Source organism: Phenylobacterium sp. T106 (genome assembly GCF_057219735.1).
Window position 1 is genome coordinate 1 of record NZ_JBXVWA010000011.1, and the last position, 57,671, is coordinate 57,671.

The following is a 57,671-nucleotide window of genomic DNA, read 5'->3' on the forward strand; positions in this document are numbered from 1 at the left end:
AAAGGTAGAACATCTATCCACCAAAGTCAAGCTTGGCGGCGGCGCTGTGCGGGGTTTGCTTGAGGCGCGGAGTCTATGGGTCCCGGCTCTCCGCTTCGCTTCGGCCGGGATGACAGGTCGGGATGACAGGGGGGAGGGGGCCTGGGCGTGTGCCGAGGCCCCCAGCCTCTTGGTCCGGGCGTCAGCCCGTGATGCGGTAGCGGCCTTCGGCGTCGGGGCAGACGCGGACGTAGCGGAGGTCGCGGCCGTAGGCGTCCACCGGCGCGGCGGCGAGGCGGCAGCGCTGGCGGCTGTAGTAGTTGGAATCGTAGCTGCTCGAGTATCGGTTGCGGCCCTCGCGGTAGGGCATGGTCTCGTCGTAGGTGAAGTATGGGCCGCGAGCGTCGCACTTGTAGTCGCGGTCGCGCGAGTTGCCGATCGCGCCGCCGACGACGGCTCCGGCGACGCCACCGAGCACCGCACCTTCGGTCCGTGCGCCGCGCGAAGCCACCTGGCTGCCCAGAACCGCGCCCGCGAGCGCGCCGATCAGGCCGCCCGCGACCGTGTTGTTGTTCGAGCCGGACGACGAACAGGGCACGGCCGAGCTCGAGGCGGGACGGCCGTAGTAGCCGGCGTAGGGCGGCGGCTCGTTGCGGGTCCAGTAGGTCTGATCCCAGACCGGGCGCGCATAGAGCCGGGCGTAGGCGCCCGCGCCGTAGCGGCGGTCGTAGATGGCCCGGGCGCGCTCCCACTCGGCGAGGCGGCGGTCATAGTCGCGACGGGCCGCGCGGTAGTCGCGGCGGGCCTCGCGGTAGTCCTGGCGGCGGGCCTCGTACCCGTCGCGCTGCGCCTCGTACTGGCCGCGCTGGGCTTCGTACTCGCGCTGCTGGCGCTGATACTCGTCCGTCGGCCGGTACTGCTGGGCCAGGACGGGGGTGGCGGCGGTGGACAGCGCAAGCGCCGACGCCATCGCGATGTTCAGGGGCTTCAACATTTTCTCGCTCCGGTCTCCCTCGACCGGCCCAAACGGTCGACAGGCTTGAGCGTTCCGGAGGACACGCGAGCGTGGTCGCGCTCGCGGCTTGTGAGCGCGGCCGTTCAGCCTTAGTTTCCGCCGCCTCGCGTCCGCCCGATCCGGGCGTCCACCCCCCTTCAGGACCGACCGCCAGATGGCCGCGCACTACCTCGAGTTCGAGCGCCCGATCGCCGACCTCGAAGCCAAGATCGAAGAGCTTTCCAAGTTGTCCGCGACCGCCGGCGGCGGCGTGGACGAGGAGATCGAGGCCCTGCGCGCCCGCGCCCAGGCCCTGCGCGTGGAGGCCTACTCGAACCTGGACGCGTGGCAGAAGACGCAGGTGGCGCGCCATCCCGACCGGCCGCACTTCGTGGACTATGTGGCCGCGCTGATCGACGAGTTCCAGGAACTGCGGGGCGACCGCAAGTACGCCGACGACCAGGCGATCATGGGCGGCATCGGCCGGTTCCGGGGCCGCCCCGTGGTGGTCATGGGTCACGAGAAGGGCCGCGACACGGTCACCCGCGTGAAGCACAACTTCGGCTACGCCCGGCCCGAAGGCTACCGCAAGGCCGTGCGCCTGTTCGAGCTGGCCGAGCGCTTCCAGCTGCCGGTGATCAGCTTCGTCGACACGCCGGCCGCCTATCCCGGCATGGCCTCGGAGGAGCGCGGCGTGGCCGAGGCCATCGCGCGGTCCACCGAGAAGGCGCTGATGCTGGAGGTGCCGATGGTGGCGGTGGTCACCGGCGAGGGCGGCTCGGGCGGCGCGCTGGGCATCGCCTGCGGTTCGCGCGTGCTGATCCTGGAGCACGCCATCTATTCCGTGATCCCGCCCGAGGGCGCGAACTCGATCCTGTGGCGCGGCGCGCGGACTCCGGCGGAGGCCGCCAAGGCGATGAAGATCACCGCGCAGGACCTGCTGGGCATGAAGATCGTCGACCGGATCGTCCCCGAGCCGGCCGGCGGCGCCCACGCCGACCCCGACGTGGCCATGGTGCTGGTCGGCGACGCGGTCGAGGAGGAGCTGAAGGCCCTGGAGGGCCTGTCGGCCGAGGAGCTGAAGGCCCGGCGCGCCGAGCGCTTCTACGCCATCGGCCGCAGCGGCCTGCAGTAGGCCCGGACGCCGGCCTTCGACGCCGGCGCGGCCTGGATTCATCGGGACAAACGAAAAGAGCCGCCGGGTCGCCCCGGCGGCTCTCGTCGTTCGTGGGTCTTCGTCGGCTTAGAAGGTCAGGTTCGCACCGACGAAGAAGTAGCGGCCGCGGTTGTCGTACTGCGACGAGCCGGTGCCCGTGCCGGTGAAGGTCTCGGGCAGGGCCGGCGGGTAGCGGTCGAACACGTTGACGACGCCCGCGCGGAAGATGATGTCATCCGTGTACTTGTAGGTCGCGCGGATGTCGTGGCGGAAGTAGTCGCCCGTCTTGAAGGGCGTCAGCACGCCGCGCTGCTGCACCTGGCTGGCGATCATCGAGCCGAAGTAGATCGTGTTCCAGGTGAAGGAGTACTTGTCGTAGCTCCAGCGGGCGGACGCGTTGCCCTTCCACTCCGGGGTCGCGTTCGTGATGGTGTTCGCGAACTGCACGAACGCTTGGCCGGGCAGGCCCTGCTGCACGAACTTGTACATCCAGGTGGCGTCCACACGGAGCGCGATGCTGCCGTAGTCGCGCCCGAACACGTCCTCGGTCTGGAAGCCGTAGGCGATGGAGTAGTCGTAGCCTTCGACCTTCACGCTGGCCACGTTCTGGTTGACCAGCACGACCTCGGTGACGCCGCCCGGGACGGCGCCGCCGTTGGTCCCGGTCGGATCGCGACGGATCTGCGTGCAGAACTCGTTGGACGCGACCGGGCGCGAGGCGTCGTCATAGCAGAGCGCGCCGAGCAGGGTGTTGATCGGAACGGTGCCGACGGAGTCGGTGATGTTGTACTTGAAGAAGTCCACCGACACCGAGAGACCCGGCACCCAGCGGGGCTGGATGACCACGCCGTACTGATAGGTGTGCGCCTTCTCCGGGCCAAGGTCCGGGTTGCCGCCCTGCAGCAGCGCGAGCGACGAGCGCCCGGTGCCGAAGTTCGACACGAAGGTCAGCGGATTGTAGTTCGGGATCGCGGCCGCGCAGGTCACCCGGCGCGCGGCCTGCTGCGCCGCCGTGGCGGTGCGGAAGACGTCCCGGTCGCAGGGGTCGATCGCCGTGTTGGTGAAGTTGCGGCTCTGCGGCGCGAACAGTTCGACGATGTTCGGCGCGCGGACGGCGGTCGCCTCGGTCGCGCGGAAGCGCACGTCGCGGATCGGAGACCAGCTGACGTTGATCCGGTACTGGTCGGTCTCGCCGATCGTCGAGTAGTCCGACAAACGGCCGGCGACTTCGATGGTCAGCTCCTCGGCGAACGGCAGGTCCTTCAGGACCGGGATCCGCACCTCGCCGTAGGCTTCCTTGACGTTGTAGTCGCCGCCGCGGGTGCCGATGGCGTTGAAGAACAGCGCGCCGGAGGCGCCGAGCGCGTCCTGAACGAACAGGCTCTCTTCCTTGCGGTATTCCGCGCCGAAGGCGATGCCCAGCGGGCCGGCCGGCAGCTCGAACAGCTCGGTCGCGAAGTTCAGGCCCGCGACGGTCTGCTTGACCTCCTGGTCCGTCACCGACGTTGCGTTGGTGAAGAGGATGGCCTCACGGCTGGCGCCGTTGATCAGGTCCCACGGCGCGCAACCGGCTGCGCGGGCCGCCGCGTCGCGGCAGACCACCTGGCCGTTCAGCAGCACCGCGTCGGTCGCCTGCTGCACTCGGGCGACGTTGGGCACATTGTACGAGGTCGTGGTGCCGTCGAGTTCGGCGTACTGGACGTAACCGTCGACGTTCACGTCGCGCGAGAAGGTCTGGAACTTGCCCGCGAAGCCGGCCGCGAGGCGGATCTGCTCACGCGCGGTCTTCACGTCGCGGCCGCCGAACTCCTGCCAGAACTTCCCGACCTGAGCGGTGGACCCTTGCGTGAAGGTCTTGCCGGCGGCGAGCCATTCGGCCCGCAGGGCCGCAGCGGTGGCGCCAGGACCGTTCAGGTAGGCGTTGTCGCCGCGCAGGACCACGGGCATCGTGCCGCCGCCGGCCGCGCTCGAGAACGCCGGCTGGAAGATGCCGTAGCCATTGGCCTTCACGTAGCTGCCTTCGAGGAAGACGCTCCAGTCGTCGGCGAGTTTGTAGTCGATGTAGGTGCGCAGGACGGCGCGGTCGCTCTTACCCTGCAGGGCGTTGTAGGCGATCCCCGAATAGAAGAGCGCGTCGTCCTGGCAGGTCGGCTGCACGGTGGCCGTCGAGCAGGCAGCCGACAGGCGCACCACGTTCGTCGGGTTCCGCACATCGAGCGTGACCGCCCGGGCCGTGCCCAGTGCGCCGCCGATCAGCTGGAACGTCGCGAACGGCGAGGTGTTGGCGCGGCTCTGCAGGATGATGGACTGCGGCGTGGCCAGGGTGTCGCGGCGGATGCCCGGGCTCAGCTCCGGGCGGTCACGCTGCATGATCTTGTCTTCGTTGGCGTATTCGCCGCCGATCAGGACCGACAGCCGGTCGTCCATGAACTTGCGGCCCCAGTTGAAGCCGAAGCGGCTGGTCTCGCCGTCGCCGTCCTCCGAAATGCCGCCCTGCAGGTCGACCTCGAGGCCGTCCTGCTCCTTCTTCATGATGAAGTTGACGACGCCGGCGATGGCTTCCGAGCCGTAGACCGCCGAGACGCCGCCGGCGATCGTGTCGATACGCTCGATCATCAACGAGGGAATGGTGTTCAGATCGACGGCCGGCGACGAGGCGTCCGAGAACGGCAGGCGGCGGCCGTCCATCAGCACCAGGGTGCGCGTGGGGCCGAGGCCGCGGATGTCGGCGCGGACCTGGCCCGCGAGGAACAGGGTGCCGGAGGAGTTCTGCGCGTTGGTCGCGGGGTTGATCACCGGCTGCTCGAGCAGCAGGTCGCCGACGGACACCTGGCCCGACTCGCGGATCGACTCGGCGCTGACCACCGAGAGAGGCTGAGGCGTTGAGAAGGTGTCGCGGCGGATACGGGAGCCGGTGACGACGATCTCGCCCACATCGACGCCCTCGTCGGCGGCCTGGGCCTGGGCGTAGGTCGGCCCGGCGAGCAGGCCGGCGGAGGCGGCTGACACGAGCAGCGCGCTTCGAAGCATGGTGTTCATCTGGACTTTCATTCTGCGGCCCCCGGCCTGGCAAAAGTAATGTCGGGTCTGCCGGTCACGCCGGCGGTTGGTCGCCTTCGAGCGCACGCCGCTCCGGCGCCCAAAGGAGGCGACGCGAAGAGGAGGCGTCCGAAAAGGTGAGGCCGGAAGCTGTCACGCAGCCGTTACGTGAGCAACGAAAAGCCGCCACAATGTCGACGAGCGGCCGGGGAACATTACGAATTTCTCATCATGTGCGCCATTGGCGCCACACATTTGGCGTGCTGGGGCAAAGCTGACCCTAAACCGCCGGTGGCAAACCGGTCACAAACCGTCACGCGAGCGTGCGGAGCGCCGCGGCGATCTCGTCGACGGATTCCGGCGTCGTGGCCCACGAGCACATGAAGCGGACCGAACCGTCGAGGAAGCGGTAGACGAACCACCCCTTGGCGTGCAGCGCCGCGAGCCGCGCCTCGTCCATCTCCACGAACACGCCGTTGGCTTCGACCGGATGGCGGACCGGGAAGGGCATGGCGGAGGCCAGGCGGCGCGCCATGGCGTTGGCGTGGGCGGCGTGGCGCAGGAGCGCGCCGTCCTCGAGCATGCCGATGAAGGGGGCGGCGTAGAAGCGGCCCTTGGACGGAAGCTGTCCCGCCTGTTTCAGGCGCGCGTCGAAGCGCCGGGCGAGGGTCCGGTCGAAGAGGACCACGGCCTCGGTGGGCGGCATGCCCGCCTTCGTCCCCCCGAACACCAGGAGGTCCACCCCGAGGGTGCGGATCGCCTTCAGGTCGAAGCCCGAGGCGGCGGCGTTGGCCAGGCGGGCCCCGTCCAGATGGACGCCGTAGCCTCTGGCTCTGACGGGTTCGACGAGCGCACGGACCTGCGCCGACGTGTAGACCGTGCCGTACTCGGTCGCGTTGGTGAGCGACAGGGCCGCCGCCGGCTGGCGGTGCGACACGTCCGGGGCGGCGAGGGGCGCCGCCAGCCCCGCGGGGTCGATCCTGCCCGACGCTCCGGCCAGGCGGATCAGGCCCAGGCCCTGTCCGAAGAACCCGGGCGCGCCGGTCTCATCGGTGCAGACGTGGGCGTGCTCGTGCGCGAGCACCGCTTCGAACGGGCGGCAGAGCGCCGCCAGGCAGACCGCGTTGGCCGCCGTCCCCGACGCCACGAAGCGGACCTCGGCGTCCGCGTCCAGCGCCTCGCGGATGAGGTCGGCGGCGCGCGCGCTCACCGTGTCGCCGCCGTAGCCGGAGGCGAAGCCGGCGTTGGCCTGCGCGAGCGCCTGCATGGCCTCGGGCGCGGCGGGCGCGGTGTTGTCGGAAGCGAAGTCGTAGCGGGCCATGCGGCCGAGCTTCTGCCGGGACCGGCGGCCGCGGGCAAGCGTCACCGCAGGCTTGATGGGCGCCGCGGCCGGGTGTTTGGTGGCCCCCGGAAGAGTGGCGTCGGGGCGTGGCGATGAGGATCTGGTTGCTGGCGGCGTGCGTCGCCTGGGCCTGCGGCGCGGCGGCGACCGCGACGGGTAAGCCGCTGCCGGAGGGCGGGCTGACCGCCGCGGAGTACGCCCGCTGGCTGGAGGACAACGGCTACAAGGCCGACATCCAGAAGGACAAGGACGGCGACGCGCACGTGGATTCGGGGGCCGACGGCCTGCGTTTCTCGGTCTACTTCTACGACTGCAGGAAGGACCGCTGCGCGGCGCTGCAGTACTATGTCGGCTTCGACAAGGGCCCGGACACGCCGAACCTCGAGAAGGTGAACGCCTTCAACCGCGAGAAGCGGTACATCAAGGCCTATCTCGACACCGACGGGGACGTCTCGTTCGAGTACGACGGCAACCTCGCCCCGGGCGGGACCTGGGAAGCCGTCGAGGACGACTTCAACACCTTCCTGGGCTACCTGCCCGAGCTGAAGAAGCTGGTGAACTGGTAGGCCGTCAGCCCGCCTCGCGGCCCCAGGCGCGGACCTCGTCCACGAAGAGGTCAGGCTCCTCCATCGCCGCGAAGTGCCCGCCGCGGCGCATGTCCGACCAGCGCGTCACGTTGTAGGCCCGCTCGGCGAACGAGCGCGGCGGCGCCGAATAGAGCGGCTCGCCGGGGAAGTTCGCGAAGGCGGTGGGCGTCTCGCAGCGCTCCCCGGCCTCGAAGGCCAGGCCGCCCTCCTCGATGAGCCCGCGGTAGTACCAGGCGCCGGTCGTGAAGCTGCCGGTCATCACATAGATCATCACGTTGGTGAGCAGGCGGTCCTTTCCGTAGACCTCGTCCAGCGACTTCCGGCTGAGGTCGGACCAGTCGTGGAAGCGCTCCACGATCCAGGCGGCCTGGCCGACCGGGTTGCCCGCGCCCATCCAGGCGATCGACTGGGGCTTGGAAACCTGCAGGCGCAGGTAGGCGCCCATCATGCCGGCGGCCGCCTCCTGCCGCGCCGCCCACGCCCGCTCCTCGTCCGTCTGGACGCCGTCGTGCGGGCGGAAGCCCAGCATGTTGAGGTGGATGGCGCGCGCCGAGCGGCCGTGGTCGCGGCCGAGCCAGGAGGTGACCATGGCGCCCCAGTCGCCGCCCTGGGCGAGGTAGGTCGTATAGCCCAGCACCTCGGTCATGAGCGTGTTGAAGAGCCGCGCCGTCGTGCGCTGGCCGATGGGCCGCCGGGGCTTGGACGAGAAGCCGAAGCCCGGCAGCGACGGGACCACCAGGTCGAAGGCGTCGGCGGGATCGCCGCCGAAGCGCGACGGGAACGCCAGCTTCTCGATCGCGCCCCAGAACTCGTAGTGCGAGCCCGGCCAGCCGTGGGTGACCAGGAGCGGCCGGCGGCCGCCGGCCTCGCCCACCACGTGCAGGAAGTGGATGTCGAAGTCCTCGACGCGCGCCGTGTGCTGCGGGAAGCGGTTGAGGTCGGCCACGGCGGCGCGCCAGTCGTAGGCCGAGGTCCAGTGGTCGCACAGGGCCCGCAGGTATGCGCCGTCGCAGCCGTAGTTCCAGCCGTCGGGCGCTTCGGGTTCGACCGGCCACGGGTAGGCCCGCACCTGGTCCAGCACCCGGCTCACGTCCTCGTCCGCCCAGCGGACTTCGAAGGGTTGGATGTCGGCCATGCGCGCCTCCCGATGATCCCGCCTACGTGCCCGCCTTCCCCCACGACTCGTCAAGCGCCGCCGCGGACCCCCTCTCGCTTCGCGAGCTCCCCCAGGAGGGGGAGCATCGACCGCCACGTTCCCACGGCTGTCATCCCGGTTTCGCCGCAGGCGAAGACCGGGACCCATACGCGCCTGGTGTGGGGACGGCCCGCGGCGGCGCGGCCGCGCTTCATCCTGAGAGACGGAGTCTATGGGTCCCGGTCTTCCGCTGCGCGGAAACCGGGATGACAGGAGGTTGGGGTACGGAGCAGGGTGGAGGGGTCGCTGGCACGGCGGCCAGACCCCCTCTCGCTTCGCGAGCTCCCCCAGGGGGGAGCATCGACTACCCCGTCCTCACGGTTGTCATCCCGGTTTCGCCGCAGGCGAAGACCGGGACCCATACGCGCCCGATGGCCGTGGGGGCGCGCGGCGGCGCCGCAGCGCTTCATCCGGAGAGACGAAGTCTATGGGTCCCGATCTTCCGCTGCGCGGAAACCGGGATGACAGGGTTGGGGTGCGGAGCAGGGTGGAGGGGTCGCTGGCGCCGCGGCCAGACCCCCTCTCGCTTCGCGAGCTCCCCCAAGGGGGGAGCATCGACCGCCCCCCGTCCCCACGGCTGTCATCCCGGTTTCGCCGCAGGCGAAGACCGGGACCCATACGCGCCCGAGGTGGGGTGTGGGCCGCGGGCGGCGCCGCTGCACCCTATCCGGAGAGGCGGAGTCTATGGGTCCCGGTCTTCCGCTGCGCGGAAACCGGGATGACGCTCAGCCGCCTGCGCGGAGGCCGCGGGCTAGGGTGGCGCCCAGGCGGTCGTGGAGGCGGCGGGAGGCGCCGGCCGGCAGCTTGCCCGCCATCTCCAGGACGATGACGCCGTGGGTGGCGGCCCAGAACATGGCGCCGATCTCCTCGGCGTCCCCCGCCATCTCGCCCGCGGCGATCAGGTCCTCGACCCAGGCGGTCATGTTGGCGTGCGCGCGGCGGCCGGCTTCGACCAGCTCGGGATAGTCGCCCTCGAGCGGCTGGTTGAGGTCGAACATCAGCTTGTAGGTGTGCGGGTTGGCGAAGGCGAAGTTCACGTACGCCTCGCCCACGGCCGCCCCCTTGGCCCGCGCCCCCTTCGCGCCATCCCGCGCGGTCTCCAGCGCCTCGGCGAAGCGGTTGAAGGCGTTGGTCCTGACCGCGGCCAGGATGTCGTCCTTGTCCTGGAAGTAGCGGTAGGGGGTCATCGGCGAGACGCCCAGCTCGGCGGCCAGCTGACGCATCGTGACCGCGTCGGGACCGCGCTCCGCGAAAAGCCGCTCGGCGACCCCGCACAGGCGGTCCCGGAAGTCGGCGACGTCGGATTCGGTCAAGACGCGAGGCATGCCGTGTGTGTGATCCGCAAAGAAAGCGCTTGCCAAGGGCTACCCGCTTCGACATCAATTTACAACGTAAGAAAGACAACCGGTCGAGGAGCTTGGCCATGGACGGGAACGCTCGGATCAATCCCTACCTCGCGGGCAACTTCGCCCCCATCCACACCGAGGACGACTTCGCGCTGACCGTGAAGGGCGAGATCCCCGCCGAGATGCGTGGCGCGCTATTCCGCACGGGCCCGAACCCGCAGTTCGAACCGCGCCAGCCCGAGAGCTACCACTGGTTCACGGGCGACGGGATGGTGCACGGCTTCTACGTCGAGGACGGCAAGGTGCGGTACCGCAACCGCTACGTCCGCACGCCGAAGTGGAAGCTGGAGAACGAGGCGGGCCGGGCGCTCTTCGGCGGCTTCAATCCGATGGCGGGCGACCCGTCCGTGTTCGGCAAGGACGGCGGCGTCGCCAACACCAACATCCTCTGGCACGCGGGCAAGCTGCTGGCGCTGGAGGAAGGCCACATGCCGACCGAGATGCGCGCCGACACGCTCGAGACGGTCGGCTACCGCGAGGACTACCGCGACCGGACGACGGCGCATCCGAAGCTGGATCCGAAGACCGGCGAGATGGTCTGGTTCGGCTACGGCGTGGGCGCCCCGCTCTCGGCGGGGATGAGCTATGGCGTCACCGACGCGGCCGGCAACGTCGTGCGCCGCGACGACTTCCAGGCGCCGTTCGCCGCCATGGTCCACGACTTCATGGTCACCGAGAACCACGTGCTGTTCCCGATCCTGCCCCTGACCGCGAGCCTGGAGCGGGCGATGAAGGGCCTGCCCGGCTTCGCCTGGGAGCCGGAGAAGGGCGCCTACGTGGGCGTGATGCGGCGCGACGGCGACGTCTCGTCGATCCGCTGGTTCAACACCGAGGCCTGCTACGTCTTCCACCCGCTGAACAGCTGGGAGGAGGGCGACAAGATCCACTGCGACGTCATGCGCTACAACGTGGCGCCGCTGTTCCCGAAGGCCGACGGCTCGCCCGGCGACAAGGCCGCGGCGCGGCTGGTGCGCTGGACCTTCGACCTGGCCGCGAACTCCGACGCCATCAAGGAGACCCCGCTCGACGACCTGGACGGCGAGTTCCCGCGCGTCGACCCGCGGGTGGAGACCCTGAAGCACCGCCACGGCTGGTACGCGGCGGACTCCACCAGCGCCTCGACGATCCGCATGAACGCCATCGCCCACATCGACCTGGCGACCGGCAAGCGGCAGGTCTGGGAATTCGAGGGCCGCGACATGCCGTCGGAGCCGGTGTTCGTGCCGCGCTCGGCCGACGCCGCCGAGGGCGACGGATGGGTCACCGCCGTGGTCTACCGCGCGGCCGAGGACCGCTCGGACATGCTGGTGTTCGAGGCGCAGGACATCGCCAAGGGCCCGATCGCCACCGCCGAGGTCCCGCGGCGCGTGCCGTTCGGCTTCCACGGCAACTGGGCGAGCTTCTAGGCGGCGGCCTTCGCGGTCGCTTTGCTGCAAGGGGAGGGGCCCGGCCCCCTCTCGCTTCGCGAGCTCCCCCAGGGGGGGAGCATCGATCGGACCGCCACTTTCCCACGGCTGTCATCCCGGTTTCGCCGCAGGCGAAGACCGGGACCCATACGCGCCCGATGTGGGGGTGGCCCGCGGGCGGCGCCGCTGCGCTTCATCCGGAAAGGCGGAGTCTATGGGTCCCGGTCTTCCGCTGCGCGGAAACCGGGATGACAGCGGTTGGGGTGGACCCCCTAGCGCTTCGCGAGCTCCCCCAGGGGGAGCATCGGTCGGACCGCCACTTTCCCACAGCTGTCATCCCGGTTTCGCCGCAGGCGAAGACCGGGACCCATACGCGCCCGCTGTGGGGGTGGCCCGCGGGCGGGGCAGCCGCGCTTAATCCGGAAACGCGGAGTCTATGGGTCCCGGTCTTCCGCTTGCGCGGAAACCGGGATGACAGAGGTTGGGGTGGACCCCCTCTCGCTTCGCGAGCTCCCCCAGGGGGGAGCATGGCCCGACTTAACCGCAGAGATCGCGGAGGGGGCGCGGAGGGCGCGGAGATCTCTGCGTTCTCTGCGTTCTTCTCCGCGTCCTCCGCGGTTCAATCGCGCGCCTGCGGCGGCAATCAGACTGCGCACCCCCACGGCTGTCATCCCGGTTTCGCCGCAGGCGAAGACCGGGACCCATACGCGCCCGATGGCCGTGGCGGCCCGCGGGCGGTGCCGCCGCGCTTCATCCGGACCCACGGAGTCTATGGGTCCCGGTCTTCCGCTGCGCGGAAACCGGGATGACAGGGGTTGGGTGCGGAGCAGGGTGGAGGGGTCCTAAGCGCCGGGGGCGGCCCCCCTCCACCGCCTTCGGCGGTTCCCCTCCCCCTGTGGGGGATGCCCCGGACGCTGCAGCTAGGCCGTGGGCGGGGTGAGGGAGGGGCGGGTGTTGAGGGTTTCGCGGTCGAAGCCGGCGACCTGCTTGTAGGACGCCGCCACGGCCTCGAGCTCGTCGCGCGGGATCACCTGGGCCACATCCGTGAAGCCGCCCGGGGCGCGGTCCTCGGCGAGCTGCATCACGCGTTCCGGGCCCTCGCCGCGATTGGCCAGCACGATCCGGCTGGTGGCCGGACGGCGGTCGGCCTCGTAGGCGGCCAGCGCCGCGTCGGCCGGCTTCGTCGCCAGGTGGAAGGCGAGGGTGCGCGCATCGAGGATGGCCTGCGACGCCCCGTTCGAGCCGATGGGGTACATCGGGTGCGCGGCGTCGCCCAGCAGCGTGATCCGTCCGTGCGTCCAGCGGTCCAGCGGGTCGCGGTCCACCATGGGGTACTCGAACACGTGCGAGGCGCCGGCGATCACCTCGGGCACGCGCAGCCAGCCGAAGTCCCAGCTCTCGAACCGGGGCGCGAAGTCCTCGAGCCGGCCCGGCCGGTTCCAGTCCTCGCGCCGCCAATCCGGGCCGTCCGGAAAGCGCAGCTCGGCGATCCAGTTGACGAGCGACCGGCCCCGCGCGGTGGCGGCCGGGTCGATCGGATAGCAGACGAACTTCTGCTCGGCGTGGCCGGCCATCACCATGGTGCGCCCGCCGAGGAAGGGCGCCGTGTCGGTCACGCCGCGCCAGAGCACGCGCCGGTTCCAGATCGGCGGACCCTCGGCGGGGTGGAACTGGCGGCGCACGGCCGAGTGCACGCCGTCGGCGGCGACGATCACCTCGGCCTCCACCCATTCGCCGTCGGACATGCGCAGGCGGCCCGCGGGATCGACCTCGGCCGCCGCCCGGCCGAGCCGCACGGCGCCGGCGCCCAGCCGCGCCCGGACGGCGGCCAGCAGCAGCATCTGCAGCGTCCCGCGGTGGATGGAGTACTGCGGCCATCGGTAGCCGGCGGCGAGACCCCGCGGCTCGCGCCAGATCTCCTGGCCGTGGCGATTGGCGTACACCAGGGCCTCGGTGGCCACGGCGTTGGCGGCCAGCGCCTCGGCCAGCCCCAGTTCGGTGAGCTCGCGCACCGCGTGCGGCAGCAGGTTGATCCCGACGCCCAGCGGCCGGATCTCGGCCACCGCCTCGTAGACCTGCACCGGCACGCCTGCGGCGTGGAGGCTGAGGGCCGCCGTGAGCCCGCCGATTCCCGCCCCGATGACGACCACGCCCATGAGCCGATTTGCGGGCGCAACGCCTGGGGAAGTCAAGTTGGCCCTGGTCGATTGCCAAGCTGGCGCATCAGCGCCATGGGTCGGGCATGAGGACTCTGATCATCGCCGCCGCGCTCGCCCTGGCCGGAGCCGCCCACGCGGCGCCGGACTTCAACGACCGCCGCGACTTCGACTTCGCCGAGCGGGGCTATCTGGGAACGCGCGCGGACCCGAGGATCCCGGCCGAGAACGGCCAGGTGGCCTGGGACCTCACGGCCTACGACTTCCTGAAGGGCCCGGCGCCGGCGAGCGTGAACCCGAGCCTCTGGCGCCAGTCGCAGCTTCTCGCCCGGCACGGCCTGTTCGAGGTGACCAAGGGCGTCTGGCAGGTCCGCGGCTTCGACATCGCCAACGTCACCTTCGTCGCGGGCAGGACGGGCTGGATCGTCATCGATCCCCTCACCGTCGTGGAGACCGCGCGCGCGGCGCTGGAGCTGGCCAACGCCCGGCTCGGCGCGCGTCCCGTGGTGGCGGTGATCTACACCCACAGCCACGGCGACCACTTCGGCGGGGCGCGCGGGGTCACGTCGCAGGCCGACGTCGACGCCGGGCGCGTCCAGGTGATCGCGCCGGACGGGTTCCTGGAGCACGCGGTCTCGGAGAACATCATCGCCGGGCCCGCGATGAGCCGCCGCGCCAACTACCAGTTCGGCGTCACCCTGCCGAAGGGGCCGCAGGGACAGGTCAGCGCCGGCATCGGCCCGGCCCTGGCGCGCGGGACGCAGAGCCTCATTCCGCCGACGCGGGTGATCACCCGGACCGGCGAGGAGCTGGTGGTCGACGGCGTGCGGATCCAATTCCAGGTCACGCCGGGGACCGAGGCGCCGGCCGAGATGAACCTCTACTTCCCGGACCTGAAGGTGCTGGACCTGGCCGAGAACGCCAACGCCACCCAGCACAACATCCTGACCCCGCGCGGCGCGCTGGTGCGCGACGCCAAGGCCTGGTCCGACTACCTGACCGAGTCCATCCGCCTGTACGGCGACCGGTCCGACATCCTGATCACCAGCCACGCCTGGCCACGGTTCGGGCGCGAGGTGATCGGCGACTACCTCGCCAAGCATCGCGACGCCTACAAGTTCCTGCACGACCAGTCGGTGCGGCTGATGAACGACGGCCTCCTGCCCGACGAGATCGCCAACCGCCTGAAGCTGCCCGAGGCGCTGGACCGCGAGTGGTACAACCGCGGCTACTACGGGACCGTCAGCTTCAATTCCCGCGCGGTCTACCAGCGCTACATGGGCTGGTACGACGCCAACCCGGTGAACCTGGCGCCGCTGGAGCCGGCCGACGAGTCGGCGCGCTACGTGGCGATCATGGGCGGGGCGGCGAAGGTCCTGGCGGCGGCGCAGGACGCCTACGCGAAGGGCGACGACCGCTGGGCCGCGGAGCTTCTGAACCGGCTGGTGATGGCCGACGCGAACGACCGGGCGGCCAGGGACCTGCTCGCCAGGGTCTACGACCGACAGGGCGCAGCGGCCGAGGCCTCGACCTGGCGCAACATGTACCTCACCGCCGCCCGCGAGCTGCGCGACGGGGTGCAGGCCGGCGCCGCCGCGCCGCAGGCGGTGGAGACCCTGCGCAACACGCCCACCCACATGCTGCTCGACCTCTTCGCCGTCCGGCTGGACCCGGGCAAGTCGAAGGGCCAGGCGCTGAGCGTCGACCTGGTCTTCCCGGACCGCAAGGAGCGCTGGCGGGTGGCGGTGCGCCACGACGTGCTCACCTACGAGGCCGATCCCAAGGGCGGCGCGGCGGACGCCGCCTACGCGCTGCCGCGCTCGCAGTTCCTGGCCGGCGCGCTGGCGGGCGCGGACCTTTCGTCGACGGCGACCGGCGGCGACAGGGCGGCGCTGGGCCGGCTGCTCGGCTGGCTGAGCGCCCCGCGGCCCGCGTTCCCGATCGTGACCCGCTGAGCGACGGCGCGCGGGCGGGCGGCATGACGGGGTGCGAGCTGGACGGCGAGTACGACTACATCGTGGTCGGCGCAGGTTCGGCCGGCTGCGTGGTGGCCAACCGCCTGTCGCAGGACCCCCGCAATCGCGTCCTGCTGCTCGAGGCGGGCGGCAAGGACGACTGGATCTGGTTCCACGTGCCGGTCGGCTACCTCTTCGCCATCGGCAACCCGCGCTCGGACTGGATGTTCGAGACCGAGCCCGAGCCGGGCCTGAACGGACGGGCGCTGAAGTACCCCCGCGGCAAGGTGGTCGGCGGCTCGTCGGCGATCAACGCCATGATCTCGATGCGCGGGCAGGCGGCCGACTACGACCACTGGCGCCAGCTGGGGCTGACCGGTTGGGGCTGGGACGACGTGCGCGCCGCCTTCCGCCGGCTGGACGACCACTTCCTGGGCGACAGCGAGCACCATGGCGTGGGCGGCGAGTGGCGCGTGGAGCCGCCGCGCGTCCGCTGGGCGGTGCTGGACGCCATCGCCCGCGCGGCCGTGGAGATGGGCGTCCCGGCGACCTCAGACTTCAACACCGGCGACAACGAGGGCGTGGGCCTGTTCCACGTGAACCAGCGGCGCGGCCTGCGCTGGTCGGCGGCGCGCGGCTTCCTGGCGCCGGCGCTGAAGCGGCCCAACCTGCGGCTGGAGACGGGCGTCGTCGTGGAGCGCGTGCTGTTCGACGGCCGGCGCGCGGCCGGGGTGGCCTTCCGGCGCGGCGGCGAGCGGTTCGAGGCGCGGGCGAGGGGCGAGGTCGTGGTGAGCGCGGGGTCGGTGGGATCCACCCAGATCCTGCAGCTCTCGGGCGTGGGCCCGGGCGAGTGGCTGGGCGAACTGGGCCTGCCGGTGACCGCCGACCGGCCGGGGGTCGGGCGCAACCTGCAGGACCACCTGCAGCAGCGGGCGATCTACCGGGTGAGCGGCGTGCCGACGCTGAACGCCCGCTACCACAACCTGGTCACCCGCGCGGTCATGGGCCTGGAGTACGCGCTGCTCCGGACCGGGCCGCTCACCATGGCGCCGTCGCAGCTGGGCATCTTCACGCGCTCGTCGCCCGAGCACGAGCGGGCCAACATCCAGTTCCACGTCCAGCCCCTGTCGCTGGACCGCTTCGGCGAGCCGCTGCACCGCTTCCCGGCGGTGACGGTGGCGGCCTGCAACCTGCGCCCCACGTCGCGGGGGACGATCCGGCTGCGCTCGCCCGACCCGGCGGACGCGCCGCGGATCGCGCCGAACTACCTGGCCACGCCCGAGGACCGCCAGGTCGCCGCCGACGCGATCCGCGTGACGCGGCGGCTGATGCGCCAGCCCGCACTGGCCGCGTACCGGCCCGCCGAGCACCTGCCGGGGCCGGCGGTGGGCGACGACGACGCCTCTCTGGCCAAGGCCGCGGGCGACATCGGCACCACCATCTTCCACCCGGTCGGGACGGCGAAGATGGGGCTGGCGAGCGACCCGATGGCGGTGGTCGACGCCCGGCTGAGGGTGTTCGGCGTGGAGGGCCTGCGGGTGATCGACGCCTCGGTGATGCCGACCATCACCTCGGGCAACACCAACACCCCCACGATCATGATCGCCGACCGCGGCGCCCGGTTCGTCCTGGAGGATGCGGGCGGCTGATCGCGCCTCTCCCCCCGCGAAGGGGCGGCGCGGGAGATCGGCGCCCCCGACGGCGCCTCAAACGCCCCGACCGCGGGACGCTGCTTCACCGCTGAAGTCGCCCAGCCGCCCTTCCCTACCCTCTCCCTCTCCGGTCGCTGCGCTCCCGGGGGGAGAGGAGGCGGTCCCTAGACCAGCGAGCCGTGGCAGTGCTTGAACTTCTTGCCCGAGCCGCAGGGGCAGGGCTGGTTGCGGCCGGTGTCCTCCCAGCCGTCGGGCAGGGCCGAGACGGGGAGGGCCTGGCGCTGCTCGGCCGAGATGCCGTCCGGCACGTAGCCGAGCTCGGCCTCGTTCTCGCCCGTCAGCGGGTCGAGGTGGACCTCGAATGTCCGCTGGCTCGGAGGGGGCGGCGGCGCCTCGAACTGGAACTCCACCGTCATCAGCCAGCGGGTCACGTTCTGGCGCAGGTCGACCAGGAGCTTCTCGAAGAGCGTGAAGGCCTCGGTCTTGAACTCGTTGAGCGGATCGCGCTGGCCGTAGCCGCGCAGGCCGATCACCGTGCGCAGGTGGTCCACGTGCATGAGGTGCTCGCGCCACTGCTGGTCGACGATCTGCAGCAGGAAGCTCTTCTCGACGTTGCGCATGTGGTCGCCCACCAGCGCGTTGCGCTCGGCCGCGCGCTCGTCGGCCGCCTTGCGGATGCGCTCCTCGATCTCCTCGTTGGCGATGCCTTCCTCGGCCGCCCAGTCGGCCACGGGCAGGGTCAGGCCCAGGTACTGCTGCAGGTGCGCGTCGAGGCCCGCGATGTCCCACTGCTCGGCGTAGGCCTTGGGCGGCAGGTGGCGGTTGACGAGGTCGGCGATCGTGTCGTTGCGGAACTCGGCGATGATCTCCTGGAGGTCTTCCGCCTCCATGAACTCCTGGCGCTGCTCGAAGACGGCCTTGCGCTGGTCGTTGATGACGTCGTCGTACTTCAGCAGGTTCTTGCGGATCTCGTAGTTGCGCTGCTCGACGCGCTTCTGCGCCGTGGCGATGGCGCTGTTCAGCCATTTGTGGGTGATCGCCTCGCCGTCCTGGACGCCGAAGGTCCGCATGATCGCGTCCAGCCGCTCGCCGGCGAAGATGCGCAGGAGGTCGTCCTCGCACGAGAGGAAGAACTTCGAGCGGCCCGGGTCGCCCTGGCGGCCCGTCCGGCCGCGGAGCTGGTTATCGATGCGCCGGCTCTCGTGGCGCTCGGTGCCCAGCACGTAGAGGCCGCCGGCGGCCAGCGCCTGCTGCTTCAGGTCGGCGATCTCGGCCTCGACCTTGGCCTTGTGGGCCAGCGCCATCTCGGGCGTGACCTCGACGCCGGCCGCGAGCTGGTCCTCGCGCCACTTCAGCACCTTCATGTCGACGTTGCCGCCGAGCTGGATGTCGGTGCCGCGGCCGGCCATGTTGGTGGCGATGGTGACGGCGCCCGGCACGCCGGCGTCGGCCACGATCATGGCCTCCTGCTCATGGTAGCGGGCGTTGAGGACGCTGTGCGGGATGCCGCGGATCGTCTTGCCGTTCAGCTCGAAGGTGTGCGCCTTCAGCAGCTCGCTGAGCTGCTCGGACTTCTCGATCGAGACCGTGCCCACCAGGATCGGCTGGCCGCGGCGATGGCATTCCTCGATCTGGGCGATGATCGCCTGGTTCTTCTCGCGCGACGTCCGGTAGACCTCGTCGTCCTCGTCGATCCGCGCCACGGGACGGTTCGTCGGGATCTCGGCCACGTCCATCTTGTAGATGTCGATGAACTCCTGCGCCTCGGTGGCGGCCGTGCCGGTCATGCCCGACAGCTTGGCGTAGAGGCGGAAATAGTTCTGGATGGTGACCGAGGCGAGCGTCTGGTTCTCGGGCTGGACGACGGCGCCTTCCTTGGCCTCGATGGCCTGGTGCAGGCCTTCCGACAGGCGGCGGCCCTGCATCATGCGGCCGGTGAACTCGTCGATCAGGATCACCTCGCCCGCGCGGACGATGTAGTCCTTGTCGCGCACGTAGATGACGTTGGCGCGCAGCGCCTGGTTCACGTGGTGGACGACCGAGACGTTGGCCGCGTCGTAGAGCCCGGCGGAATCCTCCTCCAGGTGCCCGGCGGCCTGCAGCATCTCCTCGATCTTCTCCGAGCCGTGCTCGGTCAGCATCACCTGGCGCTGCTTCTCGTCGTACTCGTAGGTCTCCTTGTCCTGGATCAGCTCCTTCACCAGGAGGTCGATGGTCCGGTAGAAGTCGGACTTGTCGTCGGTCGGCCCCGAGATGATGAGCGGCGTGCGGGCCTCGTCGATCAGGATCGAGTCCACCTCGTCGACGATCGCGAAGTTGTGGCCGCGCTGGACCATCTCGCGCGGGTCGTAGACCAGGTTGTCGCGCAGGTAGTCGAAGCCGAACTCGTTATTCGTCCCGTAGGTGATGTCGCTGGCGTAGGCTTCCTGGCGCTGGCCCTGGCTGAGGCCGTGGACGATGACCCCCACCGTCAGGCCGAGGAAGCGATAGACCTGGCCCATCCACTCGGAGTCGCGCTGGGCGAGGTAGTCGTTGACCGTGATGACGTGCACGCCCTTGCCCGCGAGGGCGTTGAGGTACACCGGCGCCGTGGCGACCAGCGTCTTGCCCTCGCCCGTCCGCATCTCGGCGATGCCGCCCTGGTGCAGGATCATGCCGCCGACGAGCTGGACGTCGTAGTGCCGCTGGCCCAGCACGCGCCAGGCGGCCTCGCGCACGACCGCGAAGGCCTCCTCGAGCAGCTGGTCCAGCGTCTCGCCCTTGGCGAGGCGTTCGCGGAACTCGGCGGTCTTGGCGCGGAGCTGCTCGTCCGACAGCGCCTTCATCTGCGGTTCCAGGGCGGTGACCTTCAGGGCGCGCGCGGAGAAGGCCTTGACCTTGCGGTCGTTGGAGGAGCCGAAGAACCGTTGGAAGATGCTCAAGGGAAGGTATCCGTGAGGCGGCGTTGGGCCCTTCGCCAGCCTGCAAAAAGGCGCTCTTTTGGGGCGTGGGTGACTTAAGGACTACCCCCGCGCAAGTCAACGTGAAGCCCCTGCGGCGGGAGCACCGCGGGCGCCTGGAATGGGCGGAGCGCGAGGCCGCCCGCGGCGGTCAGGCGCGGTTCGGACGCAGGAGGATCTTGCCGCCCGTCTGCTTGCGGCTGAAGGCGCGGATGACGTCCGGCTCGAGCGCCTCGCGCAGCGAGACCTCGGCCGCGTAGGCGCTCCGGAAGGTGGTGGCGAGCTCGGCGGCCACGCGATCGCGCAGCGCCTGGACGCGCGCCGGGCCGGCCTTGGCCAGGAAGCCTGTCAGGATGAAGCCGCCCACGCCCCAGGCCATGCCGTAGCTGCGGGCCAGGCCCGTCGGGCCGGGATCGAGGCCGCCGTAGATGTAGACCTGCTTGTGCCGGCTGGAGCCGTAGCGGCTGTAGGCGCCGCCCTTCGCGGCCTGGGCCTGTTCCATCGCGGACAGGATCTGGCTGGTCAGCGGGCCGCCGCCGACGGCGTCGAACCCCAGGGTGGCGTCGGTGGCGGCCACCGCCGCCGCGAGGTCGGCCTGGAAGGTCGGCGCGCTCGTGTCGACGACATGCCGCGCGCCCAGGGCCCGCAGCTCTTCGGCCTGCTGCGGGCTGCGCACGACGTTGACGAGCTCCACGCCGTCCGCGGCGCAGAGGCGGATCAGCATCCGGCCGAGGTTGGACGCCGCCGCGGTGTGGACGAGGGCGGCGTGGCCCTCCATCCGCAGCGTCTCGACCATCCCGAGCGCGGTCATGGGGTTGGCGAAGGCCGCCGCCCCGTCCGCGGGGTCGGTCCCCTCGGGAAGCGGCAGGACCATGGCCGCGGGCAGCGTCCGATACTGGACGTACATGCCGCCGCCGAACACCGAGACCACCCGCCCGACGAGGGCCTGCGCGGCCGGGTCGGAGCCGGCCGCGACGACGACGCCGGCGCCCTCCACGCCGGTCGGCAGGGACTGGCCGATCCGGCCGGCCACGCCGGGCCGCAAGGCGGGCGGGATCGTCGCGGTCGTGACGCCGTCGCGCGTCGCGAGCGTGGAGAGGTCGGCCGGGCCGAGCAGCAGCCCCAGATCGCCGGGATTGACCGGCGCCGCCTCGATGCGCACGACCACCTCCGCTGCGCCCGGGGGGCGGACGGGCGCATCGGCCAGCGACAACTCCAGCACGCCGTCGGCGCGGACCCGCGAGCGCAGCTCGAGGCCGGCGGCAGGGTAGGGGGAACTCAAGGGTCGGCCGGATGCGGGGGCCGCGTGTAGGGGTCGTTCGGGCCGCCGATCTTCTCGAGCACGAGGTGGCCGTAGTCCGGCCGCGTCCAGTGCAGGCGGCCCTTGTCGTCCAGCCAGCGCCGCACCTCGCGGTTCGTGCCCTTCGGCCGCAGGATGAAGACGCCGTTCTCGTAGCTGGCGATGGCGACGATGGGGGTCTTGAAGTCCCGCACCGAGACGTCCTGGACCGCGTTCGCCTCGGTGCCGTCGGCGCGGGCGTCGGCGATCGTGCCGCCGCCCATGTCGACGATGCGGTTCCCGCACTGCTCGATGCGTTCGGCGTAGGTGGAGAAGCGCGACGAGGCCTCGGGCGGCTTGCCGTTCTCCTCGATCACCTTCCAGATCCCCCGCAGGTCGGGCGCCCCCGCCACGAGGGGCTCGGTGCAGGTCTTCAGCACCGGCGGCGGGAAGGTGCGGCCGTAGCCGCGGGGGCCCGGCGGCGTGTGGGCGACCGGAATGTCGCCGGCCATCACCGGCTTGCGCGCCTCGGGCGCCGCGGGCCCGGCGATCCCCAGGGCCAGCAGCCCCACTGCAAGCACCCACGCTGAACGCATCGGCCGCCCCTCCCAGCTGTCGGTGAGAACGGAAGCATAATTCCGGTTCCTGTACAACGCCGTTCTGGACCTCGCCGGCGCGACGGGACTAAGCTGCGCCCGTCATGAAGGCCTAGCTCCACATAGGCGCCGCGAGACATCGCCGGCCTTGAGCCCCGCGCCCGCCAGAGGCGCGGCCCCTTCTGCTGTTTTCCGAGGCGACTCATGCCCACCGACCCGGTGACCAACCGCTATGGCGCCATAGCGGCCGAGATCTACGACATCGACAAACCGTACTTCGCCCTGCCCGACACGGCCTTCCACCTGGAGCGCTTCCAGAACTTCGGCCGGCCCATCCTGGAGCCCGCGTGCGGCTCCGGCCGGACGCTCGTGCCGTTCCTGCAGGCCGGCCTGGACATCGCCGGCTTCGATCCGTCGGAGGAGATGCTCGCCCGGTGCCGCGCCCGATGCGCCGCCGCGGGCGTGTCCGCGGACCTGACCCGCCAGCGGTACGAGGACTTCGCCTACGCCCGGCGCTTCGGCGCCATCCTGATTCCGGTAGGGTCGTTCACCCTCGTGGACGACGTCGCCGCCGCCCGGGCGGTGCTGCGGCGGTTCTTCGACCACCTGGAGCCGGGCGGGATCCTGGTCGTCGACCAGCAGGGACTGAACGTCCTGGCGGGGCAGGGGCAGGATCGGCGGCGTTGGACCGCCCCGTCCGGCGACGTGCTGACCTGCGAGGGAATCCGGACCCACACCGACTGGCTGGAGCAGCGGGCCGAGACGACCTACCGCTACGAGCGCTGGCGCGACGGCCGCCTCGTGGAGTCGCAACTCGACGTCATGGCGCAGCGCTACTGGGGACTGGAGGAGTTCCGCCTCGCGCTGGAGGCCGCGGGCTTCACGGACGTGAGCGTGGTGGGCGACTACGACCGCCGCCGGACGCCCCGCACCGGTGACCGGGTCCTCACGTTCGAGGCGGTCCGGCCGGCCTGAGGCGGCGGCCGCGCAACGCCTGGGTTCGCTCACTCGCCCTTAAGGGGAATACCATAGTCAAGGCGCAACCGTCATGACATCCGATGTCGCGATAATTACCTGTGGGGGTTAAATGACGTTCCGTAAGCTTCTTGTCGCTGCGACCGCCGCCGCTGCGCTGTCCGCATTCGCCGGGGTGGCGGACGCCGCGATCGTGGTGAGCGGCCCCAGCGCCACCGCCTTCCTGACCGACGCGGCCGGCGGCGCCCGGTTCAAGGCCTTCAACAGGCCGTCGGAGTTCGAGTACTACCTGGGCGAACATGATCTGGGTGTCGCGGGCAACCGCGTTCAGGGCCAGGTCTCGTACACCCAGAACGGCGACAACGCGTTCAAGCTCGAATACGACGCCGACACCGACGTGCTGTCCGGGTTCCTGAAGGGCACGAACCTCAGCTACAGCAACTTCCTGGCCGGGCTCGCACCGTCCGTCGCGGCGCTCAACTTCAATACGCTGCAGATCTTCATCAAGGACAGCTCGCCCAATGGCGTGATCTCGCTGAACAGCCTCAAGCTGAACGGCGTCAATCTGTCCCCGGCCACCGTCACCGGCGCCGACGGCGACCAGTACTTCGCCATCACCGGCCAAAGCTTCAAGTCCGACTTCGTACTGACCGGCAACCTCAACCTGTCGGGCTCCTTCTCGACGTCGGGCGAGGGCAATCGGGTCGAACTGCTGGTCGGCAACAACGCGAACCTCGCCGTTCCCGAGCCCACGACGTGGGCGCTGATGATCGGCGGCTTCGGCATGGCCGGCGCCGCGCTTCGGATGCGCCGCCGCGCCGCGCTGGCCTGACGACCGGCGTACTCGCATCGGCGCTCGGAAGACGCCGGCGCGAAAACTCGAACCAGGCGGGCCGGGGCGTTATCGTCCCGGCCCGTTTCGTTCTGCAGGACCTCCGTGATGCGCACGCCCTCCTTCCGCGTCCGGCTGCGCGCCTTCCAGCGCATGCACGAGGGCGCGCCGGAGCCCGGCTTCATTGCCGACCTGGAGTTTCTGGAGAACCGCGACCTCGACCTGTCGATCCGCCTGGGCGCCTTGCTGGCGTTCAATGCGCTCCTGATCACCATCGGGACGCACCCGGTCTCGGCGTCGCCGGGCGCGCCGCTCAGCGTCGACGCCGCCACGCGCCCCTGGATGATGCTGGCGAGCCTGGCGGGCGTGGCGCCGTTCGTCCTGTCGAGCGGCCTTCTGCTCTACGCCTTGCTCATCGGCGAGGAGTTCGACGCAGCGGGCGAGGACGAAGGTCCCGAGGTCCTGCGTCGAAGGCTGCTGGCCGCGTTCATCCGCTCCATCGACGCCCAGAGCCGCCTGCTGCGGAACGCCGTGCTTGCGACGACCGGCGGCGGCGTGCTCACCGCCGCGGCGTGGACCTGGATCCTCTGCGCCAAGCTGGCCGGCTGAGAGACTCGAGGACACACGAAAAGGGGCGGAGCTGACGCCCCGCCCCTGGTTCCGATCGATCGATCCGCGAACCGGACGTTTTCGAGGTCAGAAGACCTCGAACAGGCCCGCCCCACCCATGCCGCCGCCGATGCACATGGAGACCACCACGTGCTTGGCGCCGCGGCGCTTGCCTTCCTGCAGCACGTGGCCCGCGAGGCGCGCGCCGGTCATGCCGAAGGGGTGGCCGATGGCGATGGAGCCGCCGTTGACGTTGTACTTGGCCGGGTCGATGCCCAGCTTGTCGCGGCTGTAGAGGCACTGGCTGGCGAAGGCCTCGTTCAGCTCCCACAGGTCGATGTCGTCGACCTTCAGGCCGTGACGCTCGAGCAGGCGGGGGATCGCGAAGACCGGGCCGATGCCCATTTCGTCAGGCTCGCAGCCGGCGACCGCCCAGCCCTTGAAGACGCCCAGCGGCTGGAGGCCGCGGCGCTCGGCTTCCTTGCCCTCCATCAGCACGACGGCGGCGGCGCCGTCCGACAGCTGGCTGGCGTTGCCGGCGGTGATGAAGTTGCCCGGGCCCTTCACCGGCTCGAGCTTGGCGAGGCCTTCCGCGGTGGTGTCGGGACGGTTGCACTCGTCCTTGTTCACCACGTAGTCGACGATGGACTCTTCCTTCGTGGCCTTGTCGACGACCTTCATCTTGGTCTTCATCGGGACGATCTCGTCCGCGAACTTGTTGGCCTGCTGAGCGGCGGCCATGCGGCGCTGGCTCTCCAGGGAGTACTCGTCCTGGTACTCGCGGCTGACGCCGTAGCGCTTGGCCACGATGTCGGCGGTGTCGATCATCGCCATGAAGATGTCAGGCGCGATCTTCAGCAGTTCCGGGTCGTTGTTGTCACGGCCCACGCCCATGTTGGGCATCGAGATCGACTCCACGCCGCCGGCCACCACGGCCTGGGCGCCGTCGTTGCGGACGTAGTTGGCCGCCATGGCGATCGTCTGCAGGCCCGACGAGCAGAAGCGGTTCACCGTCACGCCCGAGGTCGTGATCGGCAGGCCGCCGAGCAGGCCGGCCTGGCGGGCGATGTTGCCGCCGCCGTGCGCGACGTTGCCCATGAACACGTCCTCGATGTCGGCCGGGTCGACGCCCGACTTGGCGACCGCGTGCTTCACCGCATGGGCGGCCATGCTGACGGTAGGGGTCATGTTGAACCCGCCGCGCCCCGACTTTGCGAGGCCCGTTCGGGCATAGGAAACGACGACGGCTTCACGCATCTGGTTCTTCTCCCAACGACTGAATTTGAAGCTCCGGTCGGGCGCCGGGGCCTGTCGGCCCCAACCTTTGCACTCCGAGGCGGAAATGGCTAGCAGGGCCACCGACAAAGGCGCATGCGCCGCCCGCGCCGCGCAGCCGCGAAAACGGCTTTCCCTTTGGCGGGCCGCGATCTAGGGACGCAGGCGCTCAAGCTGGGAACGGAAGATCGCATGGCGGCCAGGAGCCCCGTCCGCACGACCGGTATAGCTGCGCTGCTGGCGCTTTCCCTGGCCGCGTGCGGCCGGGACGGCGGCGAGACCACGCCGCCCGAGCGCGGCGACCGCGCCGTCGCCCGCGTGGACGGCAAGACCGTCTGGGTGTCGGACGTCAAGCGCGAGGCGGTCGCCCAGGGGCTGATCGGCGAGGGCGAGCCGCTGGACCCCTCGTCGGACCTCTTCCGCCAGATGACCGACGAGGTGATCGACCAGAAGCTGCTGGCCGCCGAGGCGGTCCGGCGCAAGCTCGACAAGGACCCGGTGGCCCAGCGGCGGCTGGCCGCGGCGCGCGACCGGGTGCTGGGCGACATGCTGGTGGAGCGGACGGTCTCGGACGCGGTGACCGAGAGCAACATCCGCGGGCTCTACGAGGAACAGCAGAAGCTCGCGCGCCGGTCCGAGGAGGTCCGGGCCCGCCAGATCGTGCTCGCCACGCCGGCCGAGGCCGAGCAGGTGAAGAAGCTGCTGGGCGCCGGGGCGTCCTTCGAGGCGCTGGCCATGGAACGGTCGCGGGACGCGGCCACGCGGTTCAACGGCGGCGACCTCGGCTACTTCACGACCGACGTGATGCCCGAGGCCTATGAGGCGGCGCTGAAGGGCGCGAGGAAGGGGCAGCTCGTCGGTCCGATCCCCGTGGAGGGCGGCTTCGCGCTCGTGCGGGTGGAGGACGTCCGCGAGGAGCAGCCCATCGCCCTCGACGCCGCGCGGCCGCAGATCGTGCGGTTCCTGACCTACGACCGGATCCGGGACCTGCTGGAGAAGCTGCGCGCCAAGGCCAAGGTCGAGCCGCTGATCAAGCCGGAAGCCGGCGTGAAGACGCCCGTCCCGCCGGCCGACGCCCCGAAGGCGCCCGCCGCGCCCACCGTCGCCCCGTCATCGAAGGGAGCCGCCTCATGAGCCGCAAGCCGAAGTCCACGGCGGCCGCCAAGCGCGCCGCGCCCAAGGCCGCCAAGCCGGTCGAGGTGGTCGGCCAGACCCTCGAGCGCGCGCTGGACCCCCTGGCCAGCGCCCTGAAGCGCGCGGCCCTGCGCCGCGCCGACAAGCAGGCCCACGCCTTCGACACGCCGAAGGCCGACGACGGCAAGGCCAAGGTGGACAAGGGCGCGATGCCGGTCTCGCCGCTGGCGGTCCCGTTCCCGCGCATCGAACCCGTGCAGGGCGTCCAGCTGGCGACCGGCCGGGCCGGGTTCTACAAGCACGAGCGCGAGGACCTGCTGGTGATGAGCTTCCCCGAGGGGGCGAGCTGCGCCGGCGTGTTCACCCGCCACGGCGTGGGCTCGGCGCCCGTGGACTGGTGCAAGCGCCACCTCGAGGCCACCAAGGGCGAGGGCGTGAAGGCGCTGGTCGTCAACGCCGGCTGCGCCAACTCCTTCACCGGCCGGCCGGGCGCCGACGCGGTGCGCCGCGTGGCCTCGGCGGTGGCCAAGCGATTCGACTGCCGCCAGCGGGACGTCATGGCCGCCTCGACGGGCGTGATCGGCGTGCTGCTGGACGACGCCAAGATCGTGGCGCGGCTGCCGGAGCTGGAGGGGCGGCTGACCCCCGACGGCTGGGGCCGGGCCGCGCGGGCGATCATGACCACCGACACCTTCCCGAAGGGCGCCTACGCCGAGGCGCTCGTCGACGGGGTGAAGGTCCGCATCGCCGGCATCTGCAAGGGCTCGGGCATGATCGCGCCCGACATGGCGACCATGCTGGCCTTCGTGGTGACCGACGCGGCGATCTCGCCGCGGGCGCTGCAGGCGCTGGTCAGCCTCTATACGCGCAACACGTTCAACGCGGTCACCGTCGACGGCGACCGCTCGACCAACGACACGCTGCTGCTGTTCGCGACCGGCGCATCCGGCGCGCCGCGCATCAGCCGCGCCGGCGAGCATCGCCTGGCCGACTTCCGCGACAAGCTGGAGGGCGTGCTGCTCGACCTGGCGCACCAGCTGGTGCGGGACGGCGAGGGCGCGACCAAGTTCATCAAGATCACCGTCACCGGCGCCGAGACCGCCGCCTCGGCGCGGCGCATCGCCCGCTCCATCGCCGACAGCCCGCTGGTGAAGACCGCCTTCGCGGGCGAGGACGCCAACTGGGGCCGCATCGTGATGGCGGTGGGCAAGGCCGACGAGCCGGTCGACCGCGACAAGATGAGCGTGAAGTTCGGCCCCCACTGGGCCGCCCAGGACGGCCTCGTGGCCAAGAGCTACGACGAGGCGAAGATGAGCGCCTACATGAAGAAGCAGGAGCTCGAGGTCAGCGTCGACGTCGGCGTCGGCAAGGCCAGCTCCACCGTGTGGACCTGCGATCTCACCAAGCGGTACGTCGAGATCAACGGGGACTACCGCAGCTGATCTACCTCCCCTGCGCAGCGGGGATGAGCGGAATCAGGGGGTGGGCTTCTTCCAAGGCTGAACCCGTCCCGGCGGGTCGGCCAGGCGGTAGTTGGTGAAGCAGGGGTCGAAGAGCGGGCCGTAGAAGGGGTCGGCGTCCAGCACCGGTCCCCAGCGTTCGCGCATGACGGCCACCTCGCGGGCGAAGCGGGCGGCGGCCTCGGGGGCCAGGTCCGATCCGCGGCTGGCGCTCTCGTGGTGGTCCAGCTCGGCATGGGGCGTCCAGACGACGTCATAGCCGGCGGCGCGCACCTTGAGGCACAGGTCGACGTCGTTGAAGGCCACCGCCAGGCCCTCGGCGTCCATGCCGCCGACCTCGTGCCAGACGGCCTTGCGGATCGCCAGGCAGGCGGCGGTCACGGCCGAGACGTTGCGGGCCAGGACCAGGTGGCCCTGGTAGCCGGGGTGGTCGGCGTGCGCGCCGGCGTAGAGGTGGCCGGCCACCCGGTCGGGACCGCCGCCCACGCCCAGCACCACGCCCGCGTGCTGCAGCGTGCCGTCCGGATAGTAGAGCTTCGCGCCGACCGCACCGACGTTCGGGCGCACGGCCTGGGCCACGAGTTCGCCCAGCCAGCCGGGCTCGCGCACGGCGATGTCGTTGTTCAGCAGCAGCAGAACCTCGCCCCGGGCCTCGGCGGCGGCGCGGTTGTTGAGGGCCGCGAAGTTGAAGGGGCCGGGCGCCGCCAGGATGCGCACGCGGGGATCGGCCGACAGGCGCTGGAACAGGGTGAGGGTCTCGGGGGCCTCGCTGCCGTTGTCGACGACGATCAGCTCCAGCGGGCCGTAGTCCGTACCGTGCAGCACGCCGTCGGCGCAGCGGGCCAGCAGTTCGGCCCGGTCGCGCGTGGGCACGATGACGCTGACCCGCGGCGGCGGCCGAGGGGCGGCGCGGCGCACCCGCAGCCAGCCCTGGGCGCCCGGCAGGCGCTCCACGGCGGCCAGCTGGCCGGTGCGCGCCAGGTGCTCGGCCACGGCGCGCCGCGACGCCTCGGCGCACTGCTCGGCGCGGGCGCGGGAATACGAGCCCTGACGGCCCTGCCAGCGCCAGTGGTAGAGCACCCACGGGACGTGGCGGATGCGGTCGGTGCGCTCGGCGGCCCGCAGCAGGAGGTCGTGGTCCTGCGCCCCGTCGAACGCCTCGCGCACGCCGCCCAGCGCCTCGACCAGCGACCGGCGCATGACGGTGAGGTGGTTCACCGCGTTCACGGCCAGCATCAGCTCGCCGTTCCAGTCGGTCTTGTGGTGCGGCTGCGAGCGGCGGCCGCGCTCGTCGATCTTGTCCTCGTCAGAGAAGACCACGTCGGCGTCGGGATGGGCCGCGAGCTCGACGGCGACCTCGTAGAGCGCGCGCTCGGCCAGGAGGTCGTCGTGGTCCAGGAAGGCCACGAAGTCGCCGGTCGCCAGCGCCAGGGCGGCGTTCGTCGCCGCCGCGATGCCGCCGTTGGCCGCGCGGCGGACGATGCGGATGCGCGGCTCGGCGGCGGCGTAGGCCGTGAGCGCCGCCCAGACCGCGTCGCCCGGGGAGGCGTCGTCGGCGATGCAGAGCTCCCAGTCCGGGTAGAGCTGGCCGCGGACCGAGGCCACCGCCTCGTCCAGCAGGCGCAGGTCCGAGCGCCAGCAGGTCGTGACGACCGAGATGCGGGGCCGGGCCGGGAGGCGCTCGACGTGTGCGCGGATGGCGTCGCGGTCGACGTCGGTGAGGGTGTCGTGCCTGGCCACCCAGGCGCGGTACTCGGCGTCGGTCTGCGACTGGGCCCCGACAACGCTGCGCACGAAGCTCTCGCCCCAGCGCGTCTTCGTCATCGCCACCGCGATCGCGTGCACCACCACATGCGCCGGCGGCCAGCGTCGGACGACGCGGAGCGCGGCGGCGGCGGTGCTGCGAAGGCTGGGCATCCCGCCGAGGGTTACTTGGGTTCCCGGGCAGGGGCTAGGGCGTGGGCGCACGAGGCAGGCTGTGGGGTGTCGAAGGCCGCCTCCCGCCATACCAAGAGCGTCATCCCGCGGCTTGTCCGCGGGATCCATGTCTCAGCCGGCTGTGAGTCACGCGTTTATTCGAACGACCGACGCCGCGTCGTTTCTGCGCCCTGCAGTCGCCCGCATGGGTCCCGCGGACAAGCCGCGGGATGACAGCGGCCCTACCGGTTCGACCAGACGCCGTTGCTGCCGCCGCCCCCCTGGGAGCGGCCGCCGTTGCCGCCGCCGCCGCGGCGACGCCGGCCGGGGCCCTTGAAGGCCGGCTTGGCTTCGGGGCTGCGCGGGGGCCGCGCCGGGCCGCCTTCGTGCCGGTGGCCCGGCTTGGCCTCGGCGTGGTTGCGGTTGCGCTTCGGCGGATGCTTGGCGCGGTGCGGCTGTGCCGCCTCGGAGCGCTCGGGCTTGCCCGGGTCGGGCAGGGCGGCGGTGGCCGCGCCCAGGTGACGGTCGTTGCGGCGGTCGAAGCTGGGGATCCGCTGGCGGGTCACCTTCTCGATGTCCTTCAGCAGGCCGCGCTCGTCGTCGGCGCAGAACGCCACCGCCGAGCCGTCGGCGCCGGCGCGGGCCGTGCGGCCGATCCGGTGCACGTAGGCCTCGGGCACGTTCGGCAGCTCGAACTGCACCACGTGGCTGACCGCGTCGATGTCGATGCCGCGGGCGGCGATGTCGGTGGCCACCAGCGCGCGGACCTCGCCGGCCTTGAACGCCGCCAGCGCCCGCTCGCGCTGGCCCTGGCTCTTGTCGCCGTGAATCGAGGCCGCCTCGACGCCCACCTGCTCCAGCCCGCGCGCCACGCGGTCGGCGCCGCGCTTGGTGCGGGTGAACACGATGACGCGCTTGAAGCTGTCGTCGTCGAACAGCTCGGCCAGCAGGGCGCGCTTGCGCTGCTGCTCGACGAAGAGGATGCGCTGGTTGATCCGCTCCACCGTGGTGGCCTGCGGGGTGACCGAGACCTTCACCGGGTTGGGGTTGAGGATCTCGCCGGCGAGCACCTCGATCTCCTTCGGCATGGTGGCCGAGAAGAACAGGTTCTGGCGCTGGCGCGGCAGGAACTTCACGATCTTCCGGATCGGGACGATGAAGCCCATGTCCAGCATCTGGTCGGCCTCGTCCAGGACGAAGGTCTCCACGCCCTCGAGGGTCATGGTCTTCTCGCCCAGGTGGTCGAGCAGGCGGCCCGGGGTGGCCACCAGCACGTCGACGCCGCCCGCGAGCGCGCGCATCTGGCCGCCGTACTTCACGCCGCCGAACACCACGGCGACCGAGACGCCCATGTGCCGCCCGTAGGTCTTGAAGCTCTCGCCGATCTGGGTGGCGAGTTCGCGGGTGGGGGCCAGCACCAGGACGCGGGCGCTGCGGCGCGGGGCCTGGCGCTTGGTCTCGGCGAGGCGGTGCAGGATAGGCAGTGCGAAGGCCGCGGTCTTGCCGGTGCCGGTCTGGGCGATGCCCAGGATGTCCTTGCCGTCCATGACGCCCGGGATCGCCTGGGCCTGGATCGGGGTGGGATTGACATAGCCCTCGTCGGCCAGCGCCTTGAGCAGCGGCTTGGCCAGGCCAAGGTCGGTGAATTGGGTCAAACGATAGTCTTTCACGTATGCGACGAACGCGCCCAGCCGGTCGCTCCGGGGGCGCGGGATCGCGGGTCTTTGGGGAGCGCCCCGCGTGATGGGCGATCTATGAGAAGTCTCTCACTGCGCTCGACAGGCTGGGTCCGGAGGGACCCCACGCGGCTGGAGCGTCGCTAGCGCTCAGGAGGAGCGCAGGCCGCACATCGGGGTTTCACGCGGCAAAGTCAACCCACGCAGTCGGAATAGCGGGGCCGCGCCCCGGTTTCGGGCCGCATGTTGCCTTTGCGGCCACACCCCGCCAAGGAAGCCGGATGACGAAGCCGATGGTCCTGGTCGCCGCCGCGGCCCTGGTCGACGTGGACGGCCGGGTGCTGATCTGCCAGCGCCCGGAGGGCAAGCAGCTGGCCGGACTCTGGGAGTTTCCCGGCGGCAAGGTGGAGCCCGGCGAGACCCTCGAGGCCTGCCTGATCCGCGAGCTGAACGAGGAACTCGGGATCACGGTGACCAAGTCCTGCCTGGCGCCCTTCGTCTTCGCCAGCCACGAATACGAGACCTTCCACCTCTTGATGCCGCTCTACCTGGTCCGGCGCTGGAAGGGCGTGGTGCGGGCGCTGGAGCACAAGGCCATCGCCTGGGTGCGCCCCAACGGCATGGACGCCTACCCGATGCCGCCGGCGGACGCGCCGCTGGTGGCGTGGCTGCGGGACCTGATCTGATGCGCCAGGCGGCGACCGTGCTCGCGGTGCGGACGCCGGGGCCCGGGCTGCACGAGATCACCCGCGACGTGGCCGCCTGGGCCCACGGGCAGGGCATGGCCGCCGGGCTGCTCACGCTCTTCTGCCGCCACACCTCGGCGTCGCTGACCATCCAGGAGAACGCCGCCCCGGACGTCCGCCGCGACCTGGAGGACTGGGTGGCCCGCGTGGCGCCCGAGAGCCCCGGCTACCGCCACCAGGACGAGGGGCCGGACGACATGCCGGCCCACCTGCGCAGCGTGCTCACCGGCGTGCAGCTCTCGATCCCGCTGCTGGACGGCCGCCTGGCGCTCGGGACGTGGCAGGGCGTCTACCTCTTCGAGCACCGCCGCCGCCCCCACCGCCGCGAGGTGGCGATGCATCTGCTGGGCGAATGAGATGCGCGTCCTGGCGGCTCTCCTGGCGCTGACGCTGGCGGCCCCCGCGCAGGCCGGCTGGCGGCGCATCGACCTGCCGCGCGACGATGTCACGCTGCGCGCGGTGGCGATCTCGCCGTCCGGCGCCTTCCACGTCTCGGGCAGCAAGGGCGCGCACGCCGTGAGCCAGGACGGCGGCCGGACCTGGCGCTTCTCCGCGCCGCTGGGCGAGGCGGCGTACGACTTCCGGGGCGTCGCGGTGGCCCACGACGGCGCCGTCCTGCTGATGAGCGCGGGCGAGGCCGCGAAGGGCGACGCCAACATCTTCCGCAGCGCCGACGGCGTGAGCTGGGCGAAGACGTTCCAGACCACCGAGCCCGGCGCCTTCCTCGACACCCTGGCGCTGCGCGACGGCCGGCGCGGGTTCGTGCTGGGCGACCCGGTCGGCGGGCGCTGGTTCGTGCTGCGCACGGACGACGGCGGCCGGACGTGGACCCGGCTGCCGGGGCCCGCGGTGAGGCCGGGAGAGGCGGCGTTCGCGGCGAGCAACTCGGCCCTGTTCCTGGGCCCCGGCCGGGAGGTGTGGATCGTCGGCGGCGGCCTCGCCCGCGCCCGGGTGTTCCATTCGCGTGACGACGGGGCGACCTGGTCGGCGTCCGAGACTGCCATAGAAGGCGGCGAGAGCGCGGGCCTCTTCGGCGGCATAGCGCTGGGGGGCGGCCGCGCGGTGGTCGTCGGCGGCGACTACAGGGCCGAGCTGCGCGAAGGCCCCGCGATCGCGCGCACGCAGGATGGCGGACGCACGTGGACGCCCGCGCCCGACGCCGGGACGCCGCGGCTGCTGGAGGGCGTGGCCCGCCGCGATGCGCGCACGCTGATCGCCATCGGGCCGCGCGGCGCCTCGGTCAGCCGCGACGACGGCGCCACCTGGCGTCAGGTGGACGAAGAGGCCTTCCACGCCATCGCCTGCGCGGGGGCCACGTGCGTCGCGGCGGGCGGCAGGGGCCGCGTCGCCGTCTGGATCGACGACTGAGCCCTCGGCCTCCCGGGCCGGGCGGCCGCGTTCAGAGCCCCGCGCGGCGCGTGGGCCGGGCGGCGTCGACGACGCACTGGCCGGGATCGGCCATGGCGTGCAGCCCCAGGCAGTAGATGTCCTCGTAGTGCGTGCCCGCCGCCGCGAGGCACTGGTGGAAGTTGAGTTTGGCGATGCGCAGGCACTGGCCGGCGCGGGGCTCCTGCATCAGCGAGCGGGCGGCGCGGTCCTGGCCCAGGACGGTCAGCGCCGCCACCGCCACGCCGCGGGTGACCACCGGGGTCGCGCCGCTCCGCCGCCCGCCCTCGGCCAGGGCGGCGTGCAGGCGCGCGCGGTCGGCGGGATCGGCGCGGTAGCCGGCCGCCTGCTTCACGGCCGCCAGCCGCTGCGGGCCGTTGGGCACCCGGGCGCGCGACCAGGGCTGGTGCTGGACGCTGTACGAGGCCTTGCGCACCCGCTGCCCGGCGCCCGCGAGCGCCTCGCCGCGACGGGCCAGAGCCGCGTTGGCGCGGGCGGCGGCGGCCGAGGCCCCGGGCGTCCTCAGGGCCGCCTCGGGCGCGGCGGCGATGCGTCGGCCGAGGTCGCGATCGGCGCGGACGGCCGCCACGAAGCCGGGCTCCTGCAGGGCGGCCAGGGCGGCGTAGGCGATCATGCTGGCTTCCAGCTGCCGCGGCTCGTAGCCGGCGGCGGTGCGCAGCCGCTCGCCGATCTCGGCCGGCCCCGAGAAGGCGGGGTCGATGGCCGCGGCCTTGCGGGTGTAGGCCTCGAACGCCCCGGCCTGCGCGGCCAGGCCCACGTCGAGGTAGCCGCCCGCGGGCGCGCGGGCGGCCCGGGCCGGCGGCGGCGGCGCGGGCGTGGCGCAGCCGGCCAGCGTCGCGGCGATGAGGGCGGCCGTCAGGCCGCGGGCAGTCCTTGGGCGCACGTCGATCTCTCCCCGACGAACCGCCCCCCACTGACGCAAGCTTGGCCGCGAACGGCCCGGCCTGCGCCGTGGCGGACTGTCACACCGCCAGGGTTATCAGAGTCTTATGGCGCAGCTTGCGGGTTCGCGGCCGGGGTCCAGCCGGTCAGGGTGATGATCTCGAAGGTGGCCGGAACGCGGCCGTCGGCGGTCCCGAATCGCTCGGCGTAGAGCGCGCAGGCGCGCGCCAGCAGGGTCCGGGTCAGCGGCTTGGGATGCCGGTCGGCGAGCACGCTGGTCTCGCCCATCTGGCGCAGGTCGGCCAGCAGGCGCAGCGGGTGCGCATAGGTCACGGTCACGGTGTCGACGTCGGCCACGGGCTGGATGAAGCCCGCGCGCTGCAGCAGGCCCGCCGCGTCGGCGGTGTCGGCGAAGGGCGAGACGCGGCTGCCCGCGCCGCCCAGGATCTCGGCCTCGGCGGCCACCAGCGACTGGCGCAGCTCGGTCAGCGTCACCCCGCCCAGCAGGGCGGCGATGAACAGGCCGTCCGGTCTCAGCGCGCGGCGCGCCTGGATCAGCGCGCCGACCACGTCGTTGGTCCAGTGCAGCCCCAGCGTCGAGACGATCAGGTCCAGGCTGGCGTCGGCGAACGGCAGGCGCTCGTCGTCGGCGACCAGGCGCGGCCCCGGCCGGCCGGCGAGCATCCGGGGCGACAGGTCGGCCTCGATCAGCATCCCCACCTTGCCCGGCGCCTCCTGGGCCAGGGCCTCGGCGAAGGCGCCGCCCCGGGCCGAGAGCTCGGCCGCCCGGGGGAAGGTCCTCAGGATGGGAGCCAGCCGCTCGGCGATGTCGGTCGCGGCCCGCCGGTGCAGGAAGTCGGCCGCGCCGAAGCCGCCCGCCGCCCGGTCCAGGCGCTTGCGGTGAAGCTCGCGATCGAAGAGCCTGGGGGGCGTGGCTGGAGGCGGGGCCGGCATTGGACGCCGAGAGAGACGATTTCGCCGCGACATGGAAGCCCCGCGTTCAGGCGGCGTGGCGCGGCGCGCTCGACATGCTGTTCCCGCCCCAGGCGCTGGACGGCGGGCCGCGCCCGCTGGCGGGGGGCTTCTCGGCCGACGCCTGGAGCCGCATCCGCTTCCTGGACGGCCCCGTCTGCGACGGCTGCGGGGCGCCGTTCGCCTTCGACTCCGGCGTGCGCTGCCCGGCCTGCCTGGCCAAGCCCCGCGCCTTCGACGCCGCCCGCGCCGCGTGCCTCTACGACGAGACCTCGCGCGATCCCATCCTGCAGCTGAAGCACGCCGACCGCCTCGACCTGGCGCCCATGCTCGCCCGCTGGCTCAGCCGCGCAGCCCGCGACCTGATCGAGCCGGCGGACGCCATCGTCCCCGTGCCGCTGCACCCCCTGCGCCTCCTGTCCCGGCGCTACAATCAGGCCGCCGAGATCGCCCGGCCGCTCGCCCGGTTGACCGGGACGCCCTACCTGCCCGACGCGCTCGTGCGCCGCCGCCGCACCCAGACCCAGGGCGGCAAGTCCGGGACGGGCCGCCGGCGCAACGTGGCCGGCGCCTTCGAGACGCCCGAGGGCCGTCGCCGACAGGTGGAGGGCCTGCGCATCCTTCTAGTCGATGACGTGTTGACCACAGGCGCCACCGCAGAGGGCTGTGCGCGGGCGTTGAAGGCCGCCGGAGCCGCCCGCGTTGACCTGGCGGTGGTGGCGAGGGTCCAAGCGCCGCAAGGACTCACTATATGACGGCGAAACGACGACGGCTGCGAGCGAGATGACCCAGGTCACCATCTACACCAAGCCCTACTGCCCCTACTGCATCCGCGCGGTTGACCTGCTGGAGCAGAAGGGCGTCACGTTCACCGAGATCTCGGCGGCGTTCGACCCCGACAAGCGCCAGGAGATGCTCCAGCGCTCGGGCGGCCGGGCGACCTATCCGCAGATCTTCATCGGCGACCGGCACATCGGCGGCTGCGACGACATGATGGCCCTCGAACGCGCCGGCAAGCTGGACCCGCTGCTGGCGGCCTGAGGGCGCGCACCGCCCCCAAACCCTGTCGTCCCGGTTTCCGCGCAGCGGAAGACCGGGACCCATAGACTCGGTGGTTCCGGAGGAGGCGCGGCGCCGCCGCCGCGGGCCGCCACAGGCAGCGGGTGCGTATGGGTCCCGGTTTTCGCCCGATGGCGAAACCGGGATGACAGCTCCTGTGCGGCGTGGGTCGTACACGTGATCGCCTCCCGGAGCAGGCCTGACCGGCCTTCCGTCGCGGCGCGGCCGCGACTAAGGGAGCCGCATGAAGGTCGCGCTGATCCAGACCCGCACGCCCGCGAGCCACGCCGCGGCGCTCGCCCATGTCCTGCCCCTCGTGCGGGAGGCCGCGGCCGGCGGCGCGCGTCTCGTCTGCACGCCCGAGGGCACGAACATCCTGCAGAAGGACCGCGACCGGCTGCTGCCCCAGCTGACGCGGCTGGAGGACGATCCCGTGGTGACCGGCCTGCGCGAGGCCGCCCGTGAGTTCGGGGTCTGGATCGACGTCGGTTCGGCCCTGGTGCTGCGCGAGGACGGCAAGGCGGCCAACCGCCAGGTGCTGGTCCGGCCCGACGGCGGCGTGGCGGCGACCTACGACAAGCTGCACATGTTCGACGTCGACCTGCCGACCGGGGAGACCGCGCGGGAGTCGGCCACCTACGAGCCCGGCGATCGCGCCGTCACGGCCGAGGTCGACGGGGTCCGGCTGGGCCTGACCATCTGCTACGACCTGCGCTTCCCGGCCCTGCACCGCGCGCTCGCGCTGGCGGGCGCCGAGGTGATGACCATCCCTGCCGCCTTCACCCGGCCCACCGGAGAGGCGCACTGGCGCGTCCTGATGCGGGCGCGCGCCATCGAGACGGGCAGCTATGTCCTGGCCGCCGCCCAGGGCGGCTTCCACGAGGACGGCCGCGGCACCTACGGGCATTCGCTGGTGGTGGAGCCCTGGGGCGAGGTGGTGGCCGAGCTTGACCACGACGAGCCGGGCGTGCTTTTCGCCGACCTCGACCTGGCGGCGCCGCAGAAGGCCCGCAGGGCCATTCCCGCGCTGGCCAATGCGCGGGCGTTCACGGGTCCCTAGATAAGGTTCGATGATCCGCTACGCGCTCACCTGCGACCACGATCACGCGTTCGAGGGCTGGTTCGCCTCGTCCGGCGACTACGACGACCAGCAGGCGCGCGGCCTGCTCGAATGCCCGGTCTGCGCCTCGAAGGCCGTCCGCAAGCAGATCATGGCGCCCGCCGTCGCCGGCACGAAGCGCACCGCGCGCGACGTCGAGCCCGCCCAGATGCGCGCCATGATGATGGAGGCCGCCGGCCGCATCCGCCGTCACGTGGAAGAGAACTTCGACGACGTGGGCGACGCCTTCGCCCGCGAGGCCCGCGCCATCCACGAGGGCAAGGCCGAGGACCGCGGCATCTACGGCCAGGCCTCGCCGAAGGAGGTCCGCGAGCTGCTGGAAGACGGCGTGCCCGTCGCCGCCCTGCCGCCGGAGCCCCCGAAGAAGACGGATCTCAACTAGCGGCGCCTTGCGGCGCGTTCCGCCTGACGGCAATCTCGGATTGCATTTGCGTGAGGCTGGGGGGCCGCGTGAGGAGCATCCGCATTCTGCTGGCGGCCGCCGCGCTGGCGCTCGCCGGCCCGTCCGCCGTCCACGCCGCGCCGCTCTCGGCCTACGGCGGCCTGCCCAGCATCGACGAAATCCGCCTTTCGCCAGACGGCTCGACCCTCGCCGTGATCGCCTCCGACGGCGTCAAGCGCCGCCTGCTGGTGCGGCCGACGGCCGGCGGCGCGCCAAAGGTGTTCGCCGTCGGCGAGGCGAAGGTGCGGCGGATCGACTGGCTGGGGACGGACCAGCTGATCATCACCACGTCGCAGACGGGCAAGCCGATCGACCTCTTGGGGCCGCGGCGCGAATGGCTGATGGGCTTCTCGCTCGACCTGAAGGACGACAAGGTCCGGCCGCTGCTCTCCAAGTCGCTGGCGAAGACGACCACCGGCACCCATTTCCGCGACGCCGGGTCCGACCTGATCGGCGCGATGAACACCATGGCGGGGCCGCCCCTGGTGCGGCTCGTCGACGGCAAGCCGACGCTGTTCCTGCAGGCGATCGCGTTCAAGGACACCCAGGGCCTGCTGACCATCGTGCAGAGCAATCCGCGGAACGGCGCGCAGAAGATCGTCGAGTTCGGCGGCAACGACACCGACGAGATCCTGCTGGGCGCCGATGGCGCGCCCGTCGCGCGCAGCGACTACGACGGCAAGTCCGGCCGCTGGTCGCTGAAGCTGCGCCGTCCCGACTCGGGGAACTGGGCCGAGGTGCGAAGCGTCGCGGCCAAGATCGACCGTCCGTACATGGTGGGCCTCGGGCGCGACGGGCAGTCGGTCCTGCTCGCCGAGCCGGACGCCTCGGGCTACCTGCTGCGCGAGGTCGGTCCCGACGGCGCCGCCTCGGATCCGCTCGACGTCCGCGACGCCGACGGCGCCATCTTCGACCCCGAGACGCACCGGCTGATCGGAGTCCAGGCGCTGGTGGGCGACGAGCGGCGCTACACCTTCTTCGACCCCCGCGACCAGAAGGCCTGGAACGCGGTGCAGGCCGCGTTCAAGGGCGACCCGGTCCGCCTCGAGTCCTGGACGCAGGATCGCCAGAAGATCGTCGTCGCGGTGGACTCGGCCCGGGACGGGCCCGGCTACGCGCTGGTCGACCTCGGCGCCCGCAAGGGCGCCTGGCTGGCGGCCCGCTACGAGAAGATCCTGCCCGAGGACATCGCCAAGGTGCAGGCTCTGCGGTTCAAGGCGAGCGACGGCCTGGAGCTCACCGGCTACCTCACACTGCCCAACGGCCAGCCCGCCCGGAACCTGCCGCTGGTGGTCCTGGCGCACGGCGGCCCCGAGGCGCGCGACACGCCCGGGTTCGACTGGTGGTCGCAGGCCATCGCCTCGCGCGGCTACGCGGTGCTGCGCGTGAACTTCCGCGGCTCGGACGGGTTCGGCCGCGGGTTCGTCGAGGCCGGCTACGGCCAGTGGGGCCGCAAGATGCAGACGGACCTGTCCGACGGGGTGCGCCACCTGGCGGCCCAGGGACTCGTCGACCCCAAGCGGGTCTGCATCGCCGGCGCGAGCTACGGCGGATACGCCGCCCTGGCGGGCGCGACCCTGGACCCCGGCGTCTACCGCTGCGCCGCCTCGGTGGCCGGGCTGTCGGACCTGCGCCGCCTGGTGGAGGACGAAGGACGGGTTTCCCAGCGCTACTGGAAGCGGTTCATGGGCGTGCAGAAGCTGGGCGATCCCGCGCTGGCCGAGATCTCGCCGCTGACCCACGTCGGGCGCGTCTCCATCCCCATCCTGCTGGTGCACGGCCGGGACGACACCGTGGTTCCGCTCGAGCAGAGCCGGATCATGGCCGAGGCCCTGCAGAAGGCCGGCAAGCCGGTCGAGTACGTGGTGCAGGACGGCGAGGACCACTGGCTCTCGCGCGGCGAGACCCGCCTGCAGATGCTCACCGCCACCATGGCCTTCATCGAAAAGCACAACCCGCCGAACTGAGGGCTCCCCGTGACGCGTATCGCCTGCCTGCTCGCACTGCTGCTGTGGATCCAGGCGGCCCCCGCCGCCGCGGCGCCGCTCGCCGCCTACGGCAAGCTGCCGTCGATCGAGACGGCGGTGATCTCGCCCAGCGGCCACGCCGTGGCGGTGGTCGTCACCAACGGGGAGCAGCGGACCCTGGTGGTTCGCGACCTCGGCAGCGGGGCGATCACGCTTCGCGGCCTCCTGGGCGACCACAAGATCCGCAACGTCCAGTGGGCCGGCGACAAGCGCCTGGTGATCGTCCACTCCGCGACCAGCAATTCCTTCGTGGTGCAGAACGGCTTCCGCGAGTGGTTCTTCGCCAACATGATCGACCTGACCACGAAGAAGATGACCCCGCTCATGCGCAACTCGCAGGCGGACCTGTCGTCGATCTTCGACTATCCGATCGTGCGCAACCACCGCGGGGACCCTGCCGTCTTCGTCCAGGGGGTGGTGTTCTCGGCGGGCCGCGGCCGGCTGTCGCTGTTCCGGATCGACACCGAGACCGGCGCCAATCGCCTCGTCGAGGAGGGCAGCCCGGAAACCATCGACTGGGTCGTGGACCCGGAGGGCCGCCCGCTCGCGCAGGAACTCTACAATCCCGGCAGCGGCGGGTGGACGCTGCGGATGCGCGGCCCGGACGGCTGGCGCGACGTCGTCACCGCGCGGGAGAAGCTGGACCGGCCGTTCATGGTGGGCCTGGGGCGGGACGGCGGCTCGGTCGTCTACGCCCAACTCGACGAGGCCCGGCGCTGGCGGTGGCGCCAGGCTGGCGCTGACGGGACGTCCCAGCCGCTCGACGTCGACAACAACCCCGCGCCGATCCGCGCCGCGCTCGACGGTCGGATGATCGGGCACTACCTGCTGGCGGGCGACGAGGACCGCTACACCTTCCACGACCCTGCCGACGCCCGCGCGTGGCAGGCCATCGTCGACGCCTACGCCGGGCAGCGGGTCCGGCTGGAGTCCTGGTCGACGGACCGTCGCCGCATCGTGGTGCTGGTGGAGTCCGGCGCCGACGCGCCCCGCTATGCCGTGGTCGACCTCGGCGAGCGCCGCGCAGACTGGCTGGGCGCCCAGTATGTCGACCTGACTGCGGCGGACGTGTCGCCCCGCCAGCCTGTCCGCTTCAAGGCCGCCGACGGCCTGTCGCTGACCGGATACCTGACCACGCCGCGCGGAAAGGCGGTCCGCAACCTGCCGCTCATCGTCTTCCCGCACGGGGGGCCGGCGTCGCGCGACACCCCCGACTTCGACTGGTGGGCGCAGGGGATGGCCTCGCGCGGCTACGCCGTGCTGCAGGTGAACTTCCGAGGTTCCGAAGGCCTGGGACGATCGTTGCTCGAGGCGGGCTACGGGCAGTGGGGCCGCAAGATGCAGACCGACCTGTCGGACGGCGTGCGCCACCTGGCCGCTCAAGGGGCGATAGACCCGAAGCGCGTGTGCATCGTGGGCGCGAGCTACGGCGGCTATGCGGCGCTGGCCGGTCCGACGCTGGACCGCGGGGTCTACCGCTGCGCCGTTTCGTTCGGCGGGGTCAGCGACCTGAGGCGCCTGATCAGCTATTCGCAGTCCCGCAGCGGCGCCGATGCAGGCCGCTACTGGCGCCGGTTCATGGGCGTCGACAGCGACGGCGTCGAGTCGCTCGCCGCCTATTCGCCCGCGCTCAACGCCGAGAAGGCCGACGCCCCGATCCTCCTGATCCACGGGCGCGACGACACGGTCGTGCCGGTCGAACAGAGCCAGATCATGGCCGCGGCCCTCCAGAAGGCGGGCAAGCCGGTCGAGCTCGTCGTCCAGAAGGGCGCCGACCACTGGCTCTCGCGCGGCGAGACCCGCCTGCAGATGCTCACCGCCACCATGGCCTTCGTCGAAAAGCACAACCCGCCGAACTGAACGCCGCGATGACCCGCATAGCCCTCCTGCTCGCATGCCTGGTCCTCACCGTCGGCGCGGCGGCCTGGTCGGCTCCCCTGGAGGTCTACGGGCGTCCGGCGAGCATCGAGAACGTGACGGTGTCGCCCTCGGGCGCGCGATTGGCCTTGGTCACCACGGACGGCGAGCGACGGAGTGTCGCCGTACAGGATCTCAACGGGCGCCGGTTCATCACCCGCGCGACGTTCGGCGATGTTCCAGTGCAAGCGATCCGCTGGGCCGGCGAGGACCACCTGCTGATCACGACCCTCGTGCGGTTCGATCCGCCCCGGGTGTCCGGCGGCCTGCGCGACTGGCGGCGCGTGCACGTCTTCGACCTGGCCGCCCAGCGCATCCGGCCCCTGCTGGACGGAGCGGCCCACGACCTCAACATTGTGCTGCGGGCGCCCATGGTGCGGCAGGTGGGCGGGCGTCCGGCGGTGTTTCTGGAGAGCGTGCAGTACGTCGACAACCGGGGCTTTGCGGCCGTCTACCAGGTGGATCTCGCGACAGGCCAGAGCCGGCTCGTCCAGCGGGCGGTCTGGGGCAGCACCAGGTGGCTCGTCGACGACCGGGGCGAAGTCGTCGCCCGCGAGATGCTGGATGAGAAGACCCGACGGACCAGCGTGGACGTCCGGGTCGGAGACCGGTGGCGCGACGTCGAGGCTGCGGGCGCCCCCACCGTTCGCGCCACGCTGGTGGCCCTGGGCCCGGACGGCCGCTCGATCGTCTATCGACGTGCGGGCGAGGGTTCGCCGGCCGAGTTTCTCCTGGCCCCATTGGACGGAGGTCCGATCCAAAGGCTGGAGTGGCCCGCCCATCACAGCGTGGTCTCAGATCCGCAGACCGGCCGAGCGATCGGCCATGCCGGCTGGGACGGCGACAGCTTCGCCACGGTCTACCTCGATGCGGCCGATGCGGCTGTCTACGCCGCTCTGCGCGTGGCCTATCCGGCGCTCTCCCTCAACGTCTTCTCGTGGTCGGACGACCGCGCAGTGACCGCCGCGCTGGTCGATACGCCCGGCCGTGCGCCCGGGTTTGGCCTCTACGACTATCGGCATCGTCGCGCTGAGTGGATCGGTCCCGAACGCGCCGGTCTTGCCGACGCCGATGTGGCGCTGCTCGGGCGGGTGCGCGTCAAGGCCTCGGACGGGCTCGATCTCAGCGGCTACCTGACCCGCCCGCCAGGACGCGCCCAAGCCCGCGACCTGCCGCTGATCGTCCTGCCGCACGATGGGCGCCACGCGACACCCGTGTTCGACTGGTTCGCCCAGGCCCTGGCGTCGCGGGGCTACGCTGTCCTGCAACTGAACCACCGCGGAACGCCAGGCCTTGGCGCCGCGTTGGCCGCCGCCGGCCAGGGTGAAATCGGGCGGCGCATGCAGACCGATCTTTCCGACGCCGTCAACGCGCTGGCCGCCAGCGGCGCGATTGACCCCAAGCGCGTGTGCATCGTTGGCGAAGGCTATGGAGGCTACGCCGCGCTGACCGGCCTGATGCTGCAGCCGAACGTGTACCGGTGCGGTGTGTCGCTGGACGGCTTCTTCGAACTGACCTGGCCTCGCGACCTGCGGCCTGACGAGGCGGAACGCGCCCGGCGCGCACTGGGCGTCGATGGGCCGGAGGATCCACGGCTCGTGACGTACTCGCCGTTGAAGCGGGCCGCCGAGATCCGGGCCCCGTGCTGCTTGTGCACCAGTTCGAGTCCGGCGATGCGCAGCTGGAGCGGACGGAGGCGATGGCCGCGGCTCTGCGGAAAGCCGGGCGACCGGCCGAGCTCCTGGTGCAGGCCTCGCGGGAACATCGCCCAACCCGTGTCCAGGCGCGAGAGCAGATGCTGAATGCGGTCGTCGCCTTCATCGAAAAGCACAACCCGCCGAACTGAGGCCGGCCGCGGCGCAGCGCGCGCAGTCCCCTCTGGCTTGACCTTGGGGGACGGCTGACAAAGGTCGGTCGAGACGACGGCGGAGGGGCCCGATGAGCGCGACGACCAAGTACCCGCACCTGTTCGAGCCGCTGGACCTCGGGTTCACGCGCATCAAGAACCGCGTGATCATGGGCTCGATGCACACGGGGCTGGAGGACATCCCCGGCGGGTTCGAGCGGCAGGCGGCCTATTTCGCCGAACGGGCCCGCGGCGGCGTGGGCATGATCATCACCGGCGGCATCGGGCCGAACCGCGAGGCCGGCGGCGGCGCCAAGCTCTCGACGCCGGAGGAGGCCGAACAGCACCGCATGGTGACCCAGGCGGTGCGCGCCACCGATCCCGACGTGAAGATCTGCCTGCAGATCCTGCATGCCGGCTCGCTGGCCCGGAACCCCGACGCGGTGGCCCCGTCGGCGATCCGCGCGCGCATCGCGCCGAACGTCCCCAACGAGCTCGACGCGGCGGGCATCGAGAAGCAGCTGTCGGACTTCGCCAACTGCGCCGCCATGGCCCAGCTGGCCGGCTACGACGGCGTCGAGATCATCGGCTCGGCGGGATACCTGCTGTCGACCTTCCTGGTGGAGCGGACCAACCAGCGCACCGACGAGTGGGGCGGGACCTGGGAGAAGCGCATGCGCTTCCCGGTCGAGGTGGTGCGCCGCGTCCGCGCGGCCGTGGGGCTCGACTTCATCGTCATCTTCCGCATCCCGGCCATGGACATGCTGCAGGACGGCCTGGCCTGGGACGAGGTGGTCAGCCTGGGCAAGGCGGTGGTCGAGGCCGGGGCCACGATCGTCTCCACCCACTTCTGCTGGCACGAGGCCCAGGTGCCGACCATCGCCACCATGGTGCCGCGCGCCGCCTTCGCCGGGGTCACCGGCCGGCTGCGCAAGGAGCTGGGCGTGCCGATGATCACCAGCAACCGCATCAACATGCCCGCCGTGGCCGAGCAGGTGCTGGCGCGCGGCGACGCCGACCTGGTCTCCATGGCCCGGCCGATGCTGGCCGATCCCGACCTGGTGAAGAAGACGCTCGAGGGCCGCGAGGACGAGATCAACACCTGCATCGCCTGCAACCAGGCGTGCCTGGACCACACCTTCACCGGCCGCCTGACCAGCTGCCTGGTCAACCCGCGCGCCTGCCGCGAGACCGAGCTGAACTACCCGAAGGCCACGGCCGCCAAGCGCATCGCGGTGGTGGGCGCAGGACCGGCGGGGCTGGCCTACGCCACCGTCGCGGCCGAGCGCGGGCACAAGGTCGCCCTGTTCGACGCCGCCGCCGAGATCGGCGGCCAATTCAACCTGGCCCGGCGGATCCCGGGCAAGGAGGAGTTCGACGAGACGCTGCGCTACTATCGCCGGCGGATCGAGGTGCTGGGCATCGACGTGAGGCTCGGGACGCAGGTCTCGGCCGAGGACCTGAAGGCCGGCTACGACGAGGTGATCGTGGCCACCGGCATCGAGCCGCGCACGCCTGACCTGCCCGGCATCGACCACCCGAAGGTGGCCGGCTACATCGACGTGATCGAGGGCCGGAAGCCCGTGGGGCAGAAGGTGGCGATCATCGGCGCCGGCGGCATCGGCTTCGACGTGGCCGAGCTGATCACCCACGCCGGGACCTCGGCCTCGCTCGACATCGACGTCTTCGCCCGGGAATGGGGCATCGACTTCCGCAATCATCCCCGTGGCGGCGTCACCGGCGTCACGCCGCAGGTCGCCAGCTCGGGCCGCGAGGTCACCCTGATGCAGCGCCGCAGCGATCCGATCGGCAAGTCGCTGGGCAAGACCACGGGCTGGACCCACCGACTCATCCTGCAGCGGCGGGGCGTGAAGATGCTGAACGGCGTCGAGTACGTGAAGATCGACGACGCCGGCCTGCACGCGCGGGTTGGCGGCCAGCCCGCCCTGTTCGAGGTGGACACGGTGATCGTCTGCGCCGGGCAGACCCCCAAGCGCGACCTCTACGACCAGCTGACACGGCTGGGCGTGAAGGCGACCCTGGTCGGCGGCGCCTTCGAGGCGGCCGAGCTGGACGCCAAGCAGGCCATCAACCAGGCGTCAGAGCTGGCGGCGGCGGTCTGACCGCCTTCATCGCCGGCGCGTGGCGCGTCCGACCCACCAGGGGCTGGACCACGCGGTGGCGCCGTCGGCCTGGACGACGCGGACGTAGTAGCTGTCGCCGTCCTTCGGCGCTTCGGCGTCGGCGAAGCTGAAGGTGCGGTCGCGCTCCACGGCCGGCGTGATCTGGCGCACCGTGATCCTGTCGTCCGAGGCGCTGGAGGCGCTCGTCGTCCCCGAGGCGTTCAGGGCGGGCTTCACCGCGAGGCGCCGCGGCTCGGCTGCGGCGGCGGGCGTTTCCAGCGTCTCCTGCAGGATCGTGGCGCCGCCCTGGTTGAGGGTCACCTCGACCTTCGCGCCGGTCGCCGGGCCGGCCAGCTTGAGGCGCACCGCCTTGGCGAAGCCGCGGGTCGCCAGCCGGAACGTCACGGTGTCCGCTGCGCCAGGCTGCGGCCGCACCCATTCCGTCAGGTAATTGAGGGCCTCCACCTGGGGGCTGTAGGCGGCCTCGATACGGGCGCCGGCGACCTTGATCGTCCCGGTCCAGGCGCGACCCGCGCGCGAGGGCTCGAGCAGCCTGGCGGGCTCGGACGTCGACCAGAACTCCACCTCCACGAACGTCCCGTCCGCGGCGCCGGCGGGCGTGTCGAAGGCGCGGACCTCGTGGTCCTTCCCGTTCTTGACCAGGGTGATCGACTGGATCGGGGCCGTCCCGTGGACGACGCCGTCGATCCTGCGGCGCGCTCCGGCCGGGGTCACGGCGCCCATCTCGTGCCCATCGAGCGTGGCCTTCAGGATGATGCGGTCGCTGGTGGTGGCGTAGGTGCGGCGCTGCTTGATGGCGTCGAACAGGATGTCGCGGTCCTTGCGCGGCGCCATGACGGCCGCGACGCCGCCCGTGCCGTCGAAATAGAACCGCCCCAGCGGCCGCATCTTGTAGCCCGGGTGGCCCAGGTGGTCGTCGCCCGCGCCCACGAAGCCCAGCTGGAAGCCGTTGGCGAGGTAGCGCCGGCCCAGCCACTCGAACGCCCCGTGCTCCGAGACGATCTCCACCACCGGTTCGAGGCCGGCGTCGTTTTGGCTGGCGTCGGCCGTCATGTGCGCATGCGGGATCACCAGCACGTCCTTCGGCGCGTAGTGCTTGCGCAGGCCGCGGTAGAGGTCGGGCAGGGCGGGGTAGAGCTGGCTGGGCACCGGCTCCACCTTGTCGAGGCCGCGGAAGATCACGTTGTGGTGGCCGCCGTAGGCCGCGAGCACGGTCCACTCGTAGCCCATGTAGGTGATGAACCGGCCCGGCTGGTCGTACTTGCGCGCGCCCTCGCGGATCTGCTCCCACTCGTGGGCGTCCATCCAGAGGTCGTGCTCGGTCAGGCTGACGAAATCGAGCCGGGACTCGTCGCGGGCGAACTGGAAGTAGCCGTCCACGGTCCCCATGCCCTCCGAGAAGCCGCAGTGGCCGTGGGTCTCGCCCCAGTAGATGCGGGTGGTCGGCTTCGCCTCCACCAGGACGGGGTTGGCCTCGCCCATGAAGCGCCCGTCCTCCGAGACGATCTCGAAGCGATGCACGCCGGGCTCGGCGATCCGGACGTCCTTGAGGACCGTGATCGCCTGGGCCGAAGCGGGGATCCTGCGGAACTCCCGGCCGTCCAGCTTTACGATCCAGGCCGGCGCGCCGCCGGTGGCGAGGTTGCGGAAGCGGTCCTCCGTGCGGATCGACACCTCGAACGGCTCGTCGACGCCGACGATCGAGGGGGCGAAGCCGTGCACGCCGCCGGCCGGGCCGCCCAGCAGGGGCTGGCTGACCTCGCGCGGGGTGAGCAGCAGTCCGTTGGCCTCGGTCAGGATCCAGAACGGGAACCGCACCGCGGTGTTGGAGACCTGGAACAGCTGCAGGCCCTTGCTGCCGCGCGACCGGTCGCCGTAGGTGACCGTCACCGTGTCGCCGGGGCGAAGCTCGCCCTCCGCCACCTTGAAGAAGACGCGGGGCATCTCGCCGATGCCCAGGCTGGTCGAGAACATCCCGGCGATCGGATAGGTCTCGCGCACGATCCTCACCGCCCGGTTCGAGGTGCGGCACGACACGTAGTTGTCGGCGTGGGGGTCGGCGGCCTGCAGCTCGGCGAACGAGAAGTAGAAGTGGTTCGGGAGCACCACGCCGCCGCCGACGCGGATCGGGGCCTCGCCGACGGTGTAGGTCTGCTCGAACTGGACGTAGCTGTCGACGTGCCAGGGCCCCTCCGTCCGGGCCGTCACCTCGCCGCAGAGCCGGGGGTTCTTCTCCAGCGCCGAGAGCGTGCGGACGAACTGGTCGATGGCGGCCAGGCTGCGGGCGCGGGCGCGCTCGCCGATGGTCGGGAAGCCGGGCGCGTTGACGCCGGTGATGACCGACGGCAGGTCCGGATGCAGGTAGATCCCTGTCAGCGAGAGCGCGTTCATCCACGCGTAGAGCACCGCGCTGCGCGGCCGCACGTTCGAGAGGTCCGTGGGCCGGGCCGCGACGTCCTGTTTCAGGGTCTCGACCTGGCGTCGCAGGGAGCCGCTCATGTGGTCGCCGGGCGCGGCAGGCTCGGGCTTGAGCAGCGTCTGCGTGGCCGCCCACCCGAGCGGGGGCGCGGCGACGCCGGCGACCAGCAGGGCCTGCAGCGCGCGGCGGCGGTTCATAGGCGTCATGGCGTGCCTCCCAGGCCCGGCGCGGCCGGGCCGAACTCGATGACGATGCGGTGTGCGGTCCAGACGACCCCGATCAGCGCCGCGCCGAGGGCGACCGGGCGCCGGAGCCGTTGCGGATCGAGCGAGACCCGGGCGGCGAGGCGCAGCGCGACGACGACCGTGGCGATGACCGAGAGCTGGGCGACCTCGACCCCGATGTTGAACGCGGCCAGCGCGGCGATCTCGGCGCCCCGTGGCAGGCCCGCGTCGCGCAGCGCCGCTGCGAAGCCCAGGCCGTGCAGGAGCCCGAACCCGAAGACGAGCGCGAGGCGTCCCCAGCCCACGGCCTCGGGCCCGCGCAGCGACATCAGCGCCGCCAAGGCGATCGAGAGGGTGATGGCGGGCTCCACGAGCGCGGCGGGCGCGGCCACGAACCCCAGCGCGGCGAGGCTCAGGGTGATCGAGTGGGCGACGGTGAACGTCGTGACGAGCCGGGCCAGCGGCCCGAACCGCGGCGCGCCCATGGCCAGGGCGACGATGAACAGGAGGTGGTCCGGTCCGCCCGGGACGATATGGCCGAAGCCGAGGCCCAGGAACCGCAGCGCCTCCTGCGCCGCGTCCAGCCAGGGGCGCGGCCCGGCGAGGCGGAACGCGGGACTCTGCTGGCCGTCCGTGAGCGGCGCGGTCACCGTCCGTCCGTCGGGATAGCGCACGGAGACGAACGCCGGCCCGAGGCTGGGCGGCAACGCGATGTCGATCGCCACCGTCCCCGGCGGCGCGCGGGCGGCGATCCGGATCGGGGCCGACGGCTGCGGGCTCCCGCGCGGCGTGAGGGCCTCGGCGCGCACGTCCGCGGGCGATGGGAAGCTGACCGTCAGGTCCTCGATCACGCGGCGGTCGGCGCGCAGGGTCAGCATCTCCGCGAGCTGCCGTTCGACGGCGGCCCCGCGGGCGGCGATCTTCGCGTCGCTCAGGGCCGCCAGACGGCCCGCCGCCGCCTCGTCGGGCGCGGCCTGGGGCGCGCCCAGGATCATCGGGGTCAGATGGACCCGGAGCGCCACGTCCAGGGTCCCGCCCGGGGCGATCCGCACCTCGGCGAGCGCGTGCGGCAGGTCGTGCGCCTGGCCGCCGCGACCGGCCATGAGCGTGAGCAGCGCCGCTAGGACGGCGAGGGCCAGCAGGCGCCGCCCCGCGCGCGCCGGCTGCGTCGTCATGGCGAAGTCCATCGCGCCGCCCCCCGCCGGCAGGGCCTCAGATGGGCACCGTGAACGGGGTCCCGCAGACGTTGTAGGTGGTGGCCGGACGGGACGGCCAGCGCGGATCCTGCATGTCGCGCGACCACTGATCGAAGGCCTTCTCGAGCTGGCGGACCTTCTCGGGGTGCTTGTCCGCGAGGTTCGTCGTCTCGTTGAGGTCGCTCTTCAGGTTGAAGAGCAGCGTGTACTTGCCGTCGAGGCTCTTCCACAGCTTCCAGTCGCCCTGGCGGATGGAGGCCAGCGGCCGCCGGCGCCACATCAGGGCGTCGTGGGGGACGCCCGTCTTCTGGCCGGTCAGGTAGGGGGCCAGGTCGACGCCGTCGTAGACCCGGTCCGTGGGCAGCGACCCGCCGGCCGCGGCGATCACCGTCGGGAAGATGTCGAGCGTGGAGACGACGTTCCGGTAGACCTGACCGCCCTTCAGGCGCGCGGGCCACCGCATCATCATGGGAATGCGCACGCCGCCCTCGTAGTGCGTGAGCTTGCCGCCGCGCAGGGGCTCGCAGGCGCACATGCCGGGATAGTAGGAGGCGCAGCCGTTGTCCGAGATGAAGTAAACGATGGTGTTCTCCGCCTCGCCCGAGGCGTCCACGGCCTTCAGGACCTCGCCGACCGCGTCGTCGAGCGCCGAAACCATCGCCGCGTAGATGCGGTTCTGCTCGTCTTTGATGTGCGGGAAGCGGTCGTAGTACTTCCGGGTCACCGTCAGGGGATCATGGGGCGCGGTGAAGGCGAGGTAGAGGAAGTAGGGCTGATCCGACGCCGCGTTGCGGGTGACGAATTCGACCCCGCGCCGGCCGAAGTACTCGGTCAGGTACTCCTGGTGGTTGTCGACCACCTTCCGCTCGGGCCCCTCGACGATCTGGGTGTACTGGTTGCGGCGCGCGGCGTTGCCGCCTTCGCCCTCGCGGCGCGGGTTCACGAAGTTGACCACCTCGGGCCGGCGGATGTCGATGTAGCTGGTCGCCCCGCTCAGCAGGCCGACGAACTCGTCGTAGCCGCGGTTGGTCGGGTAGAACTGGGCCTGGGCGCCCAGGTGCCATTTCCCGATCAGCCCGGTGCGGTAGCCGTTGGACTTCAGCCCGCTGCCCAGCGTGATCTCGTTGACGTCGAGGCCCAGGCCTTCCTGCGCGTCGCGCGACGCGGGCCCGTTGTTGAACTCGAAGCCGAAGCGCTGCTGGTAGCGTCCGGTCTGCGTGCCGGCGCGCGAGGGACTGCAGACGGGGGCGGTCGAGTAGCCGTCGGTGAACTTCACGCCCTCGTTGCCGATCCGGTCGATGTTGGGGGTGCTGATCCGCCGGATGCCGTAGGCCGAGATGTCGGCATAGCCCAGGTCGTCGGCCATGATGACGATCACGTTCGGCTGCTTCTGCGCCGCGCGCGGCTTGCCCAGCTGCCCGCCGCCGGCGCCCGTGCAGCCGGCCAGCGCCAGGGCCGCGCACAAGAGCGCCGCCAGGCCAGATCCCAATGTTCCGCGCATCTCGGCTCTCCGTCCGTCAGGCATGTCAGGTGCGGCGCTGCGCCAGCCGGCCGGCGCGCGCGGTGAACTTCGAGGGCTCCACGACACAGCGGAAACCCACATGCATCAGGGCGCTCTCGGGCGTCGCATGGGCCCGCGCCGTCGCCCGGAACCCCTGGCAGAAGGTGGGGTCGCAGAGGAACGAGCCGCCGCGCTGCACCCGTTCCCCGATGCCCCGGTCGGCCGGCTTCGCGGCGTCGTACGGCCGGTACCAGGACGCGGTCCATTCCCAGACGTTGCCGGCCATGTCCGTGAGGCCCGAGGGCGCTTCCCCGAACGCGCCCACCGGCGCGGTGGTGCGGAAGCCGTCCTCGTTGCTGTTGTGCAGCGGGAAGGGGCCCTGCCACACGTTGGCCAGGTAGCGGCCGCCGCCCTTGAGCGAGTCCCCCAGCTTGAAGACGTGCCCTTCCGGCGTCTGGCCGAGGCGGGCGGCGCGCTCCCACTCGAACTCGGTGGGCAGGCGGGCGCCGTACGCCCGGCAGAAGGCGTCGGCGTCGCGCCAGCTGACCTGGGTAACCGGGTGGTCGTCGGCCGCCGCTGCGCCCGAGGGCCCTTCCGGACGACGCCAGTCGGCGCCTTCGACCTCGAGCCAGCCGCCGATGCGGGGATCGAAGACGCTGGCCGTGCCGTAGCGTTCGGCGTCGGTGCGGTAGCCGGTGTCCTGCACGAAGCGGCGGAACTGCGCGACGGTGACCGGGGTGCGGTCCATCAGCAGGGGCCGGGCCTCGTAGATGAACTGCGGGCGCTCGTCTGGCGGCGCCCGGTCGTCGCCGATCTGGACGCGTCCCCCGGGGATGGCGACGAGGACGGCTTGCCGGGGCTCTGCAGCGCGGGGCCCGCCGCGGCCTTCGCTCGCGGCCGCGGCCAGATACAGCGAGCCGACCAGGAGTCCGCCGACGCCTCCCAGGGCCACGAAGGCGAACTTGCCGAGGCGCAGGGCCATGACGCGACTCCAACACGAGCCGGAAAGGTGACCTACCGATCGGTAAGTGTCAAACGCCCGCGCCGGAGTCCGCCGGTCAGCGGCGCATCAGGCCGCCGAGCTGCATGGCGATGATCTGCTCGATGATCTCGTCCAGCGAGAGCTTGCCGTTCGGCTTGCGCCAGCGCGCCATCCACAGGATCGCGCCGATGATGCAGTGGGTGGCCACCGTGACGTCGAGGTCGGCCCGCGCCGCGCCGGAGTCCTTCAGCTCGGACAACGTCCCGCGGATGAGCTCGAAGTACTCCCGCTTGCGCGCATTGATGATCCGCCGCTTTTTCGGTCCCAGGCCGCCGGGTTCGTCGGCGACGATCGTCACCGGGTTGCCGGACCGCGACGAGACCCGCCCGATGTTCGTGAGGTGGTTGCGGATGATCAGCCGCAGCCTGGCCTCGGGATCGGCCACCTCGCGCGCCGGGTGCACGACCTCGTCGAAGAGCTCGTCCATCCCGAACGACATGATCGTGAACAGCAGGTCCTCCTTGCCCTTCACGAAATGGTAGAGGCCGGCCTTGGTGATCTTCACCGCCTCGGCGATGTCGCTCATGGAGGTGGCGGCATAGCCTTTTTCCACGAACAGCCGCGAGGCGTGGACGTAGATCTGGCGCGCCCTGTCGCCGGCGACGCGCGGGCCCTCGCGGCTGGCGACGACCAGGTCCGCGCCTTCGCCGGCCGGCGGCTTGCGGCCCTTGGCTCCTGCGCTGCGTTTCGCCGCCCCGGCGCCCGTGTCAGCCTTCGCCTTGCGGGAAGTGCGCGTCGCCGAGGTCAATCCAGCGTCTCCGGGCCATCTGAGGTCGCCGGCGCCGCGTCTGGCTGGCCGGGGCGGGCGTCGTCTGACGGGGCCTGCGTCGGCGGCATAGCACCGACGGAATCCATCTTCAAATTGTGCTCTCGGAGATTGCGCCGCGCCGCAGGCGGTGCCATGACTTGGCGCTGACCGATCGGTTAGTAGGTGAGCTGCGGCTATGCGGATGGCCTTTGCGAGGCGCGAGGTTCTGGCCGGCCTGGCGGCGGCGCCGGCGATGGGCTTCGCGGCGGCGGGGGCCGAGGTGCGCGAGACGATCGAGGGCCGGCCGACCCTCCGCAACATCCCCCGGAAGCCGGTCGGGCTGGTCTACCTCTTCCACGGGACGGGCGGCTCCGAGGCCTTCGCGACGCGCCGTCACACGCGCATCCTGACCGGGAAGCTCCTGGCGCGCGGCTACGGTGTCGCGGCCGCGCCGTCCGGGCGCCGCACGGCGCCGGTGCAGTGGGACCTCGGCAGCGTCGGGTCGGCGGAGAACGCCGACGTCGCCTACATGCTGGCGCTCCACGAGACCCTGATCCGGCGCGGCGAGATCGAGCGGGCGACTGCGGTCTTCACCACGGGCATGTCGAACGGGGGCGGGTTCGCGAACGTCTTCGGCGTGGGCGCCCTGCGGGCGGGCCTGCCGGTGCGCGCCATCGCCGACTACATGGGCCCGATCCCGGCGGCCGCGCGGCCCCCGGCCGTCGCGGCGCGCGACTATCCGCCCATGTTCCTGGTCCTGGGCGAGAACGACGGCCTCGTCTCGGCCCAGACCGTGGGGGACGTGGCCCGAAGCCTCGCCGAGACCGGCGCGACGGTCGAGCTTCACCAGCCGCGGGAGCAGGCGGTCTCGCCCGCGACCTTCGGCGCCATCGAAGGTCTCGGCGACGAGGCGCGGCGCGCGATCTTCCAGGGACTCGTGGACGCCGCCGTCCTGGATGCGGCCGGGCGCCGGCTCGTGTTCCGGGATCGCCCTGTGCTGGGCCGGCCCGAGATGGCCGAACTCGCCCGGATGATCCCGGCCGGCCCCCATTCGCGCGACGTGATGGACGAACTCCTGATCGCGTGGTCGGCGCATCAGATGCGCTCGGACTTCGCCGACGCCCAGCTGCGCTTCTTCGATCGCCACCGGGGCCGTTGATCGGCGTCCCAACCGATCGGTCGGTAAGCTGGTTGTCGGATCGGCGAACCGGTGTAGAGTGAGGCTGCAGTGGCGGGGCCAACCGCCGGCGCCGGCCCTCGGGCCGGACGTCCAGACGCACGAGGGGGAAACCGTGGGATCATTCGCTGCAGACGCCGTTCGCCCGGACACGCGCCGTTCCGGCGCCCTGACATGGCTCGCCTGCGCCTCGGTGGTCGCGCTGGCCGGGGCGGGGTCGCCCGAGGCGGCGCGCGCGCAGACGGCCGGCGCCTCCGAAGCCGTCGACGTGGGCGAGGTCCTGGTGACCGCCCGCAAGCGCGAGGAGCGCCTGCGCGACGTCCCGGTGGCCGCGTCGGTCCTCGACGTCGAGGGCCTCGAGGCGCGGGGCGGCGTCAGCGACGTGCAGACGCTGCTCTCCACCGTTCCAGGCCTGCGCTACTTCAACACCAGCACGCCGGCGAACTCCGAGATCTCGCTGCGCGGCGCCGGCACCAGCCGGGGCACCTCGGCCGAAGCCGCCGTGGGGCTCTATCGCAACGGCGCCTACATCGGCGGCGGCGGCAATCTCGGCGGACGCAACTTCTCCACCGCCGACCTCTTCGACATCGGCCGGGTCGAGGTCCTCCGCGGCACCCAGGGGGCGCTCTACGGGCGGAACGCCGTCGGCGGCTCGATCAACGTGATCTCGGCCACGCCGACGCAGTCGTTCTCGGGCTTCGCCGACTTCAAGTACGGGTTCGAGAACAACCGCTCGCAGCTGCAGCTGGTGGTGAACGTGCCGCTGTCCGACAGCGTGGCGGTGCGCCTCGGCGCCTCGGGCGTGACCCAGGGCAAGGGCTTCTTCTACGCGCCCTTCACCGATCAGTACCACGACGACGAGGAGAGCTCGCTGCTCCGCGGCCAGATCCGCTACGACAAGGACGGCCTTGTCATCAACCTCCTGGCCGAGAACCAGATCGCGCGGATTCCCGGGCTCTTCTATACCTACGCGATCCAGCCGAACGCGGCGGCCGGCTATCCTCTCGGGCTCTTCGGCAAGAAGTACGAATCCGACTGGAACACGCCGCCGGGCGCCAAGCAGAACATCGCCACCATCAACCTCGCCGTGGCGTACGACCTGGGCTGGGCGTCGGTGGACTCCACGTCGATGTACAGGCGCCGCAAGTCGCTCTCGAACTTCGACAGCGACGCCACCAACCCGGTGGCCCTGGCCGCCCAGCGCGCCCGCGGCAACCAGCTGCTGCTGACCGACACGAACCAGGGCAACGAGAACCACAACCTCGCGGAGATCCTGTTCCAGGACATCCACCTGACGGGCGCGGAGGTGAACGGGTTCACCTGGCTGGCCGGCGCGGAGCTGCTGCAGATCAAGCAGAACCAGGCCAACTTCACCACGCGCACGCCCACGGCCGCCAACCGGTCGACGGGGAACTACACGCCCACCTTCGCCCGCATCCGCTCGGTCGGGGTGTACGGCTCGGTCGGCTACCAGGTCACGGAGCAGCTCAACCTCGAGGCCGAGGGCCGCTATTCGAAGGACAAGCGCGAGGTCCAGACCAACCGGTTCGACCGGCTGACGGGCGCGGTTGTGACCACCGGCGCGCGGCTGATCACCTCCGCACGCTCGTCCCCGGACTCGGCCATCTTCAACCTGACCGCGGGCTACAAGCCGACGCCGCTGTGGCTGGTCTACGGCAAGGTGGGCACGGGCGTCCGGGCCGGCGGCTTCAACACCGCGGCCGGCGACCCGCGGCAGCCGATCCCGATCCCGCCCGCGTTCGGCGACGAGAAGTCGACGACCTACGAACTGGGGGCCAAGGGCAACATCACGCCCAACATCTACGTCACCACCTCGGTGTACCGGACCGACATCAAGGACTTCCTGGTCCAGCAGGACAACGGCTGCCTGGCGACGAACCCCGTCTGCCCGGTGTCGTCCACGAGCTTCCTGATCAACGGCGGCAAGGCCGAGATCAACGGCGTCGAGGCCGACGTGGCGATGCGGTTCGACCTCTTCGGCGGCGGCCTGCGCATCAACGCCAACGCGGCCCGGCAGAAGGGCAAGGTGGTGGCGGGACGGTTCAAGGGCGCCACGACCCCGCAGACGCCGGTCTGGAACGGGTCGCTCAACCTGGACTACCGCCACGACCTGGTCGGCGGCTTCCGCGGCTTCGCGAACGTGACCTACTCCTTCCAGAAGGGCGGCATCCAGGAGATCGAACAGTTCCCGAAGCTGCACGACAGCTACACGGTCGACGCCCGGATCGGCGTCGAGAACGGGTCGATCGAGGCGGCGCTCTACGCCACCAACGCCACCGACTACGACTACATCATCTTCGAGTCCGAGACCGTGCGGCGCTGGAACCAGCCCCGGCTGTTCGGCGCGCAGGTGCGCTACAAGTGGTGACCTGCCCCGGACGGGCGTGACGTCGCCCGTCCGGGCTCACGCAGCCGGGCCACGGAGGCCGGAGAGCAGGTTCCCGACGATCTGGTCCGAGATCTCGTCCAGCGAAAGCCGCCCGTTCGGCCGTCGCCAGCGGGCGACCCACATGATCGTGCCGATGATCGTGAACGCGGCCACGGTGGGATTCAGCTCGGGCCGCACGACGCCGCGCGCCTGAAGGGCCGTCAGCGTGTCGCGGATGAGGTCCATGTAGCGGCGCTTGCGCGCGTCGATCTCGCGCCGGCGCTCGGGGCTGAGCCCCTGGGGCTCGTCGATCACGATCGAGATCGGGTTGCGCAGGGCGCTGTCCGCGCCGACCACGTTGCGGATGTGCCGGCGGACGATGACCTCCAGGCGCGTCGCGGGATCGGCTTCGGCGAGCGCCGGCGCGATCACGTCGTGCTCCAGCTTGGCCATGCCGTGCAGCATGATCTCGTAGAGCAGATCCTCCTTGCTGGAGACGAAATGGTAGAGCCCGGCCTTGGTGAGGCCCACGGCCACCGCGATGTCGCTCATGGACGCGCCGGCGAACCCGCGCTCCAGGATCAGGGCCGACGCCTCCCGATAGATCTGGAGCCTGCGATCCATCGGCGGCGGGGGTCTTCCGAGCAAGCGGCGCCTGCCCGGCCCGCGGCCCTACTTAGCGAGCCAACCGACCGGTCGGCAAGTAGGGCGCGGGTCCGCCGTGCAGGTCCGGGTGTCATCTTGCCAGAGAGACGGCTTCGGCGGCGCCGACCCGCCTCCCGGCGCCGTCGAGGCGCCTGAGGTCGCGGGATCAGAAGATGGACTCTGCCCGGACCCAAACGACGAGCGTGCGC

At 71.6% G+C, this 57,671-nt stretch carries 44 protein-coding genes (1 of these 44 running past the window's edge); 23 read left to right on the top strand and 21 right to left on the bottom strand.

What is annotated here, in order from left to right; translation table 11 throughout:
- Positions 1–181: 181 nt before the first annotated feature.
- A complete protein-coding gene (locus AC2D8W_RS19725) occupies positions 182–973 on the bottom strand; it encodes a glycine zipper 2TM domain-containing protein (protein WP_484672959.1) in 792 nt (263 codons plus the stop codon).
- 175 nt (positions 974–1,148) lie between these two features.
- Here AC2D8W_RS19725 and AC2D8W_RS19730 point away from each other — a divergent pair, with 175 nt between their 5' ends.
- Positions 1,149–2,108 carry an acetyl-CoA carboxylase carboxyltransferase subunit alpha gene (locus tag AC2D8W_RS19730; RefSeq protein WP_484672960.1) on the top strand — a complete coding sequence of 320 codons (960 nt, stop codon included), beginning with the start codon at positions 1,149–1,151 and terminating at the stop codon, positions 2,106–2,108.
- A gap of 108 nt (positions 2,109–2,216) precedes the next feature.
- Here the strand turns inward: AC2D8W_RS19730 and AC2D8W_RS19735 are convergent, their stop codons facing one another.
- The gene (locus AC2D8W_RS19735) at positions 2,217–5,180 is read right to left on the bottom strand and encodes a TonB-dependent receptor plug domain-containing protein (RefSeq protein ID WP_484672961.1); all 2,964 of its coding nucleotides are present in this window, start codon (positions 5,178–5,180) and stop codon (positions 2,217–2,219) included.
- A gap of 301 nt (positions 5,181–5,481) precedes the next feature.
- Complete coding sequence (locus AC2D8W_RS19740) at positions 5,482–6,489, bottom strand: threonine aldolase family protein (RefSeq protein WP_484672962.1); 1,008 nt, start codon at positions 6,487–6,489, stop codon at positions 5,482–5,484.
- A gap of 113 nt (positions 6,490–6,602) precedes the next feature.
- Between AC2D8W_RS19740 and AC2D8W_RS19745 the strand changes: the two genes are divergently transcribed.
- The gene (locus AC2D8W_RS19745; RefSeq protein WP_484672963.1) at positions 6,603–7,076 is read left to right on the top strand and encodes a YbjN domain-containing protein; all 474 of its coding nucleotides are present in this window, start codon (positions 6,603–6,605) and stop codon (positions 7,074–7,076) included.
- 4 nt (positions 7,077–7,080) lie between these two features.
- Here the strand turns inward: AC2D8W_RS19745 and AC2D8W_RS19750 are convergent, their stop codons facing one another.
- Both AC2D8W_RS19750 and AC2D8W_RS19755 read right to left on the bottom strand, forming a co-directional pair.
- Positions 7,081–8,232 carry an epoxide hydrolase family protein gene (locus AC2D8W_RS19750; RefSeq protein ID WP_484672964.1) on the bottom strand — a complete coding sequence of 384 codons (1,152 nt, stop codon included), beginning with the start codon at positions 8,230–8,232 and terminating at the stop codon, positions 7,081–7,083.
- Positions 8,233–9,017: 785 nt separating this feature from the next.
- On the bottom strand, positions 9,018–9,605 hold the full coding sequence (locus AC2D8W_RS19755; protein WP_484672965.1) for a TetR/AcrR family transcriptional regulator: 588 nt from the start codon (positions 9,603–9,605) through the stop codon (positions 9,018–9,020).
- Positions 9,606–9,715: 110 nt separating this feature from the next.
- Between AC2D8W_RS19755 and AC2D8W_RS19760 the strand changes: the two genes are divergently transcribed.
- A complete protein-coding gene (locus AC2D8W_RS19760; RefSeq protein WP_484672966.1) occupies positions 9,716–11,104 on the top strand; it encodes a carotenoid oxygenase family protein in 1,389 nt (462 codons plus the stop codon).
- A gap of 920 nt (positions 11,105–12,024) precedes the next feature.
- On the opposite strand, the gene AC2D8W_RS19765 is transcribed toward AC2D8W_RS19760, so the two are convergent.
- The gene (locus tag AC2D8W_RS19765) at positions 12,025–13,260 is read right to left on the bottom strand and encodes a flavin-dependent oxidoreductase (protein ID WP_484672967.1); all 1,236 of its coding nucleotides are present in this window, start codon (positions 13,258–13,260) and stop codon (positions 12,025–12,027) included.
- An 86-nt stretch (positions 13,261–13,346) separates the two neighbouring features.
- Between AC2D8W_RS19765 and AC2D8W_RS19770 the strand changes: the two genes are divergently transcribed.
- On the top strand, positions 13,347–15,215 hold the full coding sequence (locus AC2D8W_RS19770; RefSeq protein WP_484672968.1) for an alkyl/aryl-sulfatase: 1,869 nt from the start codon (positions 13,347–13,349) through the stop codon (positions 15,213–15,215).
- A 23-nt stretch (positions 15,216–15,238) separates the two neighbouring features.
- On the top strand, positions 15,239–16,864 hold the full coding sequence (locus AC2D8W_RS19775; RefSeq protein ID WP_484672969.1) for a GMC family oxidoreductase: 1,626 nt from the start codon (positions 15,239–15,241) through the stop codon (positions 16,862–16,864).
- Between the two features lie 167 nt (positions 16,865–17,031).
- Here AC2D8W_RS19775 and secA read toward each other — a convergent pair whose 3' ends face one another.
- The 3 genes from secA to AC2D8W_RS19790 all read right to left on the bottom strand — a co-directional run bounded on the left by secA (position 17,032) and on the right by AC2D8W_RS19790 (position 21,681).
- Positions 17,032–19,788: a preprotein translocase subunit SecA gene (secA, locus tag AC2D8W_RS19780; RefSeq protein ID WP_484672970.1), complete on the bottom strand. Its 2,757-nt coding sequence runs from the start codon at positions 19,786–19,788 to the stop codon at positions 17,032–17,034.
- 169 nt (positions 19,789–19,957) lie between these two features.
- Complete coding sequence (locus tag AC2D8W_RS19785; RefSeq protein ID WP_484672971.1) at positions 19,958–21,088, bottom strand: MDR/zinc-dependent alcohol dehydrogenase-like family protein; 1,131 nt, start codon at positions 21,086–21,088, stop codon at positions 19,958–19,960.
- Positions 21,085–21,681 (bottom strand): hypothetical protein, encoded by a 597-nt coding sequence (locus tag AC2D8W_RS19790; protein ID WP_484672972.1) that lies wholly within the window; start codon positions 21,679–21,681, stop codon positions 21,085–21,087. The genes AC2D8W_RS19785 and AC2D8W_RS19790 overlap by 4 nt, the downstream gene beginning before the upstream one ends.
- A gap of 204 nt (positions 21,682–21,885) precedes the next feature.
- Here AC2D8W_RS19790 and AC2D8W_RS19795 point away from each other — a divergent pair, with 204 nt between their 5' ends.
- The 3 genes from AC2D8W_RS19795 (at position 21,886) to AC2D8W_RS19805 (ending at position 24,097) form a co-directional block, all read left to right on the top strand.
- Positions 21,886–22,656, top strand: a complete 771-nt coding sequence (locus AC2D8W_RS19795; RefSeq protein WP_484672973.1) for a class I SAM-dependent methyltransferase — start codon at positions 21,886–21,888, stop codon at positions 22,654–22,656.
- Between the two features lie 112 nt (positions 22,657–22,768).
- Positions 22,769–23,488, top strand: a complete 720-nt coding sequence (locus AC2D8W_RS19800; protein WP_484672974.1) for a PEPxxWA-CTERM sorting domain-containing protein — start codon at positions 22,769–22,771, stop codon at positions 23,486–23,488.
- A gap of 108 nt (positions 23,489–23,596) precedes the next feature.
- Positions 23,597–24,097, top strand: coding sequence for a hypothetical protein (locus AC2D8W_RS19805; RefSeq protein WP_484672975.1), 501 nt, complete (start codon positions 23,597–23,599; stop codon positions 24,095–24,097).
- 87 nt (positions 24,098–24,184) lie between these two features.
- On the opposite strand, the gene AC2D8W_RS19810 is transcribed toward AC2D8W_RS19805, so the two are convergent.
- The gene (locus AC2D8W_RS19810) at positions 24,185–25,354 is read right to left on the bottom strand and encodes an acetyl-CoA C-acyltransferase (protein WP_293485696.1); all 1,170 of its coding nucleotides are present in this window, start codon (positions 25,352–25,354) and stop codon (positions 24,185–24,187) included.
- Between the two features lie 210 nt (positions 25,355–25,564).
- Here AC2D8W_RS19810 and AC2D8W_RS19815 point away from each other — a divergent pair, with 210 nt between their 5' ends.
- Positions 25,565–26,506, top strand: a complete 942-nt coding sequence (locus AC2D8W_RS19815; protein WP_484672976.1) for a peptidyl-prolyl cis-trans isomerase — start codon at positions 25,565–25,567, stop codon at positions 26,504–26,506.
- On the top strand, positions 26,503–27,948 hold the full coding sequence (gene argJ / locus AC2D8W_RS19820) for a bifunctional glutamate N-acetyltransferase/amino-acid acetyltransferase ArgJ (protein WP_484672977.1): 1,446 nt from the start codon (positions 26,503–26,505) through the stop codon (positions 27,946–27,948). Before AC2D8W_RS19815 ends, argJ begins: the two co-directional genes overlap by 4 nt.
- A 33-nt stretch (positions 27,949–27,981) precedes the next feature.
- Here argJ and AC2D8W_RS19825 read toward each other — a convergent pair whose 3' ends face one another.
- Entirely contained in the window at positions 27,982–29,883 is a 1,902-nt protein-coding gene (locus AC2D8W_RS19825; RefSeq protein WP_484672978.1) for a glycosyltransferase family 2 protein, read from the bottom strand.
- 242 nt (positions 29,884–30,125) lie between these two features.
- On the bottom strand, positions 30,126–31,538 hold the full coding sequence (locus AC2D8W_RS19830; protein WP_484672979.1) for a DEAD/DEAH box helicase: 1,413 nt from the start codon (positions 31,536–31,538) through the stop codon (positions 30,126–30,128).
- 302 nt (positions 31,539–31,840) lie between these two features.
- On the opposite strand from AC2D8W_RS19830, the gene AC2D8W_RS19835 reads away from it, so the two are divergent.
- From AC2D8W_RS19835 to AC2D8W_RS19845, 3 genes are read left to right on the top strand one after another with little or no spacing between them, the layout of a single operon-like run.
- A complete protein-coding gene (locus tag AC2D8W_RS19835) occupies positions 31,841–32,245 on the top strand; it encodes a (deoxy)nucleoside triphosphate pyrophosphohydrolase (RefSeq protein WP_484672980.1) in 405 nt (134 codons plus the stop codon).
- Positions 32,245–32,661, top strand: coding sequence for a secondary thiamine-phosphate synthase enzyme YjbQ (locus tag AC2D8W_RS19840; protein ID WP_484672981.1), 417 nt, complete (start codon positions 32,245–32,247; stop codon positions 32,659–32,661). Before AC2D8W_RS19835 ends, AC2D8W_RS19840 begins: the two co-directional genes overlap by 1 nt.
- 1 nt (position 32,662) lies before the next feature.
- Positions 32,663–33,673 (top strand): WD40/YVTN/BNR-like repeat-containing protein, encoded by a 1,011-nt coding sequence (locus AC2D8W_RS19845; RefSeq protein WP_484672982.1) that lies wholly within the window; start codon positions 32,663–32,665, stop codon positions 33,671–33,673.
- Between the two features lie 31 nt (positions 33,674–33,704).
- On the opposite strand, the gene AC2D8W_RS19850 is transcribed toward AC2D8W_RS19845, so the two are convergent.
- Positions 33,705–34,595, bottom strand: coding sequence for a hypothetical protein (locus tag AC2D8W_RS19850; protein ID WP_484672983.1), 891 nt, complete (start codon positions 34,593–34,595; stop codon positions 33,705–33,707).
- 104 nt (positions 34,596–34,699) lie between these two features.
- Positions 34,700–35,548, bottom strand: a complete 849-nt coding sequence (locus AC2D8W_RS19855) for a methyltransferase domain-containing protein (RefSeq protein ID WP_484672984.1) — start codon at positions 35,546–35,548, stop codon at positions 34,700–34,702.
- On the opposite strand from AC2D8W_RS19855, the gene AC2D8W_RS19860 reads away from it, so the two are divergent.
- From AC2D8W_RS19860 to AC2D8W_RS19895, 8 genes are all read left to right on the top strand, one after another.
- Positions 35,548–36,321, top strand: a complete 774-nt coding sequence (locus AC2D8W_RS19860; RefSeq protein ID WP_484672985.1) for a ComFC family protein — start codon at positions 35,548–35,550, stop codon at positions 36,319–36,321. The genes AC2D8W_RS19855 and AC2D8W_RS19860 overlap by 1 nt on opposite strands.
- A 28-nt stretch (positions 36,322–36,349) precedes the next feature.
- Entirely contained in the window at positions 36,350–36,607 is a 258-nt protein-coding gene (grxC, locus tag AC2D8W_RS19865; protein WP_484672986.1) for a glutaredoxin 3, read from the top strand.
- Between the two features lie 262 nt (positions 36,608–36,869).
- On the top strand, positions 36,870–37,685 hold the full coding sequence (locus AC2D8W_RS19870) for a carbon-nitrogen hydrolase family protein (RefSeq protein WP_484672987.1): 816 nt from the start codon (positions 36,870–36,872) through the stop codon (positions 37,683–37,685).
- 10 nt (positions 37,686–37,695) lie between these two features.
- On the top strand, positions 37,696–38,127 hold the full coding sequence (locus AC2D8W_RS19875) for a DUF1178 family protein (RefSeq protein ID WP_293479352.1): 432 nt from the start codon (positions 37,696–37,698) through the stop codon (positions 38,125–38,127).
- A 68-nt stretch (positions 38,128–38,195) separates the two neighbouring features.
- A complete protein-coding gene (locus tag AC2D8W_RS19880) occupies positions 38,196–40,154 on the top strand; it encodes an alpha/beta hydrolase family protein (protein WP_484672988.1) in 1,959 nt (652 codons plus the stop codon).
- Positions 40,155–40,163: 9 nt separating this feature from the next.
- The gene (locus AC2D8W_RS19885) at positions 40,164–42,074 is read left to right on the top strand and encodes an alpha/beta hydrolase family protein (protein WP_484672989.1); all 1,911 of its coding nucleotides are present in this window, start codon (positions 40,164–40,166) and stop codon (positions 42,072–42,074) included.
- Positions 42,075–42,082: 8 nt separating this feature from the next.
- Complete coding sequence (locus AC2D8W_RS19890) at positions 42,083–43,933, top strand: alpha/beta hydrolase family protein (RefSeq protein WP_484672990.1); 1,851 nt, start codon at positions 42,083–42,085, stop codon at positions 43,931–43,933.
- Positions 43,934–44,069: 136 nt separating this feature from the next.
- Entirely contained in the window at positions 44,070–46,100 is a 2,031-nt protein-coding gene (locus AC2D8W_RS19895; protein ID WP_484672991.1) for an oxidoreductase, read from the top strand.
- 6 nt (positions 46,101–46,106) lie between these two features.
- On the opposite strand, the gene AC2D8W_RS19900 is transcribed toward AC2D8W_RS19895, so the two are convergent.
- The 5 genes from AC2D8W_RS19900 to AC2D8W_RS19920 form a co-directional block, all read right to left on the bottom strand.
- Entirely contained in the window at positions 46,107–48,746 is a 2,640-nt protein-coding gene (locus AC2D8W_RS19900; protein ID WP_484672992.1) for a DUF3604 domain-containing protein, read from the bottom strand.
- The gene (locus AC2D8W_RS19905) at positions 48,743–49,939 is read right to left on the bottom strand and encodes a HupE/UreJ family protein (RefSeq protein ID WP_484672993.1); all 1,197 of its coding nucleotides are present in this window, start codon (positions 49,937–49,939) and stop codon (positions 48,743–48,745) included. The genes AC2D8W_RS19900 and AC2D8W_RS19905 overlap by 4 nt, the downstream gene beginning before the upstream one ends.
- A gap of 37 nt (positions 49,940–49,976) precedes the next feature.
- The gene (locus tag AC2D8W_RS19910; RefSeq protein WP_484672994.1) at positions 49,977–51,461 is read right to left on the bottom strand and encodes a sulfatase family protein; all 1,485 of its coding nucleotides are present in this window, start codon (positions 51,459–51,461) and stop codon (positions 49,977–49,979) included.
- Positions 51,462–51,486: 25 nt separating this feature from the next.
- On the bottom strand, positions 51,487–52,443 hold the full coding sequence (locus AC2D8W_RS19915) for a formylglycine-generating enzyme family protein (RefSeq protein ID WP_484672995.1): 957 nt from the start codon (positions 52,441–52,443) through the stop codon (positions 51,487–51,489).
- 76 nt (positions 52,444–52,519) lie between these two features.
- The gene (locus AC2D8W_RS19920) at positions 52,520–53,251 is read right to left on the bottom strand and encodes a TetR/AcrR family transcriptional regulator (protein ID WP_484672996.1); all 732 of its coding nucleotides are present in this window, start codon (positions 53,249–53,251) and stop codon (positions 52,520–52,522) included.
- 196 nt (positions 53,252–53,447) lie between these two features.
- On the opposite strand from AC2D8W_RS19920, the gene AC2D8W_RS19925 reads away from it, so the two are divergent.
- Both AC2D8W_RS19925 and AC2D8W_RS19930 read left to right on the top strand, forming a co-directional pair.
- Positions 53,448–54,410, top strand: coding sequence for an alpha/beta hydrolase family protein (locus AC2D8W_RS19925; protein ID WP_484672997.1), 963 nt, complete (start codon positions 53,448–53,450; stop codon positions 54,408–54,410).
- A gap of 133 nt (positions 54,411–54,543) precedes the next feature.
- Positions 54,544–56,817, top strand: coding sequence for a TonB-dependent receptor (locus AC2D8W_RS19930; RefSeq protein WP_484672998.1), 2,274 nt, complete (start codon positions 54,544–54,546; stop codon positions 56,815–56,817).
- A 36-nt stretch (positions 56,818–56,853) separates the two neighbouring features.
- On the opposite strand, the gene AC2D8W_RS19935 is transcribed toward AC2D8W_RS19930, so the two are convergent.
- Both AC2D8W_RS19935 and AC2D8W_RS19940 read right to left on the bottom strand, forming a co-directional pair.
- Positions 56,854–57,441, bottom strand: coding sequence for a TetR/AcrR family transcriptional regulator (locus AC2D8W_RS19935; RefSeq protein ID WP_293479329.1), 588 nt, complete (start codon positions 57,439–57,441; stop codon positions 56,854–56,856).
- Positions 57,442–57,628: 187 nt separating this feature from the next.
- A protein-coding gene (locus AC2D8W_RS19940) for an EthD domain-containing protein (RefSeq protein WP_484672999.1) crosses the window boundary here: on the bottom strand, positions 57,629–57,671 show its final stretch. It continues 299 nt past the right edge of the window; 43 of the gene's 342 nt are visible here — the last part of the coding sequence; its start codon lies off the right edge, out of view; its stop codon occupies positions 57,629–57,631.

Bases quoted from the DNA above. Each gene is read 5' to 3' on its own strand.
- AC2D8W_RS19935 (WP_293479329.1), bottom strand. From the start codon at position 57,441: ATGGATCGCAGGCTCCAGATCTATCGGGAGGCGTCGGCCCTGATCCTG.
- AC2D8W_RS19840 (WP_484672981.1), top strand. From the start codon at position 32,245: ATGCGCCAGGCGGCGACCGTGCTCGCGGTGCGGACGCCGGGGCCCGGG.
- AC2D8W_RS19735 (WP_484672961.1), bottom strand. From the start codon at position 5,180: ATGAAAGTCCAGATGAACACCATGCTTCGAAGCGCGCTGCTCGTGTCA.
- AC2D8W_RS19740 (WP_484672962.1), bottom strand. From the start codon at position 6,489: ATGGCCCGCTACGACTTCGCTTCCGACAACACCGCGCCCGCCGCGCCC.
- AC2D8W_RS19805 (WP_484672975.1), top strand. From the start codon at position 23,597: ATGCGCACGCCCTCCTTCCGCGTCCGGCTGCGCGCCTTCCAGCGCATG.
- AC2D8W_RS19725 (WP_484672959.1), bottom strand. From the start codon at position 973: ATGTTGAAGCCCCTGAACATCGCGATGGCGTCGGCGCTTGCGCTGTCC.
- AC2D8W_RS19900 (WP_484672992.1), bottom strand. From the start codon at position 48,746: ATGACGCCTATGAACCGCCGCCGCGCGCTGCAGGCCCTGCTGGTCGCC.
- AC2D8W_RS19870 (WP_484672987.1), top strand. From the start codon at position 36,870: ATGAAGGTCGCGCTGATCCAGACCCGCACGCCCGCGAGCCACGCCGCG.
- argJ (WP_484672977.1), top strand. From the start codon at position 26,503: ATGAGCCGCAAGCCGAAGTCCACGGCGGCCGCCAAGCGCGCCGCGCCC.
- AC2D8W_RS19770 (WP_484672968.1), top strand. From the start codon at position 13,347: ATGAGGACTCTGATCATCGCCGCCGCGCTCGCCCTGGCCGGAGCCGCC.
- AC2D8W_RS19845 (WP_484672982.1), top strand. From the start codon at position 32,663: ATGCGCGTCCTGGCGGCTCTCCTGGCGCTGACGCTGGCGGCCCCCGCG.
- AC2D8W_RS19875 (WP_293479352.1), top strand. From the start codon at position 37,696: ATGATCCGCTACGCGCTCACCTGCGACCACGATCACGCGTTCGAGGGC.
- AC2D8W_RS19890 (WP_484672990.1), top strand. From the start codon at position 42,083: ATGACCCGCATAGCCCTCCTGCTCGCATGCCTGGTCCTCACCGTCGGC.
- AC2D8W_RS19790 (WP_484672972.1), bottom strand. From the start codon at position 21,681: ATGCGTTCAGCGTGGGTGCTTGCAGTGGGGCTGCTGGCCCTGGGGATC.
- AC2D8W_RS19835 (WP_484672980.1), top strand. From the start codon at position 31,841: ATGACGAAGCCGATGGTCCTGGTCGCCGCCGCGGCCCTGGTCGACGTG.
- AC2D8W_RS19775 (WP_484672969.1), top strand. From the start codon at position 15,239: ATGACGGGGTGCGAGCTGGACGGCGAGTACGACTACATCGTGGTCGGC.
- grxC (WP_484672986.1), top strand. From the start codon at position 36,350: ATGACCCAGGTCACCATCTACACCAAGCCCTACTGCCCCTACTGCATC.
- AC2D8W_RS19855 (WP_484672984.1), bottom strand. From the start codon at position 35,548: ATGCCGGCCCCGCCTCCAGCCACGCCCCCCAGGCTCTTCGATCGCGAG.
- AC2D8W_RS19910 (WP_484672994.1), bottom strand. From the start codon at position 51,461: ATGCGCGGAACATTGGGATCTGGCCTGGCGGCGCTCTTGTGCGCGGCC.
- AC2D8W_RS19750 (WP_484672964.1), bottom strand. From the start codon at position 8,232: ATGGCCGACATCCAACCCTTCGAAGTCCGCTGGGCGGACGAGGACGTG.
- AC2D8W_RS19730 (WP_484672960.1), top strand. From the start codon at position 1,149: ATGGCCGCGCACTACCTCGAGTTCGAGCGCCCGATCGCCGACCTCGAA.
- AC2D8W_RS19765 (WP_484672967.1), bottom strand. From the start codon at position 13,260: ATGGGCGTGGTCGTCATCGGGGCGGGAATCGGCGGGCTCACGGCGGCC.
- AC2D8W_RS19925 (WP_484672997.1), top strand. From the start codon at position 53,448: ATGCGGATGGCCTTTGCGAGGCGCGAGGTTCTGGCCGGCCTGGCGGCG.
- AC2D8W_RS19795 (WP_484672973.1), top strand. From the start codon at position 21,886: ATGCCCACCGACCCGGTGACCAACCGCTATGGCGCCATAGCGGCCGAG.
- AC2D8W_RS19800 (WP_484672974.1), top strand. From the start codon at position 22,769: ATGACGTTCCGTAAGCTTCTTGTCGCTGCGACCGCCGCCGCTGCGCTG.
- AC2D8W_RS19825 (WP_484672978.1), bottom strand. From the start codon at position 29,883: ATGCCCAGCCTTCGCAGCACCGCCGCCGCCGCGCTCCGCGTCGTCCGA.
- AC2D8W_RS19815 (WP_484672976.1), top strand. From the start codon at position 25,565: ATGGCGGCCAGGAGCCCCGTCCGCACGACCGGTATAGCTGCGCTGCTG.
- AC2D8W_RS19810 (WP_293485696.1), bottom strand. From the start codon at position 25,354: ATGCGTGAAGCCGTCGTCGTTTCCTATGCCCGAACGGGCCTCGCAAAG.
- AC2D8W_RS19745 (WP_484672963.1), top strand. From the start codon at position 6,603: ATGAGGATCTGGTTGCTGGCGGCGTGCGTCGCCTGGGCCTGCGGCGCG.
- AC2D8W_RS19905 (WP_484672993.1), bottom strand. From the start codon at position 49,939: ATGACGACGCAGCCGGCGCGCGCGGGGCGGCGCCTGCTGGCCCTCGCC.
- AC2D8W_RS19895 (WP_484672991.1), top strand. From the start codon at position 44,070: ATGAGCGCGACGACCAAGTACCCGCACCTGTTCGAGCCGCTGGACCTC.
- AC2D8W_RS19915 (WP_484672995.1), bottom strand. From the start codon at position 52,443: ATGGCCCTGCGCCTCGGCAAGTTCGCCTTCGTGGCCCTGGGAGGCGTC.
- AC2D8W_RS19760 (WP_484672966.1), top strand. From the start codon at position 9,716: ATGGACGGGAACGCTCGGATCAATCCCTACCTCGCGGGCAACTTCGCC.